This window comes from Neolewinella aurantiaca (assembly GCF_008014675.1).
Classification (GTDB): domain Bacteria; phylum Bacteroidota; class Bacteroidia; order Chitinophagales; family Saprospiraceae; genus Neolewinella; species Neolewinella aurantiaca.
Genome location: NZ_VOXD01000006.1, coordinates 123,863 through 181,533, shown reverse-complemented (window position 1 = coordinate 181,533; position 57,671 = coordinate 123,863). Strand labels below are relative to the sequence as shown.

The window sequence follows — 57,671 nt, the reverse complement described above, 5'->3', positions numbered from 1 at the left end:
CCGCCCGGGCGCAATACGCAAGCTTTCTTCCTGGAAACCTACGGCAGCCCGCAGGTCTCCCTTCAGGTCGCTGGTGTACGCCGCGATCTGAAAAGTTTCCGCATTTTCGGGTTCCTGGCGCAACGCCTGCTCCACTACCCTGTTCGCCTGTTCTACTTCTCCGCGCCAGGCCAGCAGCATAGCCTTCAGCTGGAGCGCCTTCAGCAGCGTAGGATTGATGGCCAGCGAACGATCGACGTAGGTTTCTGCCGTACGGTAGTCGTCGGTCACAACGTGATAGCGGGCCAGCCCCAAATGGGGAAGTGCCTCTTCGGGGGCGAGCGCCAAGGCGGCATCGAAACATTGCTTTGCTTCTTCGATGTTCTTGCCCCGGATCAGCAGCACCATGCCGAGGGTATGGTGAGCGAAAGGATCTTTGGGCTCAGTACTTACCGATTGTCGAATACTCGCCTCCGCGTCGCTCAACCGGCCCAGTTCGTACTGGCATTGCCCGATCAGCAGCATGAGATAAGCATCCTCCGGCCACTCGGCCAGTCGCTCACTAAACTCACAGATGGCTGCCTCGTAGCGCTTCATTGCCATCATGGCGCGGCCACGCTCGTAGGGTTGGTTTAGCAGGTCATCCAGATCCATCATTCGTAGTAGTTACAGGGTAGAGCCGAAGGCGTTCTTTTGGTCGACCGGAACTCAGCGCCGGAACCGGCGCTGCCACTGGGTACCGTTGCCCCGCGCATCCGTCACTTCCAGCTCGAAGAGGTGCTCGCCGGGGCCGGGGTCACCGTTGGCGAAGGAGTAGATAAGTTTACCGCTTTTACCGTCGTGCTCCAGCAGTGCCCACTTCCCGTCTATGGTTCCCCGGAAGTTCATACGGCCTCCGGAGACGTTGTCGTCCATAACGATACTGAAACCAGTAGCACGGCGCAGGTCGGTACTGAAGTAGTTTACCTCTACGGTTGGCGGAACGGTATCCAGAAAAAGGCCGTAATCACCGAAGGTTGATATATTGGCAGCCATGCGTCCGTCTTCGGTCCAATCTCCTCCGTTGCTGCTCAGGTGGCCGGCATCGTCGCAGCTTCCCAGAAAGACGTGGTCGCGCAGGTCGTCGGCTATGCGGCCAACGGGCCGCAGGTGCAGGCGCCCCGAGCCATGGAGGGGCGTGCGGTAGTCGTGAACCTGATGAACATCACTCAGGTGATTCGCCGAGCGATCGGGCAGGCGGGCGTAACGAAAAAAACAATCGCGGTAGAGAGCATCGGCGCTCAATTCCAGCCGCATATCGTTGTTGTCGATAACGCTTGCCTCACCGGCAGGAAGAAAATACTGATGGGGCTCGGCAGCAGGTGCAGTGGAGGTTGGGCGATATACCACCACCAGACCGAGCTCCGAAGTATTGCCCGCAAAGTCGACCGTCTGTAGTCGCAGATTGATCGGCTTTTCGGGCTGCAACACCAGGCTCCCGTCGTAAGAGCCGGGGCTTTCAACCTGCTTTGCATCCTGCGGCCGCGCCTGATTGAGAAAGGCAAAAGGCCCGGCCGTATCCTTCGGCATCGGAGCGCGGAACTGCTGCGGAGACAAGGCCCAGAAGCGGTGAAACCAACTCTCGTTCTCCATCCAGTCGGCGTAATCGGTCAGGGCGTTCAGGTACTCCGTTTCTTCGAACGGGATGCGCGCGAAGCGAAATTCGAAAATCAGAGTGGAGTCTGCATAAAGGTTGCCTCCGAAAATTCCGTTCCAGTTCGGCATCGCGTTCTGGCGGTCGTAGCTTTTCAGCGCCAGCCCGATGCGGCGGCTGGTTACCACCAGCGTATCGTCTACCTGGTAGTTACCGCTGCGCAACGTCTGGGGCGTAATCGTTCGGCTTCCCGTTTCCAGTCCGCGATCATCGAGTTCGTACACCCTCAGTTTTCGGATCGCCGGAGCCCGTGTGTCCGGGATGCTGAACCCGAAGGCCAGCGGATTGAGCGCAACGTCGCCCGCCTGTTCGCGCATCTCGAAATGAAGATGCGGACCAAAGCTGTGCCCGCGGTTCCCCACTCCTCCGATCTGCTGCCCCCTGGTTACCGGAAAAACTGCCGGCCCGAACCGCAGATCCTGCCGGAATTCTTCTTCGGCAAACTGCCGCGCCCGAACGGTATCCAGCAATTCCGGCGCGAGGGTTTCCAGGTGACCATAAACGCTGCGATGCCCGTCGGGATGATCGACGTAAATTGCCTGACCATAGCCACCAGGGCTTACAAGTATCCGGCTGACGTACCCGTCGGCTACCGCATACACCGGCGTGTTAACGCTGGCCCGAAAATCCAGGCCTGCATGAAAATGGTTACCACGCAGTTCTCCGAAAGTGCCCGTTACGAGCAAAGGTCCACCCAGTGGTGCATCGTACTGAAGCTCTTGAGCGGAAAGAAAAGAAAAAGTGAAAAAGCAAAGGCAGAAGAGTGTACGCAAAGGGTTGTTTTTTACCGGTGAAGATAGGGAAGCAGGCAAAGGTATCATCGGTATTGATCACGGAGGTGCACCAACACCTTAACGACGGTTGAAACCGCAGTATTTGGGAACGCAAAACTCTTAAAACCAGCGGATGAAATTACAGCGGAAAAACCACCATCAGACTGCCTCGTTACGCCCGGCCCACCACAAAAGAAAACCCGACTCCGTGGATGTTCTCAATCTTGATCCGGGGGTCTTCTTTGAGGTATTTGCGCAAGCGGCTGATGAACACATCGAGACTCCGGCCCAGGAAGTAATCGTTCTCCCCCCATATTTTCTCGAGGATGTCACCGCGCTCACTCACCTGGTCACGGCGTTTGCTCAGGTAACACAGTAGTTCGGCTTCACGGCGGGTAAGTCGGCGGGGAGCCTCGTTTTTATACTGCAGTTGCAGTTTCTCCAGTTCGAAAGTATAGTCTCCGATCTGTCGTGGATCGAACGCCGGAGATGAAGGCCGCACCTTGTTGCGTCGCAGAAACACTTCTATTTTCAGAATGAGTTCCTCAATACTGAATGGTTTGGTGATATAATCATCGGCTCCCAGGCGAAGCCCTTGCAGCCGGTCTTCCTTGAGGCTCTTGGCCGTGAGAAATAAGATGGGTACATCTTGGTTTTTATCGCGGATCTGGCGTGCAAGTTCAAAACCGTCTACCCCTGGCAGCATCACGTCGAGCAGGCAGAGATCGTATTCGAAGTCGCTTTTTTTGATTTCTTCCAGGGCGCTGCGTCCGTCCTGACAGTGGGTAACGGTGAAGTCGCTCAGTTCCAGGTTATCTCTGGTTACAAAACTTAACGATTCATCGTCTTCTACGTAGAGTAAATGTGCTTTAGACATAGGTTTGCTTGGGTGGGCTCGTTCAAAAAATTGGGCAAGGAGGTATCTATTCGCGCTACATCACCGCATCCACGGCTACTGTTTGTTTTTTTACGGCCAGGAGTGGCATTTGTATATGGAAAGTGGCCCCTTTGCCTTCCTCGCTTTCCACCCGTATCGTCCAACCGTGGGCTTTACAAATCTGGAAAACATAAAACAAGCCAAGACCAAACCCTTTAACATCGTGGACGTCTCCGGTGGGGACGCGGTAGAATTTCTCGAAAAGCCGATCCTGGTGTTCTTTGCTGATGCCGGGGCCTTTGTCGGCTACATACAAGTGCAGCTGGCCGTTTTTGCGGCGTCCACCGATGGTGATCTGCGGATTATCCCCACCGTACTTCACCGCATTATCGAGCAAATTATGAAGGATGTTAGACAGGTGAACGGGGTCTGCGTCTACCATCAGAGACCCTTCGGGCAGGTGGGAGATCAGTTTGCCGCCACGCTCTCCGGCTCTTAGCGTGATGCCGCTCAGCAACGGAGGCAGGAGCTCTTTGAGGTCGACCTGCTCTTTTTCGATTTCGAAATTTCCCTTTTCGATGCGGCTGATTTGCAGTACTTTTTCCACCTGGTTGTTCAGGCGTTCGTACTGTTCGTAAATCAGGGTGGCGTAGCGGCTCAACCGGGCATCGGCCGAGATGCGCTCGTCTCGCTGAAATACCCCGGCAGCAATACGAATGGTTGACAGCGGCGTCTTAAACTCGTGGGTCATGTTATCGATGAAATCCTTTTGCATTCCGGCCAGGCGGCGCTGACGCAGAATCACGATCATCGAGAAGATGAAGAAGGTAACAGTAAGTAACAGTACGGCCGTAAAGAAGAAAACCACCTGCATTTTCTCCCACAGGTAACCGGTCCGTTCGGGAAACTTCACACTAAAATAATAGAGCAGGTCCTCATCGATGGGGAATGTGCTGGCACTGGAGGCCTCGCCGGATGCCGGTTCGGTCGTGGGCTCGCAGCGGGCGCCGTAAACCATGCAATTGCTCCCACAATCGAAAATGGAGTATTCAAAAGGGACGTCGAGCCCCAGGCTCACCAATTCTTTTTGCATCAGCTCTTCCAGCCGCACTGATTGGATTTCGGACTCAATGTTAACGAGAAAATAATTGCTGCTGCGCTGCCGGACGATGTCCTGACTCGGCAGGTCCGAGTTGTTCGCTGCGGCCAGCTGACGTGCAACGCCGTACAGCGCCAACTGCGCTTTTTGCCGGAATTCCGTATCGTTCAGGTTCCAGGTGGTTGCAACCCAATAGGTTTGCATCCCGACGATGCCGATGATGGCCACAACGCCCAGAAAGATGACCCGATTGACTGTGTACTGCTGCATGAGGTGAAGAATAAAGGAGTAAGAAGGAAGTAAAACCCCGCGTTCTTATGCTCGTTGGCTCCATTAACAAGGCATTAACCGTGGGAGTTGTAGTTCTCCCAACCGCCCCGGTAACTACCTACAAGTTACGAACAGATGCTTTAAGGGCGCAAACGCAGGTGCAAAAGTGGGTTGTGAGGCAAAGCCTCCGGGAAAAATGTACTCAAACTGATACCCGCACTCCATCTCCCCCACCCCAGCGCAACCGGCGTCCGCGTTTCGTCCTGATTTTCAGTCCTTAATCTGCTGGCCCGACTCGCCCCGCTTTCCTGCTTAAGCCAACAATTCCGGGGGCGTCAGCCCCCTAAACGCCCGGAATATAGCTACTAACTAAAAAAATATCGCCTTACTACTTGCGCAAGGGAAACAACGGCAGTATATTTGCGGCCGCTTAGAGACTTAGTCTCCAATAGCATAGACCCATGGTGTAATTGGCAACACATCAGATTTTGGTTCTGTCGTTCAAGGTTCGAGTCCTTGTGGGTCTACAGAAACAGCTCCTTCACTTCGGTGGAGGAGCTTTTTTGTTTTGGGGACGAAACTGTTTATCCCTAACGCTCGCCTAAGTAGAATGCCCTCTCCTAATCACGATGGGCTGACCGCGGCGAATGCCCCTTCGATCAGCCCATCGTTGTAGTAGCAGTAATTTGCAGTTGCTCCAACTACCGGCAAGTCACTATCGCCGGTAGTCTGTTCAGATCAGGTAGAGACAAAGTGGTTGCATTTCGGCTCGTTCTCGTCGGCGCAATCGTTGGTCTCCCATGGTGCGTCGTCGCACTTGCAACCGGTAATGTTTCCTTTTTCGTCTTTCATGAAACCGCAGGCGCCTCCGGTACAAGCGTGGTTGAAGACGATACTCAACTTCTCCCCGGCACCTTCTTTCGCCGAAGTATCGTCTTGCGGCTTCACCACGATCGCAAAGGGGCTGTTAACGTCCTCGGTGGTGTTTTTCAGGTAAAAGATAATGTTCTTCACTACCCCTGCCCCGTTGCGGTCTACCACCGTTTTAAAGATTTCGTTTGCTTTCGTACCGGCCTTCAGGTTGGCGTACCGGAGGATTTCCGATTTATCGTCATCAGCTATCACAGGTTTGTTGTCCTTCAACCCTATAGAAAACAGCGTTTCCTTACTTCCCTTCAGCGATACACTAATAGCAGGCGCGTCGATCATATCGGTTTCAGCAGAGTCCGTGGCCGGGGCCTGATCGGCAGAGCAGGAGAAAAAAGCCAGCAGGACGCCAAAGCATGCTACGACAGGAGACCATAATAATTTATTCATGTTTTGTATTTTTTAGATGACAGGATCAGTTTGTAAATCTTGTTTACATAGCCCGGATGGTGTAGGCCACTGCACTCAGACCACAACAAACAGTATTCTTTTAGCGCACATCCGCTCCGACTTACTACCATCACGAGTTTGCCGCCGGCACGAACCAGCTCTCTCAGGTACGCGCAGCAATTTTATGCATAAGCTACACTGCGAGCACGAAGTACCTGAATCATTGTGATACGACGAAGTTAAACAAACTGCGCAGTAAAAAGGGCCGAAAAAGATACCCTCGGCTCTTTTCTTTCCACCTTGTTTCTCTCGACCTGAATTGCCCGGCCACAAACTTTAACTGGCGGCAAGCCGACACTTCCCATTTACGAAGAAATTTCGCCACACTCCGCTTTAAGGTAATTTTATATCTTTGCTGTCCTCCTTACCCTGTTTTAACACGGTACACTGACCTTCTATTCGGACAATTATAAAAAGGCTATTCTACACCACTTTTTGTCTTTATTACTGAACAAGTGTGCATTTTCAACGTACAACCCGCGCGTTGCTGCCAGATCGCTCTGTGGCAACCGTTCCTCTTCAATCAATTCTGTATAAAACCAAGACATTCATGAAGCAATTCTTACTTTTCACCCTACTATCCATGTTCACCCTGGGCCTCAGCGCGCAGGTTATTTACGTGGATGCTGATGCTACCGGCACAGGCGACGGTTCTTCCTGGGCCGATGCTTACACTGATCTAAACGAGGCTCTACTGGCCGCCACCTCAGGCTCATCCGTCTGGATCGCTGATGGTACTTACACTACCCCTGAATCTGCGTCTTTTTTCATCGACAAGGAAATGACCGTACTCGGTGGTTTCAACGGAACCGAAACCGAAGCATCTGCGGCAGACCCCACCACCAACCTTACCATCCTTAGCGGAGACGTAATGGGCAACGACATTGCTGGTTCTTACGACAGTCTCGCTTTTCTCGACAACAACCGCGTTCTGTTCATCCAGGACACCAACGACGTTTCGGCTTACACCGTTACCCTCGACGGATTCACGATCGCCAACGGCGGTCTTGCTGAAGACATCCCTGCTGACGGCTCACTGCTTGACTACTCAGGTGGTGGCCTTCGTTCTTACGCTCGTCTTGCTGCCAGCCGCCTGACGTTCACCGCCAACCGTGCTAACTTCGGTTCTGCACTCGCGCTGATCTTCCCTACCACTGATGGCTCTACTTTCGATGACATTACCCTTACGGGCAACACTTCCAGTACCAGCCACCAGTTCTACATGAACTCCGTGAACGACATCACCGTTTCCAACTCCAACTTCATTGGCGCAGACGGCGAAGAGCAGGCTTCTGGTTTCATCAGCGCAAACTTTGCGGTGGGTGTAACCATCGACAACTGTAGCTTCTCCAGCCTGAGCACCCCAGCCAGCCGTGGCGCTGGCATCCGTGCTGCTGACTGTGATCGTTTCACTGTATCTAACTCCACTTTCGACGGCCTCACGGCTGACCTTGGCGGTGCAGTACAGATCTCTCAAACCGCCGATGCTGCTCCGGTAGATGGTGAAACAATGGGCCTCGATGACTACGTTTTCGAGAACTGTACCTTCACCAACAACTTCGCTCTCCAGCGTGGTGCCGCAATCACTTCTTTCAACGCCAACGCCAACCTCGTTGGAAGTACTTTCACCGACAACCGCGGTGGTACTATCGGTGGTGCTTTCTACCTTCAGCCTGCTGATGGTCGTTCTTACCTCTTCAACTTCGAAAACACAACCGTAAGCGACAACCAGGATTCTGGTGCCGGTGGTGCGATCTGTCTTCTCGTTTTCGGTACTGCCGACGTAGAAGGAACCATCATTAACTCTACCATGAACGGCAACGTTTCTAATGGTGGACAGGGTGCTGTAGCTTACCTCCAGGGCATCAACCACTTCACCATTACTGATTCTGAGTTCTCAGAAAACGTGGCTGGCTTCGGTACCATCATCTCCCGTGGTGCTGTTGGCATGGATATCGTCAACACTACTTTCGAAGACAACGGAAACTCTACCGATGCTTTCCAGGGTGCTGGTGTTGCGATCTACATGGATCCGGGATCTACCGGTTTCAGCGTAGACAGCTCTGAGTTCATCGGCAACACAGTTACCCAGAACGGTGACAACATCCGTTCCGGTGGTGCTGCCATCTACGCGCTTGGCAACGAGCTTTCTGAGATGCCTTTCGTTGTTACCAACTCTACTTTCAGCAGCAACGCTGCTGCTGACGGAACAACTGGTGGCGCTATCCTGGCCCTCGGTTCTTTCGGCTTCAACGTCGACAACTCTGACTTCATCGACAACACCGCAGGTGGTGAAGGTGGCGCAATCAACGTTATCGTTGACGAATTCAGCCGCGACACTACCGACGGTGTGATCACCGTAACTCCTGAAGTTTTCGCTGGTACAATCAACAGCTCACGCTTCTTCAACTCTGTGGCTGGTACACAGGGTGGTGCAATCGCGACTCAGGGTTCAGTAATGGACATCTCCAACAGCGTATTTGTTAACAACCTCGCTACCGGTAGCGACCCCGACGCAGGTAAGAGTGGTGGTGCCATCATCTTCAACGGTAACGGCCCATCTCTGGACGGCGACAACAACGACAACGTCCGTGAAAACGGTTCTTTCGTTCTCGACGCAAACTTCATCCACAACACTTTCGCCATCAACAGCTACATTGAAGACGAAGGTTTTGGTGACGACCTCGCTCTTTTCCAGCCCGGAGACATCAACGACACTGATTCTAACTCTATGAAGATTGTTCTCCTGAACAACGCTTTCATCGGCAACACCGAAAGACCAAGCATCGAGATCGAGCCTGGTGCTGACAACGCAGAATTTGGTTTCGTTGCTGTTGGCGACGTGTTCGTTGAATCACTCGGTGGTAACTTCTACAACGCTGAGATATCTCCCGACTTCGAGCTCAACGCCAGCGATATCGTCAACGAAGACGTTGAAGCAACTGATGTTTTTGTTGACATCGAAGATGACGCAGGTGAAGGCCCCAACGCTGACCTGGTGATTACTGACCCACTCTCCGACAACCCACTCATCAACGGTGGTGTAACTAACGCCCTTGTTCCTGACACCGACGTACGTGGTAACCCACGTGGTGATTTCCCTGACATCGGCGCCTACGAAGCCGATCAGGGTGCAGTTTCTACCGCTGAGCCGATTGAGAACAGCGGTCTTGACATCACGTTCTTCCCGAACCCAACTCAGGACATCCTCAACGTTCGCAACGACGAAACTACCATTGAGCAGTTCACCCTCGTGGTTGCTGACCAGACTGGTCGCATCCTGAAGGCTAACCGTTTCAGCGGTAGCAACAACCGTGTTGACTTCACCAACGTACCTGCCGGTGTTTACAACCTCCAGGTAGTAGTAGGTGGCAAGATCTACAGCAAGCAGATTGTTAAGCAGTAGGTTTTAAGAAGACGCAAGGTCTCTGACCTGAGTTTTCACCATTAGGGCGGAAACCGACCAGCATTCTTTTCGCGAAGATGTTGGTTGGCTTCCGCCCTTTTTTTGTTGGCGGCTCCGGCGTCGCTCCTTCAAATAAGCTTTTTTAGCAGCAATAGCTATTGGTGTACCCGCCTTATAATCGCCGATCAATATCTTTACCCCATGTACCAACTTCTGAAACCCCTTCTCTTCCAGATGGCTCCTGAGCGGGCCCATCACATCACTGTCTCCGGCCTGGCCGCAACGTTGGCCGTCCCGGGCATCAGTCATGCCTTCCGGTCTGTTTATGATTTTGAAGACAAAGCGCTCGAGCGCACCGTGTTCGGGCTTCCGTTCCCCAACCCCGTTGGCCTCGCAGCTGGCTTCGACAAAGACGGCAAGTACTACAAAGACATGGCGTCCCTTGGATTCGGATTTCTGGAGCTAGGTACCGTTACCCCTTTACCCCAACCCGGCAACCCGCGGCCGCGCCTCTTCCGGCTTCCGCAAGATCGTGCCCTCATCAATCGGATGGGTTTCAATAATGAGGGCGTCGAAGCGCTGGTGCAAAGATTGTTGAAACAAGGTCGCCCCGGGAAAACAGTACTGGGCGGAAACATCGGTAAAAACAAAGCAACACCCAACGAAGATGCGGTGAGCGATTACGTAAAATGCTTCGAGCGCCTCTTCCCTCTGGTCGATTATTTTGTGGTCAACGTAAGCTCGCCCAACACCCCAAACCTGCGGGCACTACAAGACAAAGAACCCCTCACGGCCCTGCTCGCTACACTACAGGACCTGAACGTGAAACTTTCCAGGCCTTCGGTCAGCATGATTGGCGCCCCGCTCGGAGTACCAGGTGAGCTGTGGGCCGAAAAACCGATCCTGCTGAAGATTGCTCCGGACCTCACCGAAGGCCAGCTCGACGACATTCTGGGCATCGTACAAGACACCGGTATTGCCGGCATCATCGCAACAAATACGACCATTGCCCGAAAACCATTAATCACCGATTCCGACGAGGTCGCTGCGATCGGTAACGGCGGACTCAGTGGTGCGCCCGTTCGCGCCCGTTCTACGGAAGTGATTCGTTACCTCTACGAAAACAGCGGTAAAACACTGGATATTATTGGGGTAGGCGGCATCGATGACCCCGTCTCCGCCCAGGAAAAACTAGCCGCCGGCGCCAGGCTGATCCAGGTTTACTCCGGCTTGGTCTACGCTGGTCCGGGACTTGTTCGCGACATCAAGGAATCCCTTTTACAAAAATCATGAGGAGAAGAAGTTTTCGCCAGCCGTAACTAAACCTCTATAAAGTCGGCAACAAGCCTTTGCTGCCCCAACTTTATTTGTATTTTGCGGATTCTCTTGCCTATGCGCAAGGAAAGATTCATTTCTTGATTAGATCCGAAAAGTATGAAGTTTAACTCTCAGGGTGACGATGAAGTTACCTACGACGCCATTGTGGTCGGAACCGGTATTAGTGGCGGCTGGGCCGCCATGGAACTGGCGACCAAAGGGCTCAAAACCCTTGTCCTCGAAAAAGGGCGAATGGTAAAACACGGCGATTATCCCACTGCCAACCTCGACGATTGGGACTTCGACTATCCTGGCGGACGGGTTCCCCAGGAAGTAATCGATAAGCATTACCCTAAGCAAAGCCGCACGGGCTACACGATCCGTGAGCCCAATAAGCACTGGTTCGTAAAAGACGATGAGCACCCTTACGACGACGAAAAAGCCCGCTTCGACTGGATGCGCGGTTACCACGTAGGCGGTCGTTCCATCATGTGGGGCCGTCACTCTTACCGCTGGAGCCAGATGGACTTCGAGGCCAACGCCCGCGATGGCCACGGTACCCCCTGGCCCGTCAACTACGACGAAATTGCTCCCTGGTACGACTACGTAGAAACCTTCGCCGGCATCAGCGGCGAACTCCTCGGTTTGCCTCAACTCCCCGACGGCAAGTTTTTGCCGATGATGCCCCTTAACTGTGCAGAAGACCACCTGCGCAAAGGAGTTATGGATAAAATGGGCCGGACCATTACTGCGGGCCGGGTGGCTCACCTCACAGCTTACGACCCTGCGGTCCATAAAGGAACCCGCGGTGCGTGTCAGTACCGCAACCGGTGTATTCGTGGTTGTCCTTACGGCGGCTACTTCAGCAGTGTCAGTTCAACCATCCCGGTTGCTCAGGCTACCGGCAACGTTACGCTGCGCCCCAACAGTTCTGTCTACAGCCTTATTATGGATAAGGAAGCCGGCAAAGCAAAAGGAGTTCGGGTTCGGGATACAGAAACGGGCGAAGACCACGAGTTTTACGCCAAAGTTGTTTTCCTGTGTGCTTCGGCTATTCCTTCCAGCTTCATCGTAATGAATACGGAGCACGAAGAAGAAATGACGCTCGACGTGAGTGGAGAGCTGGGCGGAAACATCATGGATCACCACTTCCGCGTTGGTGCCTCCGGCAAACTCGACGAGTACGGAGACCAGTACTACAAAGGCCGCAAGCCCAACGGTATTTACATTCCACGTTACCAAAACCTCGGCGATAAGCAGAGTGCCAGCAAAGACTTCGTTCGTGGCTGGGGTTACCAGGGCGGCGGCAGCCGGACCAACTGGATGCGTGCCGTACGGGAAATGAACGTGAAGGTAGGCCCCGCAATGAAGGAGGCACTTGTTGCTCCCGGACCGTGGCAGGTGGGTATGACGGCATTCGCCGAAGCCCTTCCCGACACCAACAACCGTATGACCATCAACCGTGACGTAACGGATAAAGACGGTCTGCCAACAATGTCGTTCAACGCAAAATGGACCTCCAACGCCTACGCGATGAAGGACCGCATGATGAACGATGCCGCAGAAATGCTGGAAGCCGCCGGCTTCAAGGATGTGAGCACGTACGACGCTCACAGCTTCCCGGGGCTCGGCATCCACGAAATGGGCATGGCACGTATGGGGTCCAGCAAGCGCAACTCGGTAGTAGACAAGCACAACCGTCTCTGGGCTGCGCCCAATGTTTACATGACCGACGGAGCATTCATGGCTTCTGCCGCTTGTGTAAACCCATCGCTTACCTACATGGCATTCACTGCTCGCGCAGCGGATCACGCCGTGAAGGAACTCAAAAAAATGAACCTCTAATATCAGTATTTTGGTCTATTGGCATTTTGGCGCACTGCTCCCGGCAGCGCTCCAAAATGCCAACAAGCCAAAACACCAAAATACCAACAAGATGAACAGAAGAGAAATATTACGCTACACTGCTTATGCCACCGGATTTGCCATCAGTGCACCGCTGGCTTCAGTGCTACTCACCGGTTGTAAACCCGATGCTGAAATGATGGCTCCGGACTATAAGCCCGGCTTTTTCAGCGAAGCTGAATACGAGTATATAACCAAGTTTGCCGATACGATGCTTCCAAAAACAGACACTCCCGGTGCTGTTGAAGTAGGTGTTCCGCAGATGATCGATAAGGTCGTCGGAGAAGTTTACAGCAAAGAAGATGCCGAAAAGAACCGCAAAGGTCTTCAGGCTCTGATGAGTAAAATGGATGCCGACAACCCCGGAGGCTTTGGGAAACTGGATGCGGACAAAGCCCTTATCTACCTGCAGGACCAGGACCTCCACTACAAAACCGGAAAGGTAAAAACCACCATGTCCGGCGAGGACGTACCTCAGGAGAAGATGGTTGAAGAAGCCGAAGCAACGGCTAAGTCAGCTTACTTCAATCTGAAGTCTGCTATCATCGGCATGTACTTCCAAACAGAGGAAGTAGCGACGACAATGCTCGCTTACGACCCGGTTCCCGGAGAGTACATTGCCTGTGGAAATTTGCAGGAGCTGACGGGCGGAAAAGCCTGGGCTTTGTAGAAATCAAACTGTCAGGCAGGCAGTCAGTCGGTTCGAACTGACTGTCTGCCTGGCGATTTCAAAATCCGTTTTCTTATTTAATTGACGATCTGACTATGAATTTCAACACTCAGGGAAAAGACGAAGTAACCTACGACGCAATCGTTGTAGGTTCCGGGATTAGCGGCGGCTACGCTGCAATGGAACTTTGTAAAAAGGGCTACAAAACACTCATGCTCGAACGCGGACGCATGGTGAAGCACGGAGAATACCCCACCGCCAACCTCGACTCCTGGGATCTTGAATTTCAGGGTGCAGTACCCCGCGAAGAAATCGCGGCCCACTACTACAAGCAAAACCGACTGAACTGGTGGGTAAAGCAAGACAATAAGCACTGGATCGTAAAAGACGACGAGCGCGACTACGACGAAGACCAGCGCTTCGACTGGATCCGGGGCGAGCACGTCGGTGGCCGCTCCATTATGTGGGGCAGACACTGCTACCGCTGGAGCGATCTCGACTTTGAAGCAAACATGAAGGACGGTGTTGCCGTAGACTGGCCCGTTCGTTATAAAGACATTGAGCCCTGGTATACCTACGCCGAAAAATTCGTTGGGGTACAGGGAAAAAAAGAAGGGCTGGCTCACCTGCCCGACGGTGAATTCCTGCCCCCCTTCGATCTGAACTGCGTGGAAGACCACTTCAAGCAGTCCGTCGAATCCAAGTGGCCCGTCCGCCGTATCACACCGGGCCGGACAGCCAACCTCACAAAATACATTCCGGAGCTTCACCACGGTACACGCGGACAGTGCCAGGCACGCGACCGTTGTTGGCGAGGTTGCCCCTTTGGTGGCTACTTCAGCTCACTCTCGGCGACCATTCCCGTTGCCAACGACACGGGTAACCTCACCCTGATGGCCAACAGCATTGTCCACTCCGTTATCTACGACGACAAAACCCAACGCGCCACCGGTGTACGCGTCATTGATTCCGAGACCAAAGAAACACGGGAATATTTCGCCAAGATCATTTTCCTGAACGCAAGTACCATCGGCTCAACAGCCATCCTGATGAATTCGAAATCCGAGCGCTTCCCGGATGGTTTGGGTAATGACAGCGGTGAATTGGGCCATAATATTATGGACCATCATTACGGCATGGGAGGCTCTGGTGTTTACACCGGCAAAAAAGACAAATACTACAGCGGCCGCAAGCCAAACGGCGGCTTCTATATCCCCCGCTTCCGCAACATCGACGAAGCGACTAAACGCGACGATTACATCCGCGGATTTGGTTACCAGGGTGCAGCAAGGCGCAATATGAACACCAACGCTCCGCTGGGGCCGGGTTTCAAAGAGGCCATCACCTCCCCTTCAGACGAATGGTGGGTAGGCGCAACCTGCTTCGGTGAATTGTTGCCGTACCACGAGAACAGATTTTACTTCCACGAAACAGATACCGATCAGTACGGCATCCCGAAGCTGGTATTCGATGCGGGCCTGAAAGAAAACGAACGAAAACTTCGTCTTGACGGCGTAAACTGCCTGGAAGAAATGCTACTCGCTGCGGGTTGCGAAAACGTACAGGTACACAATAACCCCACGGCGCCCGGCGCTGCCATCCACGAAATGGGCACCGCCCGCATGGGCCGTGATCCGCGGACTAGCGTCCTCAACAAATGGAATCAGGTACACGCCGTGCCTAATGTTTTCGTTACCGACGGCTCGTTCATGACCAGTGCGGGAACGCAGAACCCATCCATTACCTACATGGCCTTTACCGCGCGGGCGGTAGACTACCTCGCCAAAGAGATGAAGCGGGACGGCGTGATTTAACTCAACGTTTCCCCCGTATCTCCTTTCGGATGTTCTCACCTTAGAGCATATTTTAAGCCGGAGTTCGGAGACATAGTCTTTACCTTGCCGGCAAAAGACTATGTCTCCGAACTCCGGCTTGCATTTTCGTAGTATTTACCGCTTCCGCTCCGGGAAAGGAACCCACGTGGAAGACGTACTCGCCGTCGAAGAGCCTCTCGATATCCGGATCGGCAAACGATCAGTAGCCATTACTATGCGCACGCCGGGCCGGGATGTCGACCTCGCTCTGGGTTTCCTTTTCAGCGAAGGTATTTTGGAGGCGGGCACGCGGGTGCAGGCAAAGGTTAGTAAGAGCAATGTGGTAACGGTGAGCCTTCCTCCGGAAGCCACCGTAGACTGGAAACGCCTCGAACGCCACTCTTATACCAGTAGCAGTTGTGGTGTGTGCGGCAAGACTTCGCTGGAGCAGGTCTACGCTGCTGTTCCCTACGGTGACACCGTTTCCGGTGCCAGGCCAATAGCGCCGGAAATCATTCAGTCTTTGCCAGCCAAACTCAGGGCGGCGCAGGAGCTCTTCAGCCAGACCGGGGGAATTCACGCTGCGGGATTGTTCGATCCGGCGGGTAAACTCCTGCATTTTGCCGAAGACGTAGGCCGCCACAATGCCCTCGACAAACTCGTCGGGCATTATTTTGGTCAGGACCTGTTGCCCCTGGACGAAAACATTCTTTTGTTGAGCGGCCGGGCCAGCTTCGAGCTTATCCAGAAAGCCGCTATGGCTGGCATCGGGTTGGTTGCAGCGGTGGGAGCCCCATCCAGCCTCGCCGTCTCGCTGGGCGAAGAACTCGGGCTCACCGTTTGTGGCTTCACCTCCGAGCGGGGCTTCAATTGCTATTGCGGTGAGGAACGATTCAGTGGTCTCTAAACCGCCGAGCATCTGTTTATGAAAACGGTGCCTGAGAGCGAGGAGGGCTGCTTACTCAAAGACCTCTAGTCCTTCGAAGAGATCGTCCAGGTCATCAAAGCTTTTATAACCAACTTTTTCCTCGCTGCTGCCGCGCACTGCGAAGCCCGCAACCGGGTGCAGGTTTTTGATGGCCTTCGGGTTTTCGTCGCCCAGATTCAGTTGGAGTAAACACTGGTGAGCGGCCAAAATCCGGTTGAGGGCTTCGACGCCAAAAATTGCGCCTTCGGCTACGTCCTTATAAGTAACCCACTCTTCGAAACTGAGGATGAAAAGATCCGTAGCCGGGTGCCCAGCGATCATCTCCTCTATATCATCCCCTTTACGGAACTGATCGATGGTAAGCTGGCGGATAACTGAAATACCTTTGTCCTTCAGGCTTTCCGCTACTCCGTTGGGAGAGTCTTCGTGCAGCAGCACCGTTTTGATGTTATTGGTGCTTAGTGTCTCTACCCAGGTATCAGCGCTGTCAACGAGGCCTATTTCTGCTACGATTTCCGGTCCTTCCACCCATTCGCGGAGAGCGTTGAGGTATTCCAGGCTGATGGCCTCGGCTACTCCATCTCCCAGGGGGAATGCCAGGTAGTCTACTTCCCAGGCGGCGAAGTAACGAGCGTCGGTAAGGTGAGTAATGCCGGATGCCAAAACTTTGGTCGCTAACATGGTCTGAAATTTTCGACAAAGGTAATTCTATTTCCGGGCGGTTAAAACGCCCTTGAATTGAACCAACAGGGCCGTAGTCAAAGCTCCAATTGGCGTGGCATTTTCATTTCCCAAGCCACCGGCTGAAGCCGGTCTATTTACTGGTGCCTGGCAACGTCCTCCTCCGTTCGGCAGCCCTTCAGGCTGCTGTGGGGCAGCGTTGGCGACGCTACATCTGCAAAAACGTTATCCACACCCTGTTTTATCTTCATCCGTAAGCCTGCTATTTATCAGCACTTTAGCAAAGAGCGTTTTCCACGCCCTGTTTGGGGAAAAACGTTGACAACCGTGCCTTTATCCACACCATAGCACCCGCGGTCGCGCCAAAAGGTGCAGTTATCCACATTTCCACATTTTTCGGGTCTCTCTTTCCACTCATTACTGACATAGTGGGGTCATAAATCCCCAGCGTTGAGCAAAAAAGTTTTTCTGTTGACAAAGGAGGAGCTCCCTGTGGATAATTTTGCGAAACCCGCATCAATAAAGGGTTTTTGCTGTTAGCCAGACGTGGATAACGGGCTTGTAAATGGTAAGAACGAGAAAGAAGAATTTATCGGAGCTCTTTTCTCCCCGTTTCCACAGCCTTAATAACGATAATAGATTTAAATTTTAAAAAGAAGTTAATAACTATTAAGAGATGGAGGTGATCGAGAAAAAAACGGATACGAATTTGAGCACAGAGCGAAGCAGCTACCACCGTGCCGTGAAGATCTGGCTGATCGTTGGGCTCGTGATGGTTGTTGGTCAGATTGTGATTGGCGGCATAACGCGCCTGACCGAATCGGGGCTGTCGATTACCGAGTGGAAGCCGCTCAGCGGCGCTATGCCACCGCTTAATGCTGCCGACTGGCAAACGGAATACGAGAAATACGCCGCCAGCCCGCAGTTCGAGAAGGTGTTTGCCGATATTTCCATGGAGGATTTCAAGTTCATCTACTTCTGGGAGTGGTTTCACCGGCAGTGGGCCCGCATCATGGGGCTTGTGTTCATCGTTGGCTTTCTCGTCTTCTGGCGCAAGGGATGGCTGAGAGGCCGTCTGATGCGTCGTTTGGGCATTACGGTCCTACTGGCAGCTCTGGCTGCTAGTTTTGGCTGGATAATGGTCGCCAGCGGTCTTCATGACCGCCCGTGGGTGAATGCATATAAGTTAACAATCCACCTTAGTTTAGGAATTGTTCTGTTTTCTTACCTATTGTGGACAACCCTAAAGGTTTTGTATCCAATTAGGCAAGGTTATCCACAAAATGGTGTGGAGAAGTGGTTGAAAGCCCTGAATGTCGTCGTAATCCTGCAGCTTATCCTGGGAGGAATCATGAGTGGAGCACGCACCGCAATCGTCTATCCCGAGTGGCCACTAATGGCCGGCGAGTTTTTGCCGTCCGTAATAACGGACTCAAGCATGTGGAATGTGGATAACTTCGTTGATTACGAAGGTAGCCGCTTCCTTCCGGCCTTAATTCAGTTCTTGCACCGAACTACTGCTTATATACTGATAATCATTGTGTTAGTTTACTTTTTCAAGGCTTTTAGCAGGCTGAAAAGCGCTATGTTAGTAAAAACCAATGCCCTGTTGGTAACTTTGTTGATAACACAAGCTTCTATTGGAGTGGCTACCGTAATGGCTAGTATAGGACAGGTTCCTGTAGGCCTCGGAGTAGCCCATCAATTCGGTGCAATTGTACTGGTTGGAGTGCTTGTTTTCCTCAATTATCTGTTCCATCCGGGAGAGCTGTTAGTAACTGTGGATAAATCGGTGGAAAAACCCTAATAAAATAGTTGCAACTGTTAAGACGGGGTCGTATGGTGTGAATTTTCGCTGAAATAAGGTCTGCAAAATTATCTGCACGCAAATTCTGTGTTAAGCCAAGATTTGCTTGGTAGTAACACGTTTATGCTTACCTATGGTTTGGGGGCGCGAAGTTTTCAGAGCCCATCGTGTAACTTGTGCTCATAACCTTCATTTATGAAAGCTTCTTACTCCCGCGCACTTGTTTGGTCCCTCATTGCTGCCGCCTTTATTGGACCGGGCACGGTTACAACTGCGGCAAAGGCTGGGAGTCAGGGGGGCTGGTATTACACACCTTACTTACTACTCGCTGCGGTAGCGGGACTGTTACTCATGGAAATGGTGGCCCGGATTACGCTGGTAAGCGGCCAATCCTTGGGTCAGGTACTTGGCCACCGGGGGAGATGGTTGGCCATTATTTGTTTCGGGGCGGTACTCCTGGGGTGTATGGCTTATCAGGCGGGGAACTTACTCGGGGCCCTGAGTGGAGCTCAGTTATTGGTACCGGTTCACCGTTTGTGGGTGTTACTGCTGGGGGCGGCGGCTTTTGCGGTTTTGTGGAAAGGGGACACGAAGATTATTGCGCGGGCGCTTTCTGCTATTGTGGTGCTGATGGGAGTCGTGTTTGTGGTTTCGGCCTCGTTACTCCTCGTTGGAGATGGGCCCCTTACGGGCAGCGAAACGGTAACTTCGGCTACCATCATCGGGTTGGTGGGCACTACCATTGTGCCGTATAATTTTTTTCTGGCGGCAGGGCTCAGTAAAGGACAGACTTTGGGCGAAATGCGGATGGGGCTTGCGGGATCTTTTTTGGTGGGAGGCATCATCACAATCAGTATTATTCTGGTGGGGAGCGTAGCAGTTTCGTTCAGCAGTTTTGCCGATTTGGCGCGCACGCTGGATGCAAGCCTGGGCGGACTGAGCAAAGTTGTCCTTGGCTTCGGTCTTTTTGCCGCTGGGTTCAGCTCTGCGGTAACGGCTCCTCTGGCTGCCGCACTGGCTGGCCGGGAACTGCTCGGGCGCAAGGAAACGGATTTTGCCAATACTTCGCTTTGGTTCCGGGGCATTTGGGGCGGCGTGCTTCTGGTTGGTCTCCTGGTTGCCTGCCTCGAACTGAACATCATTTCGGTAATACTGGCCGCGCAGGTGGCAAACGGACTCCTGCTTCCCTTCATCGCCGCAATTGTTCTGGTGATGGCCAACGACCGCTCCCTGCTTGGTGAGCAGGTAAATACCTGGTGGCAAAATATTGCAGGAGTGCTGGTGGCCGGCTTTTTGGCCTATAAGAACTTTGATTTGCTAATCGGGAAAATTTCACCCAGTCACGACGGCTTATGGGCTGATGTACTGACGGGGACTTATGGCATTGTGCTCCTGATTTCTCTTTGGCTGATGGTGCGGCGGCCCAGGTAACTCGGGGAGTAAACCAGATTGTCGCTCAGCCCCCCCCCCTCCCAGCCTCCCCACACCGCTGCGCTGGGGAGGAGCAATCGCGATAATCTGGTTTGCGCCCAAATAGCTCGGGAGCGATAGATGCATATGGGGCCATTGCCAAAACTTGCTTTGCACCTGCGACCTCGCCCCAAACTGACTAAGGGCCAACGAAAAAGCGCTGTAATTTTAACATCTGCTCCGACGTTAAGACACAACCAAACTACACTTGTAATCTTTTACGTATTTTGGAGACCTATTTACTACGTGTTTCCATTTTGTGTTTCAGTAAGCTTTCTTTGTTATGCCCCAAACTAATCACTACGATCAGCTGATCGCCAAGCTCGACCGCTTCACGCGGAAATACTACATCAACCAGGTAATCCGTGGTTTACTGTACACCACCGGCTTGGTACTTGCTTTGTTTCTGGCAGTAAGCTTGCTCGAATCACAGTTCTATTTCAATACCGGGACGCGTAAAATGATGTTTTATGGCTTCCTCGGTCTGAGTATTGTCGCATTCGCCGGTTGGGTGCTTTTACCGCTGAGCCGTTACTTCCGGCTGGGCGATGTGATCAGTCACGACAAAGCGGCCGAAATGATCGGTTCCCACTTCACTAACGTGAAAGATAAACTGCTCAATGTTCTTCAGCTGCGCCGTCAGGCAAGTGCGGGTGGAGACACAAGTCTGGTGCTGGCATCTATCGATCAGAAAGCTTCGGAAATCAGCCCGGTACCTTTCCCGGCAGCAATTGACCTGCGGAACAACCGCAAATACCTGAAATATGCTCTTCCTCCCCTGTTGTTGCTGATCATAATTCTTTTTGCGGCTCCCAGCCTGATCACCGATGGTACGAACCGGCTGATCCGTAACAACGATGAATTCGTGCCACCGGCGCCGTTCTCTTTTGTGGTCGACAAGCCCGACGAACTGGAGGTGATTCAGTACGGCGATTTTCCACTCACGGTAAAGGTTGAAGGCGACGTACTACCCGCCGAAGCGTACATCGAAGTGGATGGTTACCGCTACCGGCTGCAAAAAGACAACGCCAATACGTTCAGCTACCAGTTCAGCAATGTTCAGGAAGACACCAAATTCAAACTTTCGACCGCCGAGGTAGAAAGCAAAGATTTTACCCTGGCTGTACTGCCTAAACCGAATATCGCAGCGTTTACCGTGGAACTCGATTACCCCGGTTACCTCGGCCGCCGTGATGAGCAACTCGCCAATATCGGTGACCTCACCGTTCCGGCGGGAACCCGTATGAAATGGTCTTTTGACACTGAAAATACCGACAATATCGGCCTGCGTTTCAACTCTTCCGATGAAGTGAGTGAACTGCGCAGAGATGGTTCAGACCTTTACAGCTTCGAGAAGCAAGCACTGAAAAACGATCGTTACACCCTGTTTATCGGCAACGAACGCCTGCCATTGGCCGATTCGGTGAGCTACAGCCTCTCCGTCATCCCCGATCTGTACCCGCAAATTTCGGTAGAGAGCTTCCGCGACAGTACCGACGAAAAACTGCTCTTCTTCGTCGGCGAAGCATCCGATGACCACGGCGTCAACAAAATCGACTTCGTCTACATCCTCAAAGACGGGGAAACCGGACGCGAAGCAGACCCAAAACGGGTAGGCATCAGTGGTCCTGCCGGTAAGCAAACCCGCTACGACCACGTTTGGGACCTGACGACCGACATCGATATGAAGCCGGGAGACGAACTCACCTACTTCTTCGAAGTCTACGATAACGACGGAGTCAACGGCGCAAAATCTGCACGTACCGGAGTAATGGCATTCCGGAACCCGAGTGAAGAAGAGCTGAAGGAACAGGCAAATAAGAACGACAGCAAGGTGAAGGAGGAACTCAAGAAAGCCCTCGATGCCACCAAGAAACTCCAGGAAGATACCAAAGAGCTGCGTGAAAAAATGCTGCAGGAAAAAGAGTTGGACTGGAAGATGAAAAAAGAACTGGAGAAACTCCAGGAACGCCAGCAAGATGTCCAGAAGCAAATCAACGAGGCTCAGAAAGCTTTCGAAGAAAACATGGAACAAGAGAAAAGCCAGGACGAGCAGATTCTCGAAAAGCAGGAAAAACTTCAGGAGATGTTCCAAGAGTCTCTGAACGAGGAGATGCAACAGTTGATGGAGCAAATCCAGGAACTCATGGAAGAACTCAATAAGGAGGAAGCCCTTGAGAAGATGGAGGAAATGGAGCTTAACGACGAGGAAACCGAGGCAGAACTCGATCGTATGCTCGAACTCTTCAAGCAGCTTGAAGTAGAGAAGGAAATGCAGGAACAACTCGAAAAGCTGGAAGAACTGGCTAAAGAGCAGGAAGAACTGGCCGAAGAAACCGAAAAAGGAGAAAAACCTCAGGAAGAACTTCAGAAAAAACAGGAAGAGATTCAGAAGGAATTCGAAGAGCTCGAAAAGGAAATGGAGGAAACCGAGGAAAAGAATGAGGAACTCGAGAAGCCCATGGATATGCCCGAGGACGACGAGCAGAAGGAAGCCGTTAAGGAAGACATGAAAGAGGCGCAGGAGAAAATGGAAAAACAGGAAAACTCCGACGCCTCTCAGAAGCAGAAAGACGCCGCTCAGAAAATGCAGGAAATGGCAGATTCTATGGGAGCTGCGATGCAGAGTATGCAGCAGGAGGGCATGGAAGAAGACATGAAAGCCATCCGCCAGTTGCTGGAAAACATCGTTGATCTCAGCTTCGATCAGGAAGATGTTATGGATCAACTCAACGTAACCACCGTTAATACTCCTCGTTATGTAGAGCTCGTACAGAATCAGTTTCAGATCAATAACGATTTCGAACTTGTACGTGATTCGTTAAATGCACTCGCTAAGCGGAACTTCCAGATCGAAACTTTCATCACCGAAAAGGTGACTGAGATCAAGGGGAACATGAAGGAAACCATCGCTCAGCTTGAAGAACGTCGTACTCCTCAGGCGGCAAACGTACAGCAGCTTGCGATGACCGGGCTGAATGATCTCGCCCTGATGCTCAGCGAAAGCATGGAAAACATGCAACAGCAAATGGCTGGCTCGATGGCCGGAGACCAACAGTGTGAAAGCCCGGGAGAAGGAAAAGGTAATAAACCCGGAAAACCAAGTTCTAACCCCGGAGATGGTTCCGACGGACAACGCAGCCTCAACGATGCCGTGGAAGGGATGAAAAAAGGACTTGAAAAAGGAGGCAAAGGTGAAGGCGGATCTGCCGAGGAATTTGCCAAGATGGCCCAGAAACAAGCAGCTCTGCGTCGCGCCCTGGAAGCTAAGCAAAAAGCAAAGCAGCAGGGAGGCGAAGGAACCGATCCGGAACTCCAGGAGTTGATCGAGGAGATGAACAAGGCTGAAGAAGATATGGTGAATAAGCGCCTGACCAATGAACTGATCCAACGGCAACAGGAAATTCTCAGCAAGATGCTTGATCACGAGAAAGCAGAGCGTCAGCAGGAAATGGACGAGCAGCGCAAATCTGAAGTCGCCAAGCAGCGCCGCAAAGAACTGCCACCCAGCATCGAAGAATACATCAAGAAACGCAAATCCGAAATTGAAATGTTCAAGCGCGTTACTCCCGAACTCAACCCTTATTTCCAAGGGCTGGTCGACGAATATTTCCGCTCTCTCCGGGAAAATTAACCCGAACGGACATTTAATTTTTTTATACGGATAACGAACCTTATTATTCTTTCAACGTATATTAGGAAACAGGTACAGTGACGCTTCCTGATCTTAGCGTCTATCGTAATGTAAACCAGACAATTACAACCTTTTTACAGGGTTATGGTGTTTTCTGGTTAAAAGTCTTTCCCCTTGTCTATCGTCAGAACTCAAACAGCTCATACATTTATGCTTAAGCTCGCTTCCGATCCCAGCAATATCACTAAGGTGGAAGGTTACGTCAGCCAAATCGCAGACCGCTACAAACTTGACAGCGAAAAGCACGCCAACTTGCTGATCAGTTTAACCGAAGCTGTTAACAATGCCATTATCCACGGTAACAAGCAGGATCGGACGAAAATGGTAAGCATCAAACTTGCTCAAACCCGCACGGGCCTGGCTGTTCGTGTTTCTGACCAGGGCCGTGGCTTCTGTTACGAAGACCTGCCTGATCCAACTTCTCCCGAACGTCTTTGTGAATGTGGTGGCCGCGGCGTATTCCTGATGAATCAATTGTGCGACAAGCTTCGTTACATCAACGGAGGCACTACGGTAGAAATGCAATTTCGCCTTAAGTAATGGCCTCAGAAATTTTGTTCCACACCGAAGAAGGTGGAAACCCACCGGCAGAAGGCTCGTGGCAAGAACTTCGTACCTGGATAGTGGCTGTAATTACACAGCGCGGTGGCAAAGCCAGCGCAATCAATTATATCTTCTGCGGAGACAATTATCTCCACCAAATGAACGTCGAGTATCTCGATCACGATACTCTCACGGACATCATCACTTTCCCCTACGAAGCCTTTCCTTTGGTCTCCGGAGACCTCTTCATTTCTACCGAAAGAGTAGCCGATAATGCTTCCGATCTAGGCTCATCTTACACAGACGAGTTGCACCGGGTAATCATCCACGGTATCCTGCACCTGTGCGGGCAGGGAGACAAGACCGACGAGGAAGCAAAAGAGATGCGGGAACTCGAAGACCGAGCTCTCAGCTTACGTCCGGCTTCTCTTTTAATCGGGTAATTTAAAGAACCTGCTTTCTCATTAAATAGATGGCGCGCACGCAGGATGCAATGAAGGCTTTCTAAGTCCGTTCCACGCTGTATTCATTGCTTCAGGAAAACCCTGTGGGCGCCAGCCCCAGGATAATAGTGTCCTCGGTCGGCGTCGTAAATCCCAAAACCGTTGTCACCTAATACCGACTGATTTTCTACATCTTTGTGTAATTTCTAAGTTGTATCCCGATCGTAACCGGGCAGTGAAAATCCCCACATGAAAGTTCTAAAATTCGGCGGCTCGTCCGTCGCCCGCCCGGAGCGTATCCTCGGCATTGTTGATATCCTCAAAGATTACTACGCCTCCGGGGACCATTTTACCGTTGTGTTTTCCGCTTTCGGAGGAGTGACGGATAGCCTTATCGAAATGAGCCGACTGGCCGCAGCAGGAGACGACCGCTATGGAGAAGCCTTCCAGGCTTTTGCCGATCGGCATCAGGAAGCTATCACAGCGTTGTTGCCCGAAGGAGCTCTCCGCAAAGAAACATCAACGAAAATGAGAAAGTCTCACGACGTTCTCAAGAACCTGCTCTACGGAATCTTTCTGGTCCGGGAAGCAAGCCCCCGAACGATGGACTATGTGCTCAGCTTCGGCGAGCGTTCTTCTTCCTATATCATATCACAGGTGCTGCAACAGGCCGGAATCCCCGCAGAATACCTCGACGCGCGGAAAATTATACGGACGGATAAAACCTTTGGCTCCGCCAAAGTAAACTTCGATAAATCTTACGAACAAATCAGAGATTACTACGCAGAACATTCTAAGGTTCAGGTAGTTACGGGTTTTGTGGCTTCGGCGAAAGGTGGCCTGACCACAACGCTCGGCCGCGGAGGATCAGATTATACAGCTTCGCTCATCGCAGCCGGTCTGAAGGCCGACGCCATTGAAATATGGACCGATGTGAGCGGAGTTCTCACCGCCGATCCACGCCGGGTGAAAAAGGCATTCACGATTCCCCGGCTCACTTACGCCGAGGCGATGGAGATGTCCCACTTCGGAGCGAAAGTGATTTACCCCCCTACCCTGATGCCCGCGCTCCATAGCCGGATTCCGCTCTACATCAAGAACACTTTCGATCCGTCTTTCCCGGGAACGAAGGTGAGCGAAGAAAGCTCCTCTGAAGATGAAGCTGCTGTACGCGGTATCAGTTCCATTAACAATGTAGCATTACTTACGCTCTCCGGTTCTGGCTTGTTCGGGGTTCCGGGTATCAGTGCACGCCTTTTCGGAGCCTTGGCTCAAAAGAGTGTCAACATTATCCTCATCACCCAGGGCTCCAGCGAGCACGCCATCAGTTTTGCTGTTCAGCCTTCAGATTCCGATCTGGCAAAGAAAGCTGTCGAAGAAGCATTTGCCTATGAAATAGATCGTGGTGTGGTGAACGCCGTCAAGATGGAACGCGACCTGAGCGTCGTGGCCATCATCGGAGAAAACATGCGTTATCAGCCGGGAGTCTCCGGGCGCCTGTTCCAGGCGCTGGGCAAGAACGGCATCAATGCTGTGGCCATCGCTCAGGGATCGAGCGAACTGAACGTATCTGTCGTTATTCCTAAGGAAGACGAAAACAAAGCGCTCAACGCGCTGCACGAAGCATTCTTTTTGTCCGATTACAAAACCCTGCACCTCTTTATCGTTGGTGTTGGCCTGATCGGTAGTACGCTGCTCGAACAAATCCGAAACCAAAATGATTACCTCCGGTCCAAGCTGGGCATGGAAGTTAAGGTAGTCGGTATGGCGAATTCCCGTAAGATGATCTTCGATGAAGAAGGTCTGGAACTGGATACAAACTGGAAAGATCAACTGATGACCAAAGGAGACGATGCCGACCTCGCTGTCTTCATCGGCCGGATGCGGGACCTCAACCTGAGTAACAGCATCTTTGTGGACAATACCGCCAACGATAAAATAGCCGGGTACTACGCAGGTATTCTCGATGAGAGCATCAGCATCTCTACCCCGAATAAAGTCGCAAATTCCAGCAGCTACCTTCAGTACCAGCGTCTGAAATCCATCGCAGCTAAACGTGGTGTTCAGTTCCATTACGAAACCAACGTCGGGGCAGGACTTCCAATCATCTCTACGCTGCAGGATCTTCTGGACAGCGGAGATCAGATCCGGAAAATAGAAGGAGTACTGAGCGGATCGCTCAGTTTCATCTTCAATAACTTCGATGGCACACGACCATTCCACGAAATAGTACGCGAAGCAAAAGAGAAAGGCTTCACCGAGCCGGACCCCCGTATTGATCTGTCCGGTAAAGATGTCGGCCGTAAAATTCTCATCCTTGCCCGTGAAACCGGAATTTCGATGGAGACAGAACATATCGAACTTAAAGGCTTCCTCCCCGAAGGAGCCATGGATGCTCCTTCGGTGGATGACTTCTTCTCGGTACTCGAAGAGAATACGGACTACTTCACGAAGCTCTACGCAAGTGCTGCCGAAGAAGGTAAAGTTCTACGGATGATTGCTACCCTCGAAGGCGAGCAGGCCAGTGTAGGTGTTCAGGCGGTTGGCCCCGACAATCCTTTCCATGGTTTAAGTGGCAGCGATAATATGGTGGTGTTCACTACTGACCGCTACAACGAACGCCCCTTGGTCGTTCGTGGTCCGGGCGCGGGAGCAGAAGTGACTGCAGCGGGCGTCTTCGCTGAAATTATCAAGATCGGTAAATTCTTAAGCTAATGAGTAACCACAAAGAAGTACGTGTATTTGCTCCCGCTACGGTAGCAAACGTCGCGGTCGGATACGACATCCTGGGGTTCGCGATCAACCGGCCCGGAGATGAGATTGTCGCCCGGTTTAATCCTGAACTCGACGGACTGAAGATTACCGCAATTACAGGTACGGGTAATAAAGTTTTACCCTTCGATGTAGAGAAGAACACCGCAGGAGTTTCGGCTCAGCGTCTGCTTGAGCACCTTGGTAAAGCAGACGTTGGAATCGAACTGGAAGTACACAAGCGAATGCCCTTCGGATCTGGTTTGGGGTCAAGTGCCGCTAGCTCCGCAGGAGCAGTGGTTGCGGTCAACGAATTACTCGGTGCTCCCCTCTCGCGGGAGTCACTGTTGTATTTCACCGTTCTGGGAGAGGTAGTTGCTGATGGCAGCTTCCACGCCGACAACGTTGCGCCTTCATTGGTTGGTGGTATAACCCTGATTCGTTCTAATGAATCTCTGGATATTCACCACCTGCCCGTTCCTGAAAACCTCCACGTAGCGGTTATACACCCTGACCTGGAAATATTGACGAAGGACGCACGAGCAGTTCTTTCCGATACCGTTCCGCTGGGTACAGCCGTACATCAAATGGGGAGTCTGGCCAGTTTCATCGTTGCGCTCTATACCAATGACCTGCCTCTGCTGGGACGTTCATTGCACGATCACATCATCGAGCCCCAGCGCAAGCAACTCATCAAAGGCTTCGATGACGTGAAAGCTGCGGCAATGAGCCGGGGAGCCTTAGGCTGTAGCATCAGTGGTGCCGGACCAAGTATGTTCGCCATTTGCGATTCCGGTTATCTGGCTCAGGCTGTCGGCCAAGGTATGATCGAAGCGTTTGCAGCGCATGGCATCAATAGCCAGCTCTACGTTTCCCCTATCAATCAGGAAGGAGTAGTTGTACTCTAGCCTCTTGTATTTCCTCTTTCAAGTAAGCGCAGGAGAAGTAATCTCCCCCACTCCGCGTACTCCTAATCTCTAATTATGAAGTTTTACAGTACCAACGATTCTACCCATACAGCTGATTTAGCTACCGCCATCTTCCGGGGACTGCCTGCTGATAATGGCCTCTACATGCCCGAGCGGCTTGATCCCTTGCCCGATTCTTTCTTCAGGGACTTACCCGACATGTCTTTTGCTGAGATTGGCTTTCAGGTCAGCAAGCATTTGCTGGGAGATGATGTGCCGGAGGAAGACCTGAAAGAGTTGGTGTATGACGCCATTAACTTCCCCGCACCGGTAGTTCAGTTAGATGATAAGCGCAGTGTACTGGAACTCTTTCACGGTCCTAGTCTTGCATTCAAAGATTTTGGTGCTCGCTTCATGTCCCGGCTTATGGGGCATTTCAATAAAGGAAACGATAAGCAGCTCGTAATTCTGGTTGCTACATCAGGCGATACAGGAGGGGCCGTTGCTGCTGGGTTTTATAAGACTCCGGGGATCGAGGTGGTGATTCTTTACCCCAAGGGTAAAGTGAGTTTACTACAGGAGAAACAACTTACCACCCTGGGGCATAACATTCATGCACTGGAAGTAGATGGCACTTTCGATGACTGCCAGGCTATCGTAAAGAAGGCCTTTCTCGATCAGGAGCTTCGCAGCGAGCTTCGTCTCAGCTCTGCTAACAGTATCAATATCTCCCGCCTCATACCGCAGTCGTTCTACTACTTCGAGGCGTACAAACAACTGGGCGCTGACGGTGATCCAGTTGCTTTCTGTATTCCTAGCGGTAACTTCGGCAACCTTACAGCGGGGCTTCTGGCCCAGCGGATGGGGCTTCCTGTTCATCACTTCATTGCTGCTACTAACCGCAACGACGTTGTTCCTGAATTCCTGGCTACGGGCAAGTATATACCGCGGCCAAGTGTAGCTACCATCTCTAATGCAATGGATGTAGGGGCACCCAGTAACTTCGCGCGGATGCTGAATCTTTACGGCCATGTCAACGGACTGGATCCATTGTCTCCTTCGACGCACGCTGCAATGAAAGAACTAATTACCGGATACGCTTACGGTGACGCTGCTACGGAGCAAGCCGTTAAGGAGGTTGAAGAGCGTTTTGGGTATGTCATTGATCCGCACGGAGCAGTTGGTTACCTGGCGCTTACTGAGTGGCAACAGGCTAATCCAAACACCAGAGGTGTTGTTCTTGAAACGGCTCACCCGAGCAAGTTTAAGCCCGACGTAGAGCGCATTCTTGGCCACGAAATTGAAGTGCCCCAGCGTCTGGCAGAAATGGAAGACAGGGAGAAAGTTGCCACTCAGGTGGGCACGGACTATGAGCCAGTAAAGGAATGGCTCAAGGCTAAGTATCTCTAGCATCAATCATCGCTGATAGTTCAGGCCCGGATGTTCCACGTGGAACATCCGGGCCTTTTCTTTTGAGCTTTGGCGCTATTGTTCCACGTGGAACAATCATGAGGGCGCGGGCGCAGGTGCAATGAGCCGGAGGTAGGCAGGGTCTCTTGGACCTGTCTGTGATTCGTAGTCAGGGAGGATAGCTTGCCAGGCTTAAGGTGTCTTCTTGCTCGGGACATCGAGGCGTGTGCCGTCAGCGCTTAATCCTAGTGTTCACGTGTGCCACGTCTCGTTGTTCCACGTGGAACATTCATGAGGGCGCGGGCGCAGGTGCAATGAGCCGTAGGTAGGCAGGGGCTCTTGGACCTGTCTGTGATTCGTAGTCAGGGAGGATAGCTTGCCAGGCTCAAGGTGTCTTCTTGCTCGGGATGTCGAGAGGTGTGCCGTCAGCGCTTAATCCTTGTGTTCATGTGCGCCGCGTCTCATTGTTCCACGTGGAACAATGAGACGCGGCACATAGCGCAGGGCTGAAGACAATTGAGGGGAATGCTTCGTAGGTAGCTTTTCTATGCCTTTAGGATAAAGGTGGTTGATAAGTAATTTACTGGTCCACTGATAAAGAGGCGGAAGGAACGATGCCCTACCCCGCCCTGCACCTGCGGCCGCGCCTACATTGCAATCCTGAAGACTTGTAAACACCTTCCTATTATCCGTGTTGTGCTCAATAGTTATCTTAGCCCCTTTAGAAACCAAATCACCTCCATATGAATAAATTTGCTTTACTGGTTCTTTGTTTGTTGACTGTCGTCAGCCTTAGTGCTCAGTCAGAAAACATAAACAAGAACCCATTCCGCCAGCTTGGTCAGGAACTCCCTACCCCGAACGTTTACCGCAATGCTGCTGGCGCACCCGGCCACATGTACTGGCAGCAGCAGGCAGATTACGAGATGGAGATTCGCCTCGACGATGAGCAGCAACGAATCTACGGTTCGTCGAAAATTACTTACCACAACAACTCTCCTGACGCCCTCGATTACTTGTGGATTCAACTGGACCAAAACGTACGCGCCCTCGATAGCGACACTTACAAAATCGGCACCAGCAAAGTAAACGAACGAATGACCCTTCGGGGACTGTCCGGTCTCGAACCTACCTTCGACGGTGGCTTCAAGATCGACTACGTGAAAAACGGCGACGGTTCCGCTGCCGATTACACCATCGAGAAAACCATGATGCGGGTAGACCTCAAAGAAGTTCTGATGCCCGGCGAGGAAACCGATGTCATGATCAAATGGTGGTATAACGTAAACGATCGTATGAAAGACGGTGGTGGACGTTCCGGCTCTGAGTACTTCGAAGAAGACGATAACTATCTCTACACCATTGCTCAGTTCTTCCCCCGTATGGCTGTTTACGCCGATAACGAAGGATGGCAGAATAAACAGTTCCTTGGCCGTGGTGAGTTTGCTCTTACCTTCGGAGACTACGATGTGAAGATCACTGTTCCTGCTGATCATCTGGTGGCAGCAACCGGTACGCTTCAAAACCCTAACGACGTGCTTACGCGTAAGCAACGCAACCGGATGGATGAAGCCCGGAAGGAATTCGTACAGCCAGTAATCATCGCTACCCAGGAAGAGGCAATCGAACGGGAGAAGACGAAAGTAACCAAGGAGAAGACCTGGCACTTCGAAGCGGAAAACGTTCGTGACTTCGCTTTTGCTTCTAGCCGGAAGTTCATCTGGGATGCAATGGCCGTTAAACAATCTGACGGCAGTACCACGATGGCAATGTCTATGTACCCTAAAGAAGGAAACCCGCTGTGGGAACGCTTTAGCACAAAAGCTGTTGCTCATACCCTGAAGTGGTACAGCCACTACACTTTCGATTACCCCTACCCCGTCGCATGGTCTATCAACGCCGCCAGCATCGGAATGGAATACCCTATGATTTGCTTCAACTTCGGCCGGGTCGAAAAGGACGGTACTTACAGCGAGCGCACCAAGTACGGAATGATTGGCGTAATCATCCACGAAGTTGGCCACAACTACTTCCCGATGATCGTCAACTCCGACGAGCGTCAGTGGACCTGGATGGACGAAGGCCTCAATACTTTTTTGCAGTACCTCACCGAGCAGCAGTGGGAACGTGACTACCCTAGCCGTCGCGGACCAGCAAACAAAATCGTTGACTACATGAAGGGTGACAAAGAATTCATTTCTCCCATCATGACCAACTCCGAATCCATCTGGCAGTTCGGTAACAACGCATACGGCAAACCTGCAACCGGACTCAACATTCTTCGCGAAACCATCATGGGGCGTGAGCAGTTCGACTATGCGTTCAAGAAATACGCTAACCGTTGGAAATTCAAGCACCCCGCCCCTGCCGATCTGTTCCGTACGATGGAAGACGCATCGGCCATCGATCTCGATTGGTTCTGGCGCGGTTGGTTCTTTACTACGGACCATACCGACATTGCGCTGACCAGCGTTAAGCCATTCCGGGTCAATACCCGCAACCCGATGGTGGAGAATGAAAACACTCGCAAGATGCAAAAGGCAGAAGGCGAAAACATCAGTTCTATCCGCAACCGTGAAGAAATCGCAAAGACCTACGACGAACTCGATCCGTCGCTTCGTGACTTCTACACTGATTACGATCCGCTGAAAGCAACGATCCTTGACGAAGAGGAATACAAGAAGTACTACGAAGGTCTGAGCGAAGAAGAACGCGCAGTCATCGATGCCGACAAGTATTACTACGAACTCACGTTCGAAAACAAAGGTGGTTTGATCATGCCGATCATTCTTGAGTTCACCTTTGCCGACGGAACTAAAGAAGTTCAGAGAATTCCGGCAGAGATCTGGAAAATGGACTACAAGAAGGTCAGCAAGGTTTTCCCCTTCACTAAGGAAGTAACTGGCATCAACCTTGATCCTTTCCTGGAAACTGCCGACACCGATCGTAGTAACAACTACTACCCTTCTAAGTCCGAAACGAACCGCTTCGATCTTTTCCAAAGCCGCGGTCGCCGCAGCAGCGAAAATCCGATGCAGCGCGACGCCCGGGCTAAGGAAAGGGCTGGCTCAAACTAATTGATGAGCCGGAGAAAAATCATCCGGCTCGGGAAAAGGATTATTATGTAGCCTACTTCAATTATACTTTTAATCCCTTAGGGGCGGACGCAAGTCCGCCCCTTCGTACTTTGTGGCCAAATAAAAATAAGAATGACAGATTACAAGAATCCGGGCCTGACGCTCATCAGCAGCGAAGTAAGTCCGGGAGCTATCCGCTGGCGGAGCCCTTCCAATATCGCTCTAGTTAAGTACTGGGGAAAGCATGGTGTTCAGTTGCCCCGAAACCCTTCGGTTAGTTTTACTCTAGATGGTGCAGCAACAGATACGACCCTTAGCTATAAGGCACGCGAGCTGGCGGGCGAAGGTGTCGAAGTAGAGTTATACCTCGACGGAGAATTGAATAAAGGATTTACCGAACGAACGAAGCTTTTCCTCGAGAAACTCCTGCCCGTTTACCCGTTCCTTAAGCAGCTTAGTTTAAAAATTAAGACAAGTAACAGTTTTCCGCATTCAGCGGGGATCGCGAGCTCGGCCTCGGGGATGAGTGCTTTGGCCTTGTGTCTGGTCAGTCTGGAAGAGGAGCTGTTCGAACCCTTAAAGGAACGCTCCGAATTCAATAAGAAGGCGAGTTACCTCGCCCGCCTTGGGTCTGGAAGCGCGTGCAGGTCTGTATACGGCGGAGCGGCCGTTTGGGGCGCTCTGACGGCCTTAGAGGGAAGCAGTGACGAGTTTGCCGTGCCGGTGTCTGAAAGCCTCCATACGGTCTTTCAGGACTACCATGATGACATCCTCCTGATTTCGAAGTCGGAGAAATCGGTGAGCAGCCGTGCCGGGCACGGCCTGATGGAAGGAAATCCTTACGCAACGGCCCGTTACGCCCAGGCTACGAGACGAACGGATGAAATGCTCTCTGTTCTCCGCCAGGGTAACGTTGAACGCTTCGGAGAGATTCTTGAGTCTGAGGCGCTCACGCTTCATGCGCTGATGATGAGTAGCCACCCACCTTATATCCTCATTCGCCCTAATACACTAACTGTTATCGAGAAGATTCATCAGTACCGGGCGGATACCGGATTACCGCTGTACTTCACCCTCGATGCAGGACCCAACTTGCACCTCCTCTATCCCCACAGCATCGCTGCGGAGGTTAAGAAGTTCATCCGGGAGCAACTGCTTTATTTCTGCGAAGACAAAATGTACCTGGCCGACCGGGTCGGAAAAGGCCCCGAAAGGTTAGAAGTCAGTGAATAAGTCTTAACACCTGTTTACAAATAGCATCAACTAATAAAGCCTGTTTAAACATACAGTTGCTGTGTTTGTCTATATTTTGGGGACCGTGGTGTTCCTGCTGAACCATTCCTCCAGATTTTCCAGGGAGAGGGCGCCGGACGAGGTCTGAGCTACCAGCCGCAGCCATATTTGCTGGTTTCCGGCGGCATTTTCAGGAATTTGCTGTTCGTTTTGGGCAACCACCTTGAGCTTTTTATGGAACGATCCACCGTTCAGCAAAATGAAGGTGCGGGAGGCCAAAAGTGCGGTGCTTTCGTTTGCGTCCAGAAAAGCTTTCCGGGTAATTATGGCGTGAAAGTAGAAAGCGGCTTTGCTGGCAGGTTTTTGCAGCTGCTCCGCAGCTGCTTCCTCAACTACCTTGTTGAGAACTTCTTCGTCAGAAAGGTTTTCGGGTGGAGTGAAGGTACCGCCGTAGGCCCGTATGCACCGTTCATTCATATGAACGATGTCGTTGGCGGTCAGGTGATCGGTCATTTCGCAAGTTGTTGATAAACGGGGCTGAGAACGGCAAAATCATCATCGATGATGGTATCGATGCGGGCCCGACGGACTTTGATGTTACCGTCGCGCCGGTTCAGGGAGTTTACCAGTGCTTTAAGTTCTGAGGACAGCGGGGAATCCGGCATAACTAGTTGTCTGTGTGCTTATTGTGGTTGAGCCAAAGCATTTACTCCGACATTTCGAGAAATTGCATCTCGTAAAGTTCGCGGTACCGTCCGTTATCGAGTTCCACGAGTTCATCGTGTGGACCAAATTCTTTGATCTCTCCTTTCTCCAGCACCATAATGTTGTTGGCGTTACGGATGGTACTAAGACGGTGAGCGATCACAATACTGGTGCGGGCATCCATCAGTTTCTCGATGGCGTGCTGAATCACGCCTTCCGTTTCGGGGTCTACGCTTGAGGTGGCTTCATCGAGAATCAGGATGTCGGGATCAAAGACAAGCGCCCGAACGAAGGAAATCAGTTGGCGCTGTCCCATACTCAGCGTTGCTCCACGCTCCTGTACGTCATAATCGTAGCCACCGGGTAGTTTTTCGATGAACTCATGGGCTCCGATCATTTTGGCGGCAGAAATCACCTGGTCGTGGGTGATCTCAGGGTCCCGCAGGCTGATGTTATCGAATACTGAGCCGGTGAACAGAAAAACGTCCTGTAATACCATAGCCATACGTGAACGCAGGGCGTACATATCGTAATCACGCAACGGTACCCCATCGATAGAGATATCCCCCTTCTGGTATTCGTAGAAGCGGTTGATGATGTTGGTAATCGTCGTTTTCCCGGAGCCGGTGCTTCCGACGATGGCCAGGGTTTCGTTTTCTTTCAACTCGAAACTAAGGTCTTTGAGAATCCAATCGTTGCCGACGTAAGAAAACCATACATCCTTGAAGTTTATCTCTCCTTTCAGACGTTTCGGAGCGATGGTTCCATTATTCTCGATCTGATCGGTACGGTCGATAACAGCAAACACCCGTTCTGCCGCCACAAGACCCATCTGTAAGGTATTGAACTTGTCTGCAAGCACCCGAATCGGGCGGAACAGCATATTTATATAGATCGGGAAAGCGACGAGTGCTCCGAGCGTTACGCCTCCGGCACGGGCTACGTCCTGTGCGCCCCACCAAACCATCAGCGCCAAAGAAGCTGCGGCAATCAGGTCTACGGTAGGAAAGAAAATGGCGTAGTAGAGAATTGCGTTGATGTTGGCTTTGCGTAAACCGGCGTTGATCTCGGCGAAAGATTCACGTTCCTGTTTTTCAGCGTTGAAAAACTGTACAATCCGCATACCCGTTATGCGTTCCTGCAGGAACGCGTTCATCTTTTGAATCTGGGTCCGGACCTGCTGGTAAGACTTCTTGACGGCTTCTTTGAAGATATAGCTGGCCAGCATCAGGAAAGGCATCGTGGTCAGGCAAATCAGCGTCAGTTTCCAGCTGGTCGTGATCATTATGGCCAGAACGGCAATAATTGAGAGCAAATCCGCCAGAATCGTGATAATACCTTCCGCAAAAACAGAATTGATACTCTGGATGTCACTGATGGTCCGGGTAGTAGAGGTCCCAATCGGCGTTTTGTCGAAATAACTAAGCTTCAGGCTGTTTATGTGTTTGAACACGCGAACCCGTAAGTCGCGAATGATGGATTGTCCCAGCCAGTTTGAACTGTAAATGAAGGCATAGCGGCAAATAGCCTCGACGATCAGTAAGCCCGCAATAACAAAGGCCCAGAAGGTCAGCCCTTCTACATCGCCCACGAAAACGTAATCGTCGATCATCTTCTGGATCAGCCGGGGCCGTGCGATGGCGAGCGGCGCCAATAACACTGCCAGCAACAGCGCCAGGGCTGCTACTTTCTTGTAGGGAAGCGCTAGCTTCAACACCCGCAGAAGGGTTTCTAAGTCGAATTTTTTTTGCTCTGGTTTCTCAGCCATTTATTCAGTAACGCGCTTTAGGGAATAAAGATTAAGGCGCGCGCGCAGGATGCAGGGAAAGTTGAAAACCCGGGATGGTTCCTCGGTTTGGCAACAAACTTGTTCCACGACGTCACGAAATGGTTTTTTCGCTGGCTTTCGGTTTAGTTGAGTAGCTCCGGAGCAACGTGCACAAACTTGGGAACTTTCACCTCAAAAAACTCTCCTTCTTTGAACTGGCCGGTCCGCTGCATAACGTAGTTACCCTTCATGGCGCCAATCGGTGTCTCGAACTGTACCCAGCTGGTGTACTCATGAAACTGCCCGGGCATAATGACCGGTTGCCGGCCAACCACGCCCTCTCCTTCTACCAGGCGGCGGGCACCCGTGCCGTCGATCACTTCCCAGGTACGGCTGAGTAACTGTACGGGAACATTGCCTTCGTTACCGATTCGAATGCGGTAAGCGTAAACGTATTGGCGTTTGGCCGGCACACTGTACTGTCGTTGGTACATGCTCTCGGCGCTGACGCGGATATCCTGGGTGGTAAGACTAACCATGACATTGATAATTGAAGGTCTGTAAGTTAAGACGCGAAACCGGGAATAATGGTTCAGCGATCAACAACTTTGCTTTTTTATCCATCACCCGGCACCTGCGGCCGCGCCTGAAAATCAGACGTTTTGGTGCGGTTTAATTGTTTCACCCTTGCCACATCGGATGCCAGGACGGGCGTTCATCTTGTTTTACAAGAAGCTTATAGAAAAAGATTTGCAGGCCGGCGGTCAGGGACCAATTTAGCTGTGCAATCAAGCATTGCGTAATTGAAATCCTTAAACCTGGGTGCCGGAGAGGTGCCTCGCCCGAATTGAGAACAGTCCCTTTCTGCAGGAAGCCCACTCGTTCACAAACAGGGTAGCAATTCTCCCGCAGCCGCTAAACCATCCTATTATGTCTTCTTTGAAAAATTTCTTCCTTTTTTGCTCGGGCGCAGACCTGAGTATCCTCGCTCAGGTACCATCCGACGAGAACAAATACCTCGGCATCGGGGCAACGATCTTCTTTACCGGCGTGCTTGCCTTCGTCTCGGCGGGGTACGCACTGTATACGATCTTCGACAGTGTCGCCCTCTCTCTCCTCTTCGGCGTCGGTTGGGGAGCTATGATTTTTAACCTCGATCGCTACATCGTTTCCAGTATGAAGTCCCGCGGTGGCTTTTTCGGTAAGTTTATGGTCGCCCTTCCCCGCCTTGCTATGGCGGTGCTGCTCGCTCTCGTGATCTCGAAACCCCTGGAGCTGAAAATCTTCGAGAAGGAGATCAATGCGGAACTCATCGTTATGGAGCAGGAGACGTTCAAAACGCAGGAAGACCGCCTCAGTGCCCGTTTCACGGGCCGCCTGGCGGAGACTGAAAGCGCAATCTCCGGTCTTCAGGCCGAGATCGATGCCAAAACGAAAGCCCGTGATGCTGCAGCTGCTGCAGCCCTCGCAGAAGCCGACGGCAGTGGGGGCTCCGGCGTCCGGAATATGGGGCCGATTTACCGGGCAAAAATGGCAGCCGCCGAGCAGGCACAAAACGAACTGGATGCTACCCTCGCTGCCCTGCAGCCCCAGATCGATGCCCAGCGGGCTCAGGCAAATACTCTGCGCTCCGAAATGGCGGAAGAGGCCTCCGGTCTCGAGCGGGGCGCTTACGGAGGAATCGCCGCCCGTATCGATGCTCTTGATCGCCTCGGACAGGAAAGCGAAGCTATCCTTTGGGCCAGTTTGTTCGTAACCCTTCTTTTTGTCGCGATCGAAACCGCCCCGATTTTCACGAAACTCATCTCTCCGGCCAGCCCCTACGATCACCTGCTCCACGAGCATGAGCACGTGTACGAAATGGCAACGAAGGAAAGTGTGAATACGCGAGCCAACGACGTGAAAAACCGATTGCGGATACACGCCGAAGTCGGAGTTCACCAAACTACTGCCGACATTGCAGCGAAAAAGGCTGAAATCAACGCCGAACTGGAGCAGCGCAAGAAGGAACTCAGGCCGTTTGGCTGGAGCGGATAACCCTTTATCTAACCTCTTCTGCTTAGGTGAAAATACCATTATCGAGGCAACCTGAAAGAAAGCGTCACGGCTTTTCAGGTTGCCTTTATTTTTTTTACCTCGAATCTGATCCAGAAGAGGCAGGCACCCAGCAGGGATACTGCTCCCCGCAGCCAGGCGGGCCCGCCCTGCAGACTGTACGCTTCAACTTTCCACAGCAAAGCGGGCTCGTGGGTGAAGAACAAGTAAAGGGCCCGGGCTCCGGTATATCCCCTGAAGTCATCAACCGTCACCGATAGCATCAGCTTGCCGTACTGCTGGTAACTGGCATCGATTTCAGCGTAGTACCGGCATAGGTCTTTGGCGTCGAGACGGCCACTGATCTCGTAGTGAAGGTTTTTACCCGACTTGTAAGTGAATCTCAGCATGTTTTCGGGCGCGCACGCAGGTGCAGTGAACGGATTGAGGAAGAACCGGTTAGTGCCCGGCGAGCAGGTGCTACCTTGCTTCAACCCGGTTTACTGCCGCAGCGTTCGGGGCCGGCCGGGGTTCATCCGGCAATTATGAAGTTATGACGCCGTGTAATTCGTTCAACCCGAAGATGACTTCAGCTCCTGCATCTTCCAGTACCGATGCGTTTTTCTGATGAGCGAGCCCGAATACCCGGAAGCCGCCAGCTACAGCGCCTTTCACTCCTGCGGGGCTGTCCTCGATCACTACGCAGTTCGCTGGCGCGAAACCCATCGTTGTGGCGGCGTGCAGGAATACGGCCGGGTCGGGCTTCCACTTACCGAGATCGTAACAGCTGAAGATGTTTTCGCCGAAGTAATCGGCCAGTCCGGTAAGTTCCAGGTTAAGCCTGATTTTGTGGGGTGGCCCGCTGGAGGCCACACAGAAGGGCACGTTAATTCTGTTGAGCAGATCTTCGATTCCGGCCACCGGCCGGATGTCGGTTTTGAATTTTTCGAAAGTCATTGCCCGGAACCGCGTCTCGAAATCATCGGGTAATTCCCGGCCGGTACGTGCGGCTATAAAGGCCATTACGTCGTTCAGCGACTTGCCGAGGAAGTGATCTTCCCGTTCGTCGTCAGACATATGGAGGCCCTGTTCGGCGCAGAGTTCACCCAACACCCCAAAGGTGATGGCTTCGCTGTCGACGAGGACACCGTCGCAGTCGAAAATGATACATTGAGGCTTTGAGGGGTTGGGAGGCATCGGTCTTTTGCTAGCTGATACAAGAATGGAGGGAACAGGTTTACCGGAAGTTGAGTTTATCTACTTCCACTACTTCGCCGGCCGCGAGTGACCCAAGCTCTATTTTCCCTATCCGTACCCTGATGAGGCGAATTACGGGATGCCCGACGGCCGCTGCCATTTTGCGTACCTGGCGGTATTTACCTTCACGGAGGGTTATCGATATCCAACTCGTAGGCCCGTGGCTTGGACTGTGGACCCGCCTGGGAGGAAAAGAAAATTCGGGCGCAGGATCGAGCAGACGGGAGGTACAGGGAAGGGTTTGGTAACGCTTCCCGTTAAAACCAATTTCAACACCTGCGTTAAGTTGCGCAATGGCCTCGGGGGTAACTTCGCCCAGTACCTGAGCGTAGTACTCTTTTTCTACCTTTTTAGCTCCGGCAATGGCGTAGCTCACTTTTCCATCGGTGGTAAGCAAAAGCAAACCCTCCGAGTTTTCGTCGAGCCGACCAACGCTCATCGTACCGGGGGCAAAATCGTGCAGTTCGCCGAGCATTTTTTTGTTGCGGCGGGTAGTGTGTTGGTTGGTGAACTGCGAAAGATAGGAATGAGGTTTGTTGAGAAGGTAATGGTGGTGCATGGTGGCCAGGGCATATTCTTTTCTTGAAGGACTGACCGCAAAGAAAAGTGTAAAAACCGGATTTGCTCCTCAAACCCTACCCTGTACCTGCGTAAGCGCCCACCAGACAGCAAAGGTCTGATGGGCGCTTACATGGTTCTGATCGCCTGAACGCAGACCGCTAGTCTCCGAAGAACATCTGATCGATGGTGTCTCTGAATTTCGAGTACCCCATTTCCTGGCGCATTTTGTAAAAACCTTTAGCGTCTTCTCCCGCGAGGTAGCGCAGTTGGTCTTTCCCGTCGGTTGCAGCTTCGTACACGACCTCAGCGATGGCTTCGGGCGATGAATAGCCTTTTGCGCGTTCCGGATCGAGGAATTTTTTCTCAACTTTCTCGAAATACTCCTGGTAAGCTTCGTGATTGCTGACGTCGAGCGAACGGCTGGCAAAATCAGTCTTTATTCCACCCGGAGCAACGGTTTTGATTCCTATACCCAGTTTTCTGAGCTCAAGATCCATACTTTCGCTCCAGCCTTCTACCCCAAATTTGGCGGCGTGGTACACGGAGTTAAACGGAAGAGCAATACTACCTCCGATGGAGGTAGTGGTAATGAAAAGACCGGCTTTCCGGGCGCGGAAATGAGGCAAAAAAGCTTTGGTCACCCGCATCACACCAATCAGATTGGTATTGATGTTCTGAAGCATCTGCTCGTCGGTAGATCCCTCGAAAGGCCCGGCCAGACCGTAGCCGGCGTTATTGAACACTACGTCGATGTCGTGTTTGGCCGTGGCTGCGGCGGCTACCTCCTGTATTTGGGCGTTGTCCGTAACGTCGAGCGCCATCAGACTGATTTTAGGGTGCTTCTCGAGGTCACTACCCTTCGCTGTGTTGCGCATGGTTGCAATTACGTTCCATCCTCTTTCTGCAAAAAGCAGCGCCGCTGCTTTGCCTAAACCGGTAGAGGTCCCAGTCATGAAAATCGTTGACATAAAATGAGTTTTTATTTATAGAGCGAACGTTCATTCCAATTAATGGTTCGAAAAAAATGCCATTATTTTTTTACGGCATCCCAGACCATCTTCAGTTGATTACTGAGAGAGGACGGATTGCGGCCGGGAGAATTCAGTTGCCAACCGAGGTGCGCGAGAATGGTGCCGGAAATGAACTGAAGCAGTTCGTCCATACTGAAATCTTTTATCAGGCCTTCCTGCTGGCCTTGCTGTAGCAGGGCGATTACGGGCTGGATGCCTTTCTCGCCGAGAAGTTTGCTCTCTGCAGTAATAATGGGGGACCCACGGAGTTGGTCCATGACGCGGTAGTATCCCGGATGTTCGAGGTAGAAATTGGTTACCGTCAGGTAATAGCGTTCGAATTGTTCTTTCACGCTTTCTTCAGGATTGAAACCGGGAATCAGGCTTTCCTGCTGTTGCTTGATGTCGACGTAGATGGCGTTGATCAGAATTTCTTTGGTACCGAAATAATTGTAGATCGTTCCCATTCCGGTTCCGGCGGCTTTGGCGATGGCGGACATGGGGGTTGCGTGCAAACCGTTCGTTGCCAATAATTTTACCGCTGCATCGAGAATATTCTTTCTTTTCACGGCACAAAGGTAAAAAGTCCGGCGGCCAATTAGGTTGTGCTCTCAGGAATCCAGGTAGATGGCTCAGTTTTCCGTAAATCACACCAGAATGAATCTTGAAAATATTAAGAATCAGGAAGCTATCGGGGAATAACCGAACTTTCCCCGGTAAATACCGTAAGAACGATGAAACGCACCTTGCGAATAAAACTATTGGTTTCGGGTATGAAAAGACTATTGATGATCACTTCGCTCTTCATTTTTGTAGCATGCGGATCACCGGAAAATTCCGGCACGGAGATGGAAGTTGAGGCTAATGATTTTGATTGGCTGATCGGACACTGGAAACGCAGCAACGATGAACCCGGCCGCCAGACTTTCGAGCGCTGGAAAAGAAGCACCAATATCCTGTATTCCGGCTTTGCGTATACTACAGAAAAACAGGATACCGTGTGGCAGGAGTCTATGCGACTCTACAAAAGAGGAAGTGGCTGGACACTGGAGGTATCGGGAGAAGGAGAAAAAATCCCCTTCAAACTGGATAAAGTGTCGGATTCCGGATTCACCAGCCTGAACCCGGAGCACGACTTTCCGAAAGTAATCAGCTACGACCGCAGGGCCGACTCGCTCTACGCTCTGGTCGCAGCCGATGAAATGGAGATTCTTTTCACTTTTGGCCAGGCAGACTAAGGAGTTCAGCGAGCTATTTAAGCTGGAAATCGTGAACCAGTTACGACTGAAGTGTTCAACCCTGTGAATCAGTTTTGAGTTAAGTCGTCAGGCTTTAGTGCCTGATACTACGCGCAAGACCGTCTGACAATTTGACTTAGGAACTGTTTGACTTACCTTCGCCCCTGAAAAATCAAGAAATGGAACGCAGCGAACAAGAACTCGTCCGCAGAGACAACCTGACTAAAATCCGCGAAATGGGCATCGAGCCCTTCCCCGCAGCCACTTTTCCCGTTACCCACCTCGCCAAAGAGATCAACGAGAAGGCGGAGTTTGACGAGGAAAATATGTCGACCAACTTCAAAGAGGTTACCGTTGCCGGCCGCCTGATGGCCCGCCGCGTTATGGGTAAGGCATCATTTGCCAGCATTCAGGACAGCTCCGGCCGCATTCAGGTCTACGTCAGCCGCGACGACATCGCCCCCGGCGAAGACAAGGCGCTCTACAATACGCTGTTCAAGAAGCTGCTAGATCTGGGCGACTTTATCGGCGTCACCGGTCACGTATTTAAGACCCGGACCGGCGAGACGAGCATCCACGTCAAGGAGTTTACCTTCCTCGGCAAAAGTCTGCGTCCGCTGCCTACACCTAAAACGGACGACGAGGGCAATGTATACGATAAGTTCGATAATCCGGAACTGCGCTACCGCCAGCGTTACGTCGACCTCGTGGTTAACCCCGAAGTAAAAGAGGTTTTCCTGAAGCGGACCAAACTGGTTACCGCTATCCGCTCTTTCCTCGACGGTATGGGGATGATCGAAGTAGAAACCCCCGTTCTGCAGGCCATCCACGGTGGCGCGGCGGCCCGCCCTTTTGCTACCCACCACAATACGCTCGACATCCCGATGTACCTGCGTATTGCTAACGAACTTTATCTCAAGCGCCTCATCGTTGGTGGTTTCGATGCCGTCTACGAATTCAGCAAGAACTTCCGCAACGAAGGGATGGACCGGACCCACAACCCCGAGTTCACCGCCATCGAGTTCTACGTAGCTTACAAAGACTACAACTGGATGATGGACACCACCGAAAAGATGTTGGAGTACATCATCAAGGAAGTTAACGGAGGTGACAACGCCAAGGTGATGGCCGATGGCCACGAAATCGATTTCGCAGGGCCTTACCGCCGCCTGACCATGGCAGATTCGATCAAAGAATACACCGGCGAAGATATCAGCGGTGCCGACGAGGACGAACTGCGCGCCATCGCGAAGCGCCTGCACGTCGAACTCGACGAAACAATGGGCCGTGGTAAAATCATCGACGAGATCTTCGGCGAGCACGTGGAAGCAAACCTCATTCAACCGACTTTCATTACCGACTACCCCGTCGAGATGTCTCCTCTCACCAAGAAGCACCGTAGCAAACCAGGTCTCGTGGAGCGTTTTGAGCTTTTCGTGAACGGCAAAGAGATCGGAAACTCCTACTCTGAGCTCAACGACCCGATCGACCAGCGCGAACGCTTCGAAGATCAGGTGAAACTCGCCGACCGTGGTGATGACGAAGCGATGCCTATCGACGAAGATTTCCTCCGTGCCCTCGAGTACGGTATGCCGCCAACGGCGGGTATCGGCTTCGGTATTGATCGTCTCGTGATGCTCGTTACCGGGCAGAAATCTATACAGGAAGTACTGTTCTTCCCGCAAATGAAGCCGGAGGTTTAAGAACTAGAAATTAGGAACCAGCCCGTCATTCATTAAGGCCAGTCTTCTAGTTCCTAGCTTCTAGTTCCCTAGTTTCTAATTCCTAGCTTCTAATTCCTAGCTTCTAGTTCCCTAGTTCCTAATTCCTAGCTTCTAGCTCCCTAATTCCTAGCTTCTAATTCCTAATCATGCTCGCTTATATTACCTGGGATGCATCCCCCGAAATTTTCAATATCGGCGGCTTCGCTCTCCGTTGGTACGGCCTGATGTTTGCCGCCGGATTTATGATCGGCTTCCAATTGGTTCGTAAAATGTTTATCCGGGAAGGAGCTCCGGAGGAATGGCTGGATTACCTGTTTTACTTTCTCATCGGTGGTACGGTACTCGGCGCACGCTTCGGGCACGTGGTTTTTTACCAATGGGATTACTACAGTCAGCACTTGTCCGAAATCCCCAAAATATGGGAAGGCGGCCTGGCGTCGCACGGTGGCGTTGTCGGGGTGGTTACCGCGATTGCTCTGTTCAGTTACTTCGTAAGTAAAAAATCTTTTTTCTGGACTTCAGATAAAGTTGCTGCGCCAATCGCGCTGGTAGGAGCGATGATCCGTTTCGGCAACTTGATGAATTCTGAGATCGTGGGCTTGCCGAGCGATAAACCGTGGGCGTTCAAATTTGTGAATGCCGCCCGTGAAAGCCTGGCCGACGTGCCGCGGCATCCGGTGCAGATCTACGAATCGCTCAGCTACCTTTTTACTTTCGGTATCCTGTTCTGGCTGTACTGGAAAAAAGATGCTGGTGAAAAACCGGGCTTCCTGACCGGCCTGTGGTTCGTACTCATCTTCGGCTTCCGCTTCATCTGGGAGTACTTCAAGAGCGATCAGGGAGGATTTGGCACTACCCTCACTACCGGGCAATGGCTCAGCGTACCGTGCGTACTGGCCGGGGCGGTGATGATTGCCATGAGCAACCGGAAACGGAAACTTGCGTAAACGGAAACCTGGAATCCTTTGCTTAGGGCGAAAGTCAGGTTCAGCAGGCGCGAACGCGGGTGCACAGATCGTTTTCGAGGACTTCCCCACCCCGAATAATTCAGTTCGCTGTTTCATCCTCGTAATCGCTCTCCTACCCTGCCCGATGAACTCACCCGGCGGTGAAGTTCCTGCACTCCCCGAATGAGAGCGCTTTCCTAACTTCCACTGCACCTGCGTCTGCGCCCTGAATAACATTTTCCACAGCACTTAACAATTTACTCCACGCAAAAAAGGAGGTTTTCCACCCCGTTTTCCAACCCCTTTCCACATTTCGCGTGGAGAAAAGATAGCTGACCCTAAATCCCATTTTCGTACATTTGTGTTTGAAGTATGGCTAAAGACAAACAACAAGATCGGCGAGCAAACGGAACCTCCAGTACCTGGAGCAACCGCGCCCGGCTCCAGGAAGCGAACCTGCCCGAGTACAGTAAACTTCCGCCCCAGGCGCCCGACCTGGAGGAGGCGGTATTGTCTGCCATCCTGATTGAAAAAGAAGCGATGACCAAGGTGCTCGACATCCTGGAAGCGGATTCCTTCTACAAGCCTGCGCATCAGTCGATCTACCGCAGCATGCGCCGCTTGTTTGAGCGCAGCCAGCCGATCGATCTTTTGATGGTCATGGAAGACCTCAAAAAAGCCGGGGAACTGGAAACCATCGGCGGTGCCGCCTACCTCGCCCAACTGACGAGTAAGGTGACCAGCTCGGCCAACATCGAGTACCACGCCCGGATTGTAACCGAAAAATTCATCCAGCGCGAACTCATCCGTACCAGTACGGAAATCATCAAAGACGCTTACGAAGACGGTACCGATGTACTCGATCTGCTCGACAAAGCCGGTAATTACGTCTTCGAAATCACCGAACGAAACATGGGTAAGCAGGTGGCCGATATGGGTACGCTTGCCAACCAACTGCTGGAGCAACTCACGATGCTGCGCGATAAAGAGGACGGCCTTACCGGTGTGCCGACTGGCTTCACGGAACTCGATCGCCTTACCTCCGGCCTTCAGCCTTCCGACCTCATCATCATCGCCGCCCGCCCGGCCATGGGTAAAACGAGTTTCGTCCTCAGCCTCGCCCGCTCCGCGGCCGTCGAGTACGGGCGCGGTGTCGCCCTGTTCAGCCTGGAGATGAGTGCCGCCCAGCTGGCCGGTCGTATCTTCAGTCAGGACGCCGAAGTGAACGGACAGAAAATGCGTAACGGTAAGTTCGACGACGACGAGTGGACCCGCCTCGTAGACGCCATGAACCGCATCGGCGAAGCACCGATCTACATCGACGATACCGCCGGTATCAACGTCTTTGAGCTACGTGCGAAGTGTCGCCGCCTCAAACTCGAGAAAGACATCTCGATGGTCATCATCGATTACCTCCAGCTGATGTCCGGTTCCGGAGAATCCAACAAAGGGATGAACCGGGAACAGGAAGTTTCCGGTATCAGCCGCGCCCTCAAAGGCCTGGCCAAAGAACTGGAGGTGCCGGTGATCGCGCTCTCTCAGCTCTCGCGTGCCGTAGAAACACGTGGTGGGGATAAGCGACCGCAACTCTCCGATTTGAGGGAGTCCGGATCCATCGAACAAGATGCCGACATGGTAATGTTCCTCTACCGCCCCGAATACTACGGTATCGAGGAAGACGAACAGGGTAACTCCCTGCGCGGAACCGCAACGGTCATCGTTGGTAAAAACCGCCACGGTGAAGCCAAAGATATTCGCCTGGCCTTCGAAAGCGACTTCGCCCGCTTCAGCGACCTCGATGACCCCGACTTCGACTTGCTGCCAGATACTGCGATCCAGGCTGGTCAGCCATATGGCTCAACGACCATCCCGTCTAAGATGAACAATACGGACGAGGACATTCCTTTCTAGCCAATGCTGTAAGCAGCAACTTTACTTTTGTCGTTAATAAGGTTACCTGATCGCGGTGGCGCGGGCGCAGGTGCAAAGAAAAGTTTCCGGGAATACCAGAACCGCCTGCCGGAAACACACTTTTCCGCAGCCTGTTGTTTTTCCCGCGTCCCGTTTGAGCAGTATAACGTTCAGGATGGCCGGGGAGTAGCTGTGAACCACGGGGAAGTCCCAACAATTGTTTTATTTCAAACAAATTTTGTACGCGATAAATTTACATTTTGAATAAAATAGACAAAAAGTGAAAGAATTTCGCTTTTTAATAAGCAAAGTGTTGTGTGGTATTGTTGAAGTGTTTATATTTGTGTTATCGCAAAACAAAACAAGTTCTTTTAAACAGCAGTTATCATGGCAGATAAAAACAAGGATACCGCCGCTAAACTCAAGGCGCTCCAGATGACGATCGATCGTCTCGACAAAGCCTACGGAAAAGGTACCATCATGCGCCTCGGCGAATCCCAGGCCGCTAACGTAGAGGCCATTCCTACGGGGTCGCTTGGTCTTGATGTGGCCGTTGGCATCGGCGGCTTTCCCAAAGGCCGGATCATCGAAATCTACGGACCGGAATCATCCGGTAAAACAACGCTGGCCATCCACGCCATCGCTGAATGCCAGAAACGTGGCGGCATCGCCGCCATCGTTGATGCAGAACACGCCTTCGACCGTTTCTACGCAGAAGCACTCGGAGTAGATACCGACAACCTCCTCATCAGCCAGCCGGACAACGGCGAGCAGGCGCTGGAAATCACCGAGAATCTTATCCGCTCCGGCGCGGTAGATATTCTTGTTGTCGATTCCGTAGCGGCACTCGTACCCCGCGCTGAAATAGAAGGTGAAATGGGAGACTCCAAAATGGGGCTTCAGGCACGCCTCATGAGTCAGGCAATGCGTAAGCTCACCGGTACCATCGGTAAAACGGGATGCTGCTGTATCTTCATCAACCAGCTTCGCGAAAAAATCGGCGTAATGTTCGGTAATCCCGAAACAACGACGGGTGGTAATGCCCTCAAATTCTATGCTTCCATGCGGATCGACATTCGTCGCTCCGGTGCAGCCATCAAGGACAAAGAAGGCAACGTGATCGGTAACCACGTGAAGGTCAAAATCGCAAAGAACAAACTGGCTGCTCCCTTCCGGATTGCTGAGTTCGATATCATGTACGGTGAAGGAATCTCCAAAACAGGAGAAATCGTCGATATAGGCGTAGACCTTAACATCATCAGCAAGTCTGGTGCATGGTACGGCTACGGCGATGCTAAAATCGCCCAGGGGCGTGAGGCTGCGAAAACCTTCATGATGGACAACCCTGAAGTAGCTCAGGAAATTGAAGCCCGCATCAAAGCCCACCTGATGGGAACGGAAGATGAGGCAGCTGAAGCAGATAATGCTAAAGACGCTGTTGAAGTTTAAGCCTTCGGCTTAGTGCTTCATGCACCAAGAAGTTTTACTTGTTTATCGTTTTAGCGACGATGATCCCTGAACTGAAATCAGCGCCCGCTTCCACTTGTGGAGGCGGGCGCATTTCGTTTTGTTCCTCTTTTTACCCGGGCCGGAACGGGACAAATCAGAAGAAGTCCGCCGAAAGAATAAAATATCCGATAAGCCGAAATTCCGCCAGAAATTTTACCGGAACACGGAACAAAGTATCGGGCTAACAGGCTGTTACCGTCTCTCATTTAAGGCGTACAGCAGCGCATCGTTGGAGGTGTAAACAGAACTATCAAAAAAAAATCAACCTACAGGACAACTAACCCTGCTGCCTAAGCCTTTAGAAAGGGTTGCTACGGAGGGTAGCAACAGAGATAATCCCTTACTGAATGAACGGAGCTTTCCGCGACACCTGGAGTAAACTTTCCCCCACAGAGCGTGATGTAGTCACTGCCCTGAGCATCGTATACGAGGAACGATCTGTTCTCGATCTTTCTCGCCTGCTCAATAAAATCGGTTTGCGCCCCCCCGTTGGCGAATCCCGCTTTACCCACGCCGGTACGGAAGTAATTGTACACAAGATTCACGAGCTGGGCCTTGCCGTGAAGCATGATGACCGCACGTGGCGGATCAACACCGATGTGTCGGAAGAGATCATGCGACGGGCGCACCGGCGGCCGGACTTCGAACATCTGCTCAACGAAGTCCGGAGAGAATTACCCTACAAGACCTATTGGCAGCCTTCCAGCTATCTCGCGCTGATGCGCGAAATCCGCATCGCTTTCTATCTGCAGAACGAAGCCAGTTTTGACCGCCTGCAGAATGAATCCGAAACCTTCTACCCTGATAAAGCCCAGGCGGGCATCTTTATCGACCCTCTTTTCGACTTCTTCGAACCCCGATGGGTAGAACAACTGCCCCCTACCTGGCAGGAAATAAATGTCCGCAAAGCTTTTCGTAGGGCCATCACGGAGATGGAACCGCTGGACTCGCTCGTCGAGTTTCTCGAGCAACACGAGAACATCCGGGAAGGTGTGTCGGGGCCGTTGCGTGAATTGCTGACCGAAGCATTCGTACTGCAAGGAGCATGGAGCCGGCTGAGACTTTGGGGAGACCTCGAAACCGACGAGTGGCGTCGGGCAGCCATCAGTCTCATCTACCACGTACTGCGTGATGACGATGAAGGCGCCGCAGCCTTTATCGACGACGTTCGCAAAGGGTACCGGCGCGACTACGAAGACACATTCCCTGTTCACCTCTCGGGTTACCTCTATCTCTTGTCTCTGCTCCGGCACGGAGGAGTGAAAAGTGCTGAGAAAATTGGCGAGCACCTCGAGAACATGGACCCAACGCACAACCTGCGGTTGGGAGGAACATTCCTGGTTTTTCAGGCGCTGTTTGCTTACCTGCGCAACGATGAGACCGCACAGGTTCTCGCCGATGATGGCTTGCTACGCACCGAGAGTAATGCTTTCACGCTCACCTTTCATGCGCTTTACCGGATGTGGACCGACAGTTCCACTACTCCGGTAACCGAAGAGTACATCGCAGAACTCGATGCTCAGCGCGATAAGGCTCAAACGAATGGTTACCGCTGGGTAGAAATGGAACTCACCCGGGTCCTTGCAGCACGCCACCCCAACGAAGATGCCCGCCAGGCCTTCATTGAGCGCGCCGAAACCCTGAGCAAAGAACTTCACATTTACTCACTGGCCGACGCGATGCCGCGCATCGAACCATGGGAGCGTGCGCTCGAAGTGCTCGCGAGTATGGGGAACCAGGAGCAACGGGCAGAAAAACGAGCGAAGAAGACCGCTCGCTTTGTCTGGTTTGTAGACTTCGAAAAGAAAGAACTCGAACCCCGGGAGCAAACACTGGCTAAGAACGGAACCTGGTCTAAAGGCCGTAAAGTAGCCCTGAAAAGGGTCAAGCAGGGAGATGTGAACGGCATGACTCCTCAGGATGTCACCGTGGCGCAGGCAATCGAAGAAGATTACAGCAAGTACCACCCCAACGGACATTTCAAGATCCGCTACGAAGATGCATTGCTGGCCCTGGTTGGGCACCCGAACCTGTACCTTCAGCAGAATTCGGCTATCGGGGTTAATCTGGTTCGCCGCAACCCCCAGCTGCTGATCGAAGAGGGAGACAACCGCCTTTACCTGCGCTTTGCGCAGGAATTTGAAGGAACCGGAGTTCAGGTAGTGAAGGAAACTCCTACCCGCTACCAGGTGATTGAAGTAAACGATAGCCACGACAGCATTCACCGTCAGATCGGAAACGGTCTCGAAATACCAAAACGGGCCCGCCACCGGCTCACCGAAGTAAGCCGCAACCTGAGCAAAATAGTCGAAGTTCAGAGTACTCTGAACGGAGTAATCGACGATGTGGACGAAACGAAAGCGGATCAGCGCACGTACGTTCACCTTCTCCCGATTGGGGAAACCTTTAAGGTCGAGTTCTTCGTAAGACCATTGCGCGAGGAGGATCAATACTTCAAGCCGGGTAAAGGCCGCAATAAGGTTATCGGTGACACCGATGGCCACCGTCGCCTTGCCGAACGGAATCTGTCTAAAGAGATCGAAGCGGCGGAAAATGTGATACTCGCTTGTCCGACGCTGCAACGTATCGTTCACCGCGATTACGAGTGGCAAATCGACGAGGTAGAGGAATGCCTCAGCATCCTTCTGGAGCTCCAACCCGTGCGAGCGCTCGATCAGATCGTTCTGGAACACCCCCGGGGTGAACGGATCCGCCTCGTGGGTAGTGTCGACTTTGGTGACCTGACCCTCGGCGTTAAAGAAAAAGCAGGTTGGTTTGACGTAGAAGGAGAGCTCGCCGTCGATGACAACCAGGTTATCAACTTCCGTGACCTCATGGAGAAGATCGCCGAAAACGAACAGAGCAAATTCATCCAACTCAGCGAAGGGCAGTACGTTGCGCTGACGGAAAACCTGCGCCGTAAGCTCCGTGAAATGGAAGGGCTTATGAGCCAGGGTAAAGAGGGCCTTCAACTTCACCCCCTCGCAGCCGGTATTCTCGACGATGTGGCCGATCAGCTGGGTGGCTTCGAAGCAGACATCGCGTGGCGCGAAAGCCTGCAGCGCATCCAGAACGTTAACCGCACCATCGCCCGTGTGCCTTCTACCTTCAGGGCAGAACTGAGGCCTTACCAACTCGACGGCTTCCGTTGGCTGATGCGCCTGGCTGATTGGGGCGTTGGTGCTTGTTTGGCGGATGATATGGGTCTGGGTAAAACCATTCAGGGCCTAGCAATGCTGCAGGCGCGCGCAGAACTCGGCCCCGCACTGGTCATTGCACCTGCATCCGTGACCCGAAACTGGATCCGGGAGGCTGCAAAATTTGCCCCTACCCTCAACCCCGTTCTACTCGGGATGGGAGACCGAAAGGAAGCCATCGAATCGGTAGGACCTTACGATATGTTGGTGGTTAGTTATGGCTTGCTTCCTTTTGAAGGAGAAGCACTGGCTGCAAAACGATTCGGTACGATCGTACTCGATGAAGCGCAGGCGATTAAAAACCGTGGTACTAAACGCAGCCAGGTAGCGATGAGCCTCCAGGGAGACTTCCGGGTGGCTACCACCGGTACCCCGATCGAGAACCATCTCGGAGAACTGTGGAACCTGTTCCAGTTCCTTAACCCCGGCCTGCTCGGTGGCTTCCAGCGTTTCAACGAGAAGTACACCCTGCCCATCACAAAAAACAACGACAACGAACGGCGGCAACAACTACGCCGGCTCATCCAACCCTTTATCCTTCGGAGACGGAAAGAGGAGGTGCTGGAAGAACTGCCACCAAAAACGGAAGTTACCCTTACGGTGGAACTTTCCGACAAGGAACGTGCTTTCTACGAAGCGCTCCGCCAGCGTGCGCTCGAAAGCATCGACGACAGCGATGGCCAAAACCGCCGCTTCCAGATTCTTGCCCAGCTGATGAAGCTGCGTCAGGCAGCCTGTCATCCGCAGATGGTCGATCCCAACGTCGATATCGGCAGCTCCAAGTTGGAACTGCTGGCCGAAACCGTTCGGGAAATCACCGAAAGCGGCCACAAGGTGCTCATCTTCTCTCAGTTTGTTCGTCACCTCAAATTGGTGGAAGAATGGGTGCAGCAGGAGGGGATCGAATACCAGTATCTCGATGGCAGTACGCCGGGTAAGAAACGGGACGAATCGGTCCAGGCTTTCCAGCGCGGCGAAGGAGACGTTTTCCTCATCAGCCTCAAGGCTGGTGGTACCGGACTCACACTCACGGCTGCCGATTACGTCATTCATCTCGATCCGTGGTGGAACCCTGCCGTTGAAGACCAGGCGAGTGACCGGGCACACCGGATCGGACAGCAACGTCCGGTTACCGTGCTCCGCTTCGTAAGTGAGAATACCATCGAGGAGAAGATCGTTCAGCTCCACGCTAAAAAGCGTGACCTGGCCGATAGCTTGCTCGCAGGTACCGAGCAAAGTGCTTCGCTTTCTGCCGATGATCTGCTCGACCTGATAAAGCACGGCTAATGACCTGATGCTGGTCTGATCCGGGCGCAAACGCAGGTGCAGTGCACAGTTGAAGGAACCAGCCTGAAATCTGCAAGCCCCGGCTACCCGTCTTGCAGTAAAACCATGTAGGTATGACCACCGTTGATGGAGATTTGATTGCACTTGCCCGGGCCGGAACTTTCGACGTGATCATTCATGGCTGTAACTGTCAGTGCGTGATGGGGGCGGGTATCGCTAAATCGATCAGAGCTCTGTTCCCCGCAGCTTACCGGGCGGACTGCAATACGAAGAAGGGTGACCGCGATAAACTGGGAACTTACAGCAGTGCCGAAGTGATGGTTGTGGATAACCAACCATTGGTCGTCGTGAATGCCTATACTCAGTATGGGTACCGCCGGCAGTCCACACCTAATGTGGATTACGACGCTATCCGGTCGGTATTTCAGAAAGTGAAAACAGACTTTAGCGGTAAGCGAATTGGCTTTCCCGCTATCGGGGCGGGTCTGGCGGGCGGTAGTTGGAGCATAATCGAAGAAATCATTGAAGAAGAGCTTGCGGGAGAAGATTTCACTTTTGTACGTTTCGTACCTTGAGGCCTGGTCTGCCTTTGCTCTTCAATCCCTTACATTGCACCCGCGGCTGCGCCCCCATTGCCCGGGTTGAGCCCACAGACCCAAACATCAAAGAATCAAAACAGCATGAATACCCCAAACCTCAATGTTTCCGTAGACGGCCCGGCCGTCGCCCGCGCCTTTGCTGATCACTTAGTGGAACGCCTCAATGAAAAAAAAGAAGGCCCCTTCTTCTGGGCGCTCTCCGGAGGAAGTACCCCTAAGCTACTCTTCAAAATTCTGGCTGAAGATTACCAGGACAAGGTAGACTGGAAACGCATCCACTTCTTTTGGGGAGACGAACGCTGCGTCCCGCACGACGACCCCGAAAGCAACTATGGAGAAGTGAAGGCACTGCTTTTCGACCACGTACCCGTAGTGCAAAGTCAAATCCACGCCGTAGATACCACCAAATCTCCCGAAGAAGCCGCCAAAGCCTACGGAGAACTGATGATGCAATTGCTGCCGTCGAACTCAGATGGACTGCCCATCCTCGACCTCAATATGCTGGGTATGGGAGGAGACGGCCACACGGCTTCCATTTTCCCCTCGAATATGGATGAACTCCTGACCGATGACAGCATCTGCGCCGTAGCCATTCATCCTGAATCCGGACAAAAGCGGGTAACGATGACCGGCCCGGTACTGAATGCATCCGACGAGGTCGCCTTTCTGATCACAGGCAACGGAAAAACCCAACGGGTGGCTCAAATCCTGAACAAAGAGCACGGAGCTGAGAAATTCCCCGTAACCCACATCAAACCCACCAGCGGAAAACTGATCTGGTTTCTGGATAAGGCAGCGGCTGATGAGGTAGGGTACTAGGTCTTAGGAACTAGAGAACTAGGAACTAGTCTCCGCGTTCTAGTTCCCTAGCTCCTAATTTCTAGTTCCTAATTATCTAGTTTCTAATTATCTTTGCAATCCAAAATAAAAGAACATGGCTACTACAGCAACTTCAACCTCCAAGAGCAAATACTGGCTTTACTTCCTGATTTCCTTCGTCGTCTTTATGCTGATGTTGATCTTCATGAACCAGTGGTTCTGGGTGGCAATGCCTTTCATGCTTACTTACCTTGTGCTTGCACTGGGGTACATGTAGAACTTATTGCCCTACGGAAATAAGAAAGCCGATCATCCCGTAAGGGGTGATCGGCTTTCTTACTTTTATAAGTTCCGCAGAGACTTCAGACCTGTCTGGCATCAACCTAAGCGGATGCAGACGAGGTTATACGTCTACCTTAGCGTACTTCGCGTTAGCTTCGATAAACGCGCGGCGTGGTGGAACCTCATCGCCCATCAGCATCGAGAAAACGCGGTCGGCTTCGCCGACTTCATCAATCGCAACCTGCTGGAGCATGCGCGTATCAGGATCCATAGTGGTTTCCCAGAGTTGCTCGGCGTTCATCTCTCCAAGACCTTTGTAGCGCTGTACTTTCACCGAGCCGTCGTTCTCAGACTTACTCAGGCGGGCGATAGCGGCAAGGCGTTCTTCCTCATCCCAGCAGTACTGGAACTGCTTACCACGACGAACCTGGTAAAGCGGTGGTTGTGCGATGTACACGTAGCCATCTTCCACCAGTTTGTGCATGTACCGGAAGAAGAAAGTAAGGATGAGAGTAACGATGTGGCTGCCGTCTACGTCGGCGTCACACATGATGATGATCTTGTGGTAGCGGAGCTTGTCGAGGTTGAGTACTCGCTCACCGTACTGGTTTTCCTCGATGCGGACACCCAGGGCGGTAAACATGTTCTTGATTTCCTCATTCTCGTAGATCTTGTGCTCCATGGCCTTCTCCACGTTGAGGATCTTACCGCGAAGGGGAAGGATAGCCTGGAAGGTCCGGTCACGTCCCTGCTTGGCGGTACCACCGGCAGAGTCACCCTCGACGAGGTAGATCTCGGAAGCGGCGGCGTCTTTGCTTGAGCAATCGGCAAGCTTACCGGGGAGTCCGCCGCCGGCAAGAACGTTCTTGCGCTGCACCATTTCGCGCGCTTTGCGCGCGGCGTGGCGGGCGGTGGCGGCGATGATCACCTTATCGATGATACGGCGGGCTTCGGTCGGGTTTTCCTCGAGCCAGTGGCCAACGGATTCGCCGACACAACGGCTCACGATACCGGTAACTTCTGAGTTACCGAGTTCGCCTTTGGTCTGGCCCTTGAACTGGGGCTCGGGAACCTTGACGGAAACAACGGCGGTAAGGCCCTCGCGGAAATCCTCGCCGGAGATCTTGAACTTCAGTTTTTTGAACATCCCGTTTTCGTCGCCGTACTTCGTGAAGAGGCGGTTGACGGCCCGACGGAAACCATTTACGTGGGTTCCGCCTTCGCGGGTTTTGATGTTGTTTACGAAGGAGTACACGTTCTCCTGGTAGGTCGTGTTGTACTGCATCGCAACCTCCACCTCAACGTTGTCTTCTTTCGATTTAACGTAGATGGGGTGCTCGATCAGGTCGGGCTTGCCTTCGTCGAGATACTGAACGAATTCGGCCAGGCCGCCTTCGCTGTAAAAATCTTTACGGATGAAATTACCTTCAGCGTCCTTTTCCCGCTCATCCGTGAGGCTGAGTTTCAGGCCGGAATTCAGAAAAGCGAGTTCCTGCATCCGGGTGGCCAACGTTTCGAACTTATACACAATGGTGTCAAAGATCGTTGCGTCGGGAGTATAAGTGATCGTGGTACCGGTGTGGTCGGAATCGCCGATAATGTGAACTTCATTCTGAGGTTTACCTTCGCTGTACTCCTGCATATAGGTTTTACCGTCGCGGTTCACCTTAGCCTGCATATAGCTACTCAGGGCGTTCACACACGAAACACCTACCCCGTGGAGACCACCGGATACTTTGTAGGTGTCCTTGTCGAACTTACCACCAGCGTGGAGGACCGTCATTACCACCTCCAGAGCCGACTTTTGCAGCTTTTTGTGCATACCCACCGGGATGCCACGCCCGTCGTCCGTTACGGAGATAGAGTTGTCTTTCAGGATCACCACGTCGATGGTGCTACAGTAGCCCGCAACGTGTTCATCGATGGAGTTGTCTACAACTTCCCAGACAAGGTGGTGAAGGCCTTTGGAATCGGTACCGCCGATGTACATCCCGGGCCGTTTCCTTACCGCTTCGAGGCCTTCGAGTGCGGTAATATTATCCGCACCATAATCTTTGTTTGGTGCTTCATTTTTGTTTTCTGCCATAACTGCAAAAGTACGAAATTTTGGTGGGAAAACATAGGGTTTTCAGGGGCGCTGACGCGGGTGCAGGGGGAGGTTGAAGAGCAAGGGTAGAATGCGTCGGGCAGAGCTGCTTTACGATGAGATCAGTATTCTGAAAATTGCGCTGCCCACCAAAATACTAAGCCTTTGCATCCGGTAGTAAACACCGCTATTATGTTAAAATTATCATTGTTCTTTTGTGCAGGGTTTTTTCTCTTACTCACTGCTTGCAGCGCTCCTGAAAAAGAGACTGCCAACGGAGAGGATGTTCCGTGGGCTGATGCTTCTTTTGTTAAGCCCATTTTCAGCACACTCACTTTCTCCAACCAAAGCGACACCACGCGTCCGTTCAATCTTTATCTACCTGGCTATTTTGTCGATGTCGACCTGGAAGTACCCGATAGCTTGGCGCCAGGGAGTGCTACCTCAATTGAGGTAAGTCTCTATCATCCGTGCAATATGACTTATGTGATGGGATCCCATCGTTCTACCCGACCGGTGATTCCAGGAAGGTCACGCAACGTCGCTTATTACGCCGATGACCAAATTGTCGAAGAAGGAGCTTTCGCCGTTGAGTATGCATTTCTCGATGCG

43 protein-coding genes and 1 tRNA gene (2 of these 44 running past the window's edge) are annotated in these 57,671 nt (G+C 52.3%); 28 read left to right on the top strand and 16 right to left on the bottom strand.

The features are described 5' to 3' along the window. The 4 genes from FUA23_RS05980 to FUA23_RS05965 form a co-directional block, all read right to left on the bottom strand. Window positions 1-636 carry the 5' portion of a tetratricopeptide repeat protein gene (locus FUA23_RS05980; RefSeq protein WP_147929813.1) on the bottom strand. It extends 612 nt beyond the left edge of the window, so only the first 636 of its 1,248 coding nucleotides appear in the window; the start codon lies at window positions 634-636; the stop codon falls past the left edge of the window. A 51-nt stretch (window positions 637-687) separates the two neighbouring features. Further along, a complete protein-coding gene (locus tag FUA23_RS05975; protein WP_187270907.1) occupies window positions 688-2,445 on the bottom strand; it encodes a M23 family metallopeptidase in 1,758 nt (585 codons plus the stop codon). A 172-nt stretch (window positions 2,446-2,617) separates the two neighbouring features. Continuing rightward, a complete protein-coding gene (locus FUA23_RS05970) occupies window positions 2,618-3,322 on the bottom strand; it encodes a response regulator transcription factor (RefSeq protein ID WP_147929811.1) in 705 nt (234 codons plus the stop codon). 55 nt (window positions 3,323-3,377) lie between these two features. Next, window positions 3,378-4,691, bottom strand: a complete 1,314-nt coding sequence (locus FUA23_RS05965; RefSeq protein WP_147929810.1) for a sensor histidine kinase — start codon at window positions 4,689-4,691, stop codon at window positions 3,378-3,380. Between the two features lie 455 nt (window positions 4,692-5,146). Between FUA23_RS05965 and FUA23_RS05960 the strand changes: the two genes are divergently transcribed. Further along, a tRNA-Gln gene (locus tag FUA23_RS05960) sits at window positions 5,147-5,218 on the top strand. Window positions 5,219-5,429: 211 nt separating this feature from the next. Here the strand turns inward: FUA23_RS05960 and FUA23_RS05955 are convergent. Continuing rightward, complete coding sequence (locus FUA23_RS05955) at window positions 5,430-6,008, bottom strand: hypothetical protein (RefSeq protein ID WP_147929809.1); 579 nt, start codon at window positions 6,006-6,008, stop codon at window positions 5,430-5,432. A 610-nt stretch (window positions 6,009-6,618) separates the two neighbouring features. Between FUA23_RS05955 and FUA23_RS05950 the strand changes: the two genes are divergently transcribed. The 6 genes from FUA23_RS05950 (at window position 6,619) to fdhD (ending at window position 16,087) form a co-directional block, all read left to right on the top strand. Further along, on the top strand, window positions 6,619-9,474 hold the full coding sequence (locus FUA23_RS05950) for a T9SS type A sorting domain-containing protein (protein ID WP_147929808.1): 2,856 nt from the start codon (window positions 6,619-6,621) through the stop codon (window positions 9,472-9,474). 201 nt (window positions 9,475-9,675) lie between these two features. Further along, window positions 9,676-10,767, top strand: a complete 1,092-nt coding sequence (locus tag FUA23_RS05945; RefSeq protein WP_147929807.1) for a quinone-dependent dihydroorotate dehydrogenase — start codon at window positions 9,676-9,678, stop codon at window positions 10,765-10,767. 141 nt (window positions 10,768-10,908) lie between these two features. Continuing rightward, window positions 10,909-12,636 (top strand): GMC oxidoreductase, encoded by a 1,728-nt coding sequence (locus tag FUA23_RS05940; RefSeq protein ID WP_147929806.1) that lies wholly within the window; start codon window positions 10,909-10,911, stop codon window positions 12,634-12,636. A gap of 91 nt (window positions 12,637-12,727) precedes the next feature. Beyond that, complete coding sequence (locus FUA23_RS05935; RefSeq protein WP_147929805.1) at window positions 12,728-13,366, top strand: gluconate 2-dehydrogenase subunit 3 family protein; 639 nt, start codon at window positions 12,728-12,730, stop codon at window positions 13,364-13,366. Between the two features lie 95 nt (window positions 13,367-13,461). Beyond that, window positions 13,462-15,180: a GMC oxidoreductase gene (locus FUA23_RS05930; protein WP_147929804.1), complete on the top strand. Its 1,719-nt coding sequence runs from the start codon at window positions 13,462-13,464 to the stop codon at window positions 15,178-15,180. Between the two features lie 100 nt (window positions 15,181-15,280). Further along, window positions 15,281-16,087, top strand: coding sequence for a formate dehydrogenase accessory sulfurtransferase FdhD (gene fdhD, locus FUA23_RS05925; RefSeq protein ID WP_147929803.1), 807 nt, complete (start codon window positions 15,281-15,283; stop codon window positions 16,085-16,087). 51 nt (window positions 16,088-16,138) lie between these two features. Here fdhD and FUA23_RS05920 read toward each other — a convergent pair whose 3' ends face one another. Beyond that, complete coding sequence (locus FUA23_RS05920) at window positions 16,139-16,789, bottom strand: beta/alpha barrel domain-containing protein (RefSeq protein ID WP_147929802.1); 651 nt, start codon at window positions 16,787-16,789, stop codon at window positions 16,139-16,141. A 676-nt stretch (window positions 16,790-17,465) separates the two neighbouring features. On the opposite strand from FUA23_RS05920, the gene FUA23_RS05915 reads away from it, so the two are divergent. The 10 genes from FUA23_RS05915 to FUA23_RS05870 all read left to right on the top strand — a co-directional run bounded on the left by FUA23_RS05915 (window position 17,466) and on the right by FUA23_RS05870 (window position 34,125). Beyond that, entirely contained in the window at window positions 17,466-18,596 is a 1,131-nt protein-coding gene (locus tag FUA23_RS05915) for a COX15/CtaA family protein (protein WP_147929801.1), read from the top strand. A 195-nt stretch (window positions 18,597-18,791) separates the two neighbouring features. Continuing rightward, the gene (locus FUA23_RS05910) at window positions 18,792-20,027 is read left to right on the top strand and encodes an NRAMP family divalent metal transporter (protein WP_147929800.1); all 1,236 of its coding nucleotides are present in this window, start codon (window positions 18,792-18,794) and stop codon (window positions 20,025-20,027) included. A gap of 322 nt (window positions 20,028-20,349) precedes the next feature. Further along, a complete protein-coding gene (locus FUA23_RS05905; protein WP_147929799.1) occupies window positions 20,350-23,700 on the top strand; it encodes a DUF4175 family protein in 3,351 nt (1,116 codons plus the stop codon). A gap of 210 nt (window positions 23,701-23,910) precedes the next feature. Then, window positions 23,911-24,300, top strand: a complete 390-nt coding sequence (locus FUA23_RS05900; RefSeq protein ID WP_147929798.1) for an ATP-binding protein — start codon at window positions 23,911-23,913, stop codon at window positions 24,298-24,300. Then, window positions 24,300-24,746: an rRNA maturation RNase YbeY gene (gene ybeY / locus FUA23_RS05895; protein WP_147929797.1), complete on the top strand. Its 447-nt coding sequence runs from the start codon at window positions 24,300-24,302 to the stop codon at window positions 24,744-24,746. The genes FUA23_RS05900 and ybeY overlap by 1 nt, the downstream gene beginning before the upstream one ends. Before the next feature lie 249 nt (window positions 24,747-24,995). After that, window positions 24,996-27,461, top strand: coding sequence for a bifunctional aspartate kinase/homoserine dehydrogenase I (gene thrA, locus FUA23_RS05890; RefSeq protein ID WP_147929796.1), 2,466 nt, complete (start codon window positions 24,996-24,998; stop codon window positions 27,459-27,461). Further along, window positions 27,461-28,405: a homoserine kinase gene (locus tag FUA23_RS05885; RefSeq protein WP_147929795.1), complete on the top strand. Its 945-nt coding sequence runs from the start codon at window positions 27,461-27,463 to the stop codon at window positions 28,403-28,405. Before thrA ends, FUA23_RS05885 begins: the two co-directional genes overlap by 1 nt. 75 nt (window positions 28,406-28,480) lie before the next feature. After that, entirely contained in the window at window positions 28,481-29,815 is a 1,335-nt protein-coding gene (gene thrC, locus FUA23_RS05880; RefSeq protein WP_147929794.1) for a threonine synthase, read from the top strand. A gap of 743 nt (window positions 29,816-30,558) precedes the next feature. Then, window positions 30,559-32,892 carry a M1 family metallopeptidase gene (locus FUA23_RS05875; RefSeq protein WP_147929793.1) on the top strand — a complete coding sequence of 778 codons (2,334 nt, stop codon included), beginning with the start codon at window positions 30,559-30,561 and terminating at the stop codon, window positions 32,890-32,892. Between the two features lie 132 nt (window positions 32,893-33,024). Further along, window positions 33,025-34,125, top strand: a complete 1,101-nt coding sequence (locus FUA23_RS05870) for a diphosphomevalonate/mevalonate 3,5-bisphosphate decarboxylase family protein (RefSeq protein ID WP_147929792.1) — start codon at window positions 33,025-33,027, stop codon at window positions 34,123-34,125. A gap of 69 nt (window positions 34,126-34,194) precedes the next feature. Here the strand turns inward: FUA23_RS05870 and FUA23_RS05865 are convergent, their stop codons facing one another. The 4 genes from FUA23_RS05865 to apaG all read right to left on the bottom strand — a co-directional run bounded on the left by FUA23_RS05865 (window position 34,195) and on the right by apaG (window position 37,137). Further along, a complete protein-coding gene (locus tag FUA23_RS05865) occupies window positions 34,195-34,638 on the bottom strand; it encodes a hypothetical protein (RefSeq protein WP_147929791.1) in 444 nt (147 codons plus the stop codon). After that, entirely contained in the window at window positions 34,635-34,790 is a 156-nt protein-coding gene (locus tag FUA23_RS22235; protein WP_187270906.1) for a hypothetical protein, read from the bottom strand. The genes FUA23_RS05865 and FUA23_RS22235 overlap by 4 nt, the downstream gene beginning before the upstream one ends. Before the next feature lie 41 nt (window positions 34,791-34,831). Further along, on the bottom strand, window positions 34,832-36,598 hold the full coding sequence (locus FUA23_RS05860) for an ABC transporter ATP-binding protein (RefSeq protein WP_147929790.1): 1,767 nt from the start codon (window positions 36,596-36,598) through the stop codon (window positions 34,832-34,834). A gap of 143 nt (window positions 36,599-36,741) precedes the next feature. Further along, on the bottom strand, window positions 36,742-37,137 hold the full coding sequence (gene apaG / locus FUA23_RS05855; RefSeq protein ID WP_147929789.1) for a Co2+/Mg2+ efflux protein ApaG: 396 nt from the start codon (window positions 37,135-37,137) through the stop codon (window positions 36,742-36,744). A gap of 391 nt (window positions 37,138-37,528) precedes the next feature. Between apaG and FUA23_RS05850 the strand changes: the two genes are divergently transcribed. After that, window positions 37,529-38,635, top strand: a complete 1,107-nt coding sequence (locus FUA23_RS05850; RefSeq protein ID WP_147929788.1) for a DUF4407 domain-containing protein — start codon at window positions 37,529-37,531, stop codon at window positions 38,633-38,635. Between the two features lie 74 nt (window positions 38,636-38,709). Here the strand turns inward: FUA23_RS05850 and FUA23_RS05845 are convergent, their stop codons facing one another. The 5 genes from FUA23_RS05845 to FUA23_RS05825 all read right to left on the bottom strand — a co-directional run bounded on the left by FUA23_RS05845 (window position 38,710) and on the right by FUA23_RS05825 (window position 42,029). Next, entirely contained in the window at window positions 38,710-39,042 is a 333-nt protein-coding gene (locus FUA23_RS05845; RefSeq protein WP_147929787.1) for a hypothetical protein, read from the bottom strand. 133 nt (window positions 39,043-39,175) lie between these two features. Further along, window positions 39,176-39,829 carry an HAD family hydrolase gene (locus FUA23_RS05840; RefSeq protein WP_147929786.1) on the bottom strand — a complete coding sequence of 218 codons (654 nt, stop codon included), beginning with the start codon at window positions 39,827-39,829 and terminating at the stop codon, window positions 39,176-39,178. Between the two features lie 40 nt (window positions 39,830-39,869). Beyond that, entirely contained in the window at window positions 39,870-40,448 is a 579-nt protein-coding gene (locus FUA23_RS05835; protein ID WP_147929785.1) for a pseudouridine synthase, read from the bottom strand. Window positions 40,449-40,608: 160 nt separating this feature from the next. Next, window positions 40,609-41,418 (bottom strand): SDR family oxidoreductase, encoded by an 810-nt coding sequence (locus FUA23_RS05830; protein ID WP_147929784.1) that lies wholly within the window; start codon window positions 41,416-41,418, stop codon window positions 40,609-40,611. A gap of 62 nt (window positions 41,419-41,480) precedes the next feature. After that, a complete protein-coding gene (locus FUA23_RS05825; protein ID WP_147929783.1) occupies window positions 41,481-42,029 on the bottom strand; it encodes a TetR/AcrR family transcriptional regulator in 549 nt (182 codons plus the stop codon). A 204-nt stretch (window positions 42,030-42,233) separates the two neighbouring features. On the opposite strand from FUA23_RS05825, the gene FUA23_RS05820 reads away from it, so the two are divergent. The 9 genes from FUA23_RS05820 (at window position 42,234) to FUA23_RS22230 (ending at window position 54,968) form a co-directional block, all read left to right on the top strand. Next, entirely contained in the window at window positions 42,234-42,698 is a 465-nt protein-coding gene (locus tag FUA23_RS05820; protein ID WP_147929782.1) for a hypothetical protein, read from the top strand. A gap of 179 nt (window positions 42,699-42,877) precedes the next feature. Then, window positions 42,878-44,401, top strand: coding sequence for a lysine--tRNA ligase (gene lysS, locus FUA23_RS05815; protein WP_147929781.1), 1,524 nt, complete (start codon window positions 42,878-42,880; stop codon window positions 44,399-44,401). 167 nt (window positions 44,402-44,568) lie between these two features. Further along, on the top strand, window positions 44,569-45,369 hold the full coding sequence (gene lgt, locus FUA23_RS05810) for a prolipoprotein diacylglyceryl transferase (protein WP_147929780.1): 801 nt from the start codon (window positions 44,569-44,571) through the stop codon (window positions 45,367-45,369). A 372-nt stretch (window positions 45,370-45,741) separates the two neighbouring features. Continuing rightward, window positions 45,742-47,280 (top strand): replicative DNA helicase, encoded by a 1,539-nt coding sequence (gene dnaB, locus FUA23_RS05805; RefSeq protein ID WP_147929779.1) that lies wholly within the window; start codon window positions 45,742-45,744, stop codon window positions 47,278-47,280. Between the two features lie 387 nt (window positions 47,281-47,667). Next, window positions 47,668-48,729: a recombinase RecA gene (gene recA, locus FUA23_RS05800; protein WP_147929778.1), complete on the top strand. Its 1,062-nt coding sequence runs from the start codon at window positions 47,668-47,670 to the stop codon at window positions 48,727-48,729. Between the two features lie 407 nt (window positions 48,730-49,136). Next, on the top strand, window positions 49,137-53,273 hold the full coding sequence (locus FUA23_RS05795; protein ID WP_147929777.1) for a DEAD/DEAH box helicase: 4,137 nt from the start codon (window positions 49,137-49,139) through the stop codon (window positions 53,271-53,273). 113 nt (window positions 53,274-53,386) lie between these two features. After that, entirely contained in the window at window positions 53,387-53,848 is a 462-nt protein-coding gene (locus FUA23_RS05790) for a macro domain-containing protein (protein WP_147929776.1), read from the top strand. A gap of 105 nt (window positions 53,849-53,953) precedes the next feature. After that, window positions 53,954-54,691, top strand: coding sequence for a 6-phosphogluconolactonase (pgl, locus tag FUA23_RS05785; protein ID WP_147929775.1), 738 nt, complete (start codon window positions 53,954-53,956; stop codon window positions 54,689-54,691). A 115-nt stretch (window positions 54,692-54,806) separates the two neighbouring features. After that, on the top strand, window positions 54,807-54,968 hold the full coding sequence (locus FUA23_RS22230; protein WP_187270905.1) for a hypothetical protein: 162 nt from the start codon (window positions 54,807-54,809) through the stop codon (window positions 54,966-54,968). Window positions 54,969-55,094: 126 nt separating this feature from the next. Here FUA23_RS22230 and gyrB read toward each other — a convergent pair whose 3' ends face one another. Continuing rightward, a complete protein-coding gene (gyrB, locus tag FUA23_RS05780) occupies window positions 55,095-57,059 on the bottom strand; it encodes a DNA topoisomerase (ATP-hydrolyzing) subunit B (protein ID WP_147929774.1) in 1,965 nt (654 codons plus the stop codon). A gap of 192 nt (window positions 57,060-57,251) precedes the next feature. Here gyrB and FUA23_RS05775 point away from each other — a divergent pair, with 192 nt between their 5' ends. Continuing rightward, window positions 57,252-57,671 carry the 5' portion of a hypothetical protein gene (locus FUA23_RS05775; protein ID WP_147929773.1) on the top strand. 411 nt of this gene lie beyond the right edge of the window, so 420 of the gene's 831 nt are visible here — the first part of the coding sequence; it begins with the start codon at window positions 57,252-57,254; the stop codon falls past the right edge of the window.

What these genes read in the sequence shown, in the direction of transcription:
- FUA23_RS05945 (WP_147929807.1), top strand. Translation starts at nt 9,676, where the DNA reads ATGTACCAACTTCTGAAACCCCTTCTCTTCCAGATGGCTCCTGAGCGG.
- recA (WP_147929778.1), top strand. Translation starts at nt 47,668, where the DNA reads ATGGCAGATAAAAACAAGGATACCGCCGCTAAACTCAAGGCGCTCCAG.
- pgl (WP_147929775.1), top strand. Translation starts at nt 53,954, where the DNA reads ATGAATACCCCAAACCTCAATGTTTCCGTAGACGGCCCGGCCGTCGCC.
- thrA (WP_147929796.1), top strand. Translation starts at nt 24,996, where the DNA reads ATGAAAGTTCTAAAATTCGGCGGCTCGTCCGTCGCCCGCCCGGAGCGT.
- gyrB (WP_147929774.1), bottom strand. Translation starts at nt 57,059, where the DNA reads ATGGCAGAAAACAAAAATGAAGCACCAAACAAAGATTATGGTGCGGAT.
- FUA23_RS05955 (WP_147929809.1), bottom strand. Translation starts at nt 6,008, where the DNA reads ATGAATAAATTATTATGGTCTCCTGTCGTAGCATGCTTTGGCGTCCTG.
- FUA23_RS05970 (WP_147929811.1), bottom strand. Translation starts at nt 3,322, where the DNA reads ATGTCTAAAGCACATTTACTCTACGTAGAAGACGATGAATCGTTAAGT.
- FUA23_RS22235 (WP_187270906.1), bottom strand. Translation starts at nt 34,790, where the DNA reads ATGCCGGATTCCCCGCTGTCCTCAGAACTTAAAGCACTGGTAAACTCC.
- ybeY (WP_147929797.1), top strand. Translation starts at nt 24,300, where the DNA reads ATGGCCTCAGAAATTTTGTTCCACACCGAAGAAGGTGGAAACCCACCG.
- FUA23_RS05915 (WP_147929801.1), top strand. Translation starts at nt 17,466, where the DNA reads ATGGAGGTGATCGAGAAAAAAACGGATACGAATTTGAGCACAGAGCGA.
- FUA23_RS05850 (WP_147929788.1), top strand. Translation starts at nt 37,529, where the DNA reads ATGTCTTCTTTGAAAAATTTCTTCCTTTTTTGCTCGGGCGCAGACCTG.
- thrC (WP_147929794.1), top strand. Translation starts at nt 28,481, where the DNA reads ATGAAGTTTTACAGTACCAACGATTCTACCCATACAGCTGATTTAGCT.
- FUA23_RS05930 (WP_147929804.1), top strand. Translation starts at nt 13,462, where the DNA reads ATGAATTTCAACACTCAGGGAAAAGACGAAGTAACCTACGACGCAATC.
- FUA23_RS05865 (WP_147929791.1), bottom strand. Translation starts at nt 34,638, where the DNA reads ATGACCGATCACCTGACCGCCAACGACATCGTTCATATGAATGAACGG.
- FUA23_RS05870 (WP_147929792.1), top strand. Translation starts at nt 33,025, where the DNA reads ATGACAGATTACAAGAATCCGGGCCTGACGCTCATCAGCAGCGAAGTA.
- FUA23_RS05900 (WP_147929798.1), top strand. Translation starts at nt 23,911, where the DNA reads ATGCTTAAGCTCGCTTCCGATCCCAGCAATATCACTAAGGTGGAAGGT.
- FUA23_RS05875 (WP_147929793.1), top strand. Translation starts at nt 30,559, where the DNA reads ATGAATAAATTTGCTTTACTGGTTCTTTGTTTGTTGACTGTCGTCAGC.
- apaG (WP_147929789.1), bottom strand. Translation starts at nt 37,137, where the DNA reads ATGGTTAGTCTTACCACCCAGGATATCCGCGTCAGCGCCGAGAGCATG.
- FUA23_RS05965 (WP_147929810.1), bottom strand. Translation starts at nt 4,691, where the DNA reads ATGCAGCAGTACACAGTCAATCGGGTCATCTTTCTGGGCGTTGTGGCC.
- FUA23_RS05940 (WP_147929806.1), top strand. Translation starts at nt 10,909, where the DNA reads ATGAAGTTTAACTCTCAGGGTGACGATGAAGTTACCTACGACGCCATT.
- FUA23_RS05910 (WP_147929800.1), top strand. Translation starts at nt 18,792, where the DNA reads ATGAAAGCTTCTTACTCCCGCGCACTTGTTTGGTCCCTCATTGCTGCC.
- FUA23_RS05860 (WP_147929790.1), bottom strand. Translation starts at nt 36,598, where the DNA reads ATGGCTGAGAAACCAGAGCAAAAAAAATTCGACTTAGAAACCCTTCTG.
- FUA23_RS05820 (WP_147929782.1), top strand. Translation starts at nt 42,234, where the DNA reads ATGAAAAGACTATTGATGATCACTTCGCTCTTCATTTTTGTAGCATGC.
- FUA23_RS05830 (WP_147929784.1), bottom strand. Translation starts at nt 41,418, where the DNA reads ATGTCAACGATTTTCATGACTGGGACCTCTACCGGTTTAGGCAAAGCA.
- fdhD (WP_147929803.1), top strand. Translation starts at nt 15,281, where the DNA reads ATGTCTCCGAACTCCGGCTTGCATTTTCGTAGTATTTACCGCTTCCGC.
- lgt (WP_147929780.1), top strand. Translation starts at nt 44,569, where the DNA reads ATGCTCGCTTATATTACCTGGGATGCATCCCCCGAAATTTTCAATATC.
- FUA23_RS22230 (WP_187270905.1), top strand. Translation starts at nt 54,807, where the DNA reads ATGGCTACTACAGCAACTTCAACCTCCAAGAGCAAATACTGGCTTTAC.
- FUA23_RS05845 (WP_147929787.1), bottom strand. Translation starts at nt 39,042, where the DNA reads ATGCTGAGATTCACTTACAAGTCGGGTAAAAACCTTCACTACGAGATC.
- lysS (WP_147929781.1), top strand. Translation starts at nt 42,878, where the DNA reads ATGGAACGCAGCGAACAAGAACTCGTCCGCAGAGACAACCTGACTAAA.
- FUA23_RS05905 (WP_147929799.1), top strand. Translation starts at nt 20,350, where the DNA reads ATGCCCCAAACTAATCACTACGATCAGCTGATCGCCAAGCTCGACCGC.
- FUA23_RS05950 (WP_147929808.1), top strand. Translation starts at nt 6,619, where the DNA reads ATGAAGCAATTCTTACTTTTCACCCTACTATCCATGTTCACCCTGGGC.
- FUA23_RS05790 (WP_147929776.1), top strand. Translation starts at nt 53,387, where the DNA reads ATGACCACCGTTGATGGAGATTTGATTGCACTTGCCCGGGCCGGAACT.
- dnaB (WP_147929779.1), top strand. Translation starts at nt 45,742, where the DNA reads ATGGCTAAAGACAAACAACAAGATCGGCGAGCAAACGGAACCTCCAGT.
- FUA23_RS05920 (WP_147929802.1), bottom strand. Translation starts at nt 16,789, where the DNA reads ATGTTAGCGACCAAAGTTTTGGCATCCGGCATTACTCACCTTACCGAC.
- FUA23_RS05795 (WP_147929777.1), top strand. Translation starts at nt 49,137, where the DNA reads ATGAACGGAGCTTTCCGCGACACCTGGAGTAAACTTTCCCCCACAGAG.
- FUA23_RS05840 (WP_147929786.1), bottom strand. Translation starts at nt 39,829, where the DNA reads ATGCCTCCCAACCCCTCAAAGCCTCAATGTATCATTTTCGACTGCGAC.
- FUA23_RS05835 (WP_147929785.1), bottom strand. Translation starts at nt 40,448, where the DNA reads ATGCACCACCATTACCTTCTCAACAAACCTCATTCCTATCTTTCGCAG.
- FUA23_RS05885 (WP_147929795.1), top strand. Translation starts at nt 27,461, where the DNA reads ATGAGTAACCACAAAGAAGTACGTGTATTTGCTCCCGCTACGGTAGCA.
- FUA23_RS05935 (WP_147929805.1), top strand. Translation starts at nt 12,728, where the DNA reads ATGAACAGAAGAGAAATATTACGCTACACTGCTTATGCCACCGGATTT.